The sequence below is a fragment of the Stenotrophomonas sp. NPDC077420 genome (genome assembly GCF_044543385.1).
Classification (GTDB): domain Bacteria; phylum Pseudomonadota; class Gammaproteobacteria; order Xanthomonadales; family Xanthomonadaceae; genus Stenotrophomonas.
Map to the genome: position 1 here is coordinate 1 of NZ_JBITVZ010000020.1, position 57,671 is coordinate 57,671.

The following is a 57,671-nucleotide window of genomic DNA, read 5'->3' on the forward strand; positions in this document are numbered from 1 at the left end:
CCCATCCCGAACTCGGAAGTGAAACGCAGCTGCGCCGATGGTAGTGTGGCTCAAGCCATGCGAGAGTAGGTCATCGCCAGGGTTTACACCCAAAAACCCCGCTGCTCACGCAGCGGGGTTTTTTCTTTGCGCGCGTCGCAGAGAGAGCGTGCCGACCAACGGTCGGCACCTACCGGGGACCTGATCGACTGGCGGTGCGTGGCCGCGGCGGTGGGATGTGCCGACCAACGGTCGGCACCTACCGGGGGACCTGATCGACTGGCGGTGCGTGGCCGCGGCGGTGGATGTGCCGACCAACGGTCGGCACCTACCGGGGGCGTGATCGACTGGCGGCGCGTGCCGCGGTGGTGGATGGCCGACCAACGGTCGGCACCTACCGGGGGCGTGATCGACTGGCGGTGCGTGCCGCGGTGGTGGATGTGCCGACCAACGGTCGGCACCTACCGGGGCGTGATCGACTGGCGGCGCGTGCCGCGGTGGTGGATGTGCCGACCAACGGTCGGCACCTACCGGGGGCGTGATCGACTGGCGGTGCGTGGCTGCGGCGGTGGATGTGCCGACCAACGGTCGGCACCTACCGGGGACCAGATCGACTGGCGGTGCGTGGCTGCGGCGGTGGATGTGCCGACCAACGGTCGGCACCTACCGGGGGCGTGATCGACTGGCGATGCGTGGCTGCGGTGGTGGATGTGCCGACCAACGGTCGGCACCTACCGGGGGCGTCGGCTCTGCCTTGGTAGCGCACGACCGTTGGTCGTGCGACGGCGCACCGCGCCGTTGTGGCAGCGGCGCGAATTTGCTGGGCGCGCGGAACTTACGTTGCGAGGAATCCTGCGATCACCCCGGCCACGCGCTGCGGGTGTTCCATATGCAGGTGATGGGTACCGGGAAACACGTCCAGGCGCCCATCGCGCAGCAACCGGATGCGTTCGCTGCGCAGCGGCTCGGGGTAATAGCTCTGTGCCGGACTGGCGTAGATCACCTGGGTCGGGCATTCGATCGCGGCCAGCAGGTCGTCGATCTGCGCTTCGCTGAGGCGCATCGCGGTGGGCAGCATCAGGCGCTGGTCGCTGCACCAGCTGTAACCGCCTTCCACCGGCATGACGCCGCGTTCGACCAGCAGCCGCGCGCACGGCTCGCTGAGCTGGTTGGCCATCATGCGCGCACGCACCGGCGCGGCCAGGTCGGAAAACACCCGCAGCTTCTTCGTCGGCAACGCGCGCGCGGCCCGCACGTGTTCGCGCAGGCGCTGCGCGGTTTCATCCTCGGGCCCGCGCAGGCCGCCCAGTGCTTCGATTGCGATCAACCGGTCCACCCGCTCCGGGGCGGCTGCTGCGGTGAGGCTGGCGATGCCGGCGCCCATGGAATGGCCCAGCAGCGTGAAGCGGTCCCACCCCAGTGCATCGGCGACGTCGAGCACGTGGCAGATCGCGCCGGGGGTGTTGTACTGCGTCCCCGGCGGCAGGTGCGCACTGTGGCCGTGCCCGGGCAGGTCGATCGCTACCAGGTGCAGCGCAGGCAGCGCGGCGGCCAACGGAACGAAGCTGGCGGCGTTGTCGAGCCAGCCATGCAGGGCCAGCACCCGGTGGCCCGTGTCGTGGGGGGAGCGCAGGCCAGCCACGGCGCTGCCGGACACCTGCAGTGCGAAGGGTTCGAGCATCATGCCAGCGCGGCGATGCTCAGCCGCGACAGCGCCAGCGCATGCGCCGGTGCATCGTTGAGGCAGGGGATGTAGCGCATCTGCGCACCGCGCGCGGCGACGGTTTCGGTGAAGCCGAGCGCGACTTCTTCCAGCGTCTCCAGGCAGTCGGTGGCAAAGCCGGGACAGACCACGTCAATCTGTTTTACGCCCTGCTCGGCCATCGCCCACAGGGTCGGCTCTGCGTACGGCTGCAGCCACTTTTCGCGGCCAAAGCGCGACTGGTAGGTCAGCTGCCACTGGTCGTCCGCCAGCCCAAGCGCCTGCGCGATCGCCTGCGCGCTGGCTTCGCAGCGCTGCGGGTAGGGATCGCCGGCATCGGCCAGGCGCTGGGGAATGCCGTGGAAGGAAAACACCAGCTTCTCGCCCCGGCCGTTGGCCTCCCACCACTGGCGGATGCTGCCGGCCACCGCGGCCACCCAGTCCGGGTCGACCGCATAGTCGCGCACCAGGGTGACGGTGACGCCGGGATGGCGTGGTTGCCATTCGCGCACCTGGTCTTCGATCGAGGCGGTGGTGGTGGTCGAATACTGCGGATACAGCGGCAGCACCACGATCCGGCGCATGCCTTCAGCCGCCAGCCGGTCGAGCTCGGTGGTGAGGGCCGGAGCGCCGTAGCGCATGGCGTGGCGAACCTGCAGGTTCGGCATCAGCTGCTGCATGGCCTCGGCCAACCGCCGCGAATACACCATCAGCGGTGAGCCGTCTTCAAGCCACACCTGCGCGTACTTGGCCGCCGAACGGCCACTGCGCAGGGGCAGGATCACCCCGTAGAGCAGCGGTTTCCACAACAGCGGCGGAATGGCGACCACGCGCCGATCGCTGAGGAATTCCGCAAGGTAGCGCCGCACTGCCGGAGCGGTGGGCGTCTCGGGTGTGCCTAGATTGACCGCCAGCACGGCGGTGTCGGGTGCGTCGAGCATGGGGCCATTCTCGCAGGTCTGCGCGACGGCTGGGATGGAAAGTAGCGATGGCGGCGATCATGGGGGTCGATCGAGCAGCGAGTACTCATTGCGGATTCATCGGAACCCCACTAATTTCAGGGGGAAAGCGTATCGATCACCGACCGATGCCCGCCGCTGCAGCCTTCGACTGCCCTGTCGACCCCCATTCTGGAGTACCCATGCGCCGATTGACCCTTGCACTGCTGATCACCACCAGTCTGATGTCGGCCCAGGCACTGGCCGGTCCGGAAGAGGACCAGCGTGCCCGCAATGCCATTCGGGTGCTGAGCGACATCCAGGCCATCCCCGAACAGGGCATTCCGGACAAACTGCTGGACGAGGCGCGGGCGGTGGTGGTCATTCCCGATACGATCAAGGCGGGTCTGGTTATCGGCGGACGCCGCGGCCATGGCCTGATGTCGGTCAAGAACCCGGACGGCACCTGGTCCAGCCCGGCCTTCATCAAGCTGACCGGTGGCAGCATCGGCTTCCAAGCGGGCGTGCAGTCGTCCGACGTGGTGCTGGTGTTCCGCAACGACCGCAGCCTGGACAACATCGTCAACGGCAAGGTCACGCTGGGCGCGGATGCCGGTGTTGCCGCCGGCCCGGTCGGGCGCAATGCGGCGGCCGCCACCGACGGTCAGCTGAAGGCGGAAATCTGGTCGTGGTCGCGCGCCCGCGGGCTGTTTGCTGGTGTGGCCCTCGATGGCGCGGTGCTGCAGATCGATGACAAGGCCAACCTGGACGCCTACGGCAGCAACACGACCGCGCGCATGGTGTTCGAAGGCCGGACCACCGCGCAGCCGTCGATGGATGTGGTGGCGTTCCGCGACCGCCTGGAAGAGGCCACGTATTCGGCCCGGCAAAACCGCGGCACTGCCGGCAGCGCGCCGGCACCGCGTGCGGCAGGGCCGCAGCCGCAGCCGCAGGCGGCACCGGTGCCAGCTGAACAGGCAGGCACGGCGGCGACCACGGCGCCGTTGCAGGCCGTGCCGGCACAGCCGGCGCCGCAGCAGGGCTTCCAGCCGGTGGGCGAAGGTGAGGTCCGCACCGAATCGCTGGACGGCAACTGACTTTCGTCACGCGCGCCGCCTGCCCGGCGGTGCGCTATGCTCAACCCCTTGTTTCCAGGTAATGCGAGCAGCACATCATGGGCAGTATGAGCTTGTGGCATTGGGTGGTGGTACTGGTCATCGTTCTGCTGGTGTTCGGCACCAAGAAGTTGACCAGTGGCGCCAAGGACCTTGGCAGTGCCGTCAAGGAATTCAAGAAGGGCATGCGCGACGAGGACAAGCCGACCGTGCACCTGAGCGACGAGTCGCGTCCGCAGGACCCGTCGACGACGTCGCAGAACGAGCACGACCGCGACCGTCGCTGATCCGGGCGGCAGGCTGTGTTCGATATCGGTTTCAGTGAACTGCTGCTCATCGCGGTGGTTGCGTTGGTCGTGCTGGGTCCAGAGCGGCTGCCCAAGGCAGCCCGCTTCGCCGGGCTGTGGGTGCGCCGCGCACGCAACCAGTGGGATTCGGTGAAGCAGGAGCTCGAGCGTGAGCTGCACGCGGACGAGATCAAGCGGCAGTTCCGCGAGGCGCAGGATTCGGTACGCGATACCGAGGCGCAGCTGCGCGCCAGCGGCGAGGCGGTTCGCCGCGAGGCCGAACAGATGCGGCGGCAGGCGCAGTCGACCGGCGATGCGGTCGTCCCGGACGATGTGCCGGTGATGACCGGTCCAGCGCCGGGGTCGCCGGCCAGCGTGGCCCAGCATGTGGCCCCGCCCGAGCCGGAGGCTGTGGTGGACGCGCCACGTGATGCGATGGCACCGCCGGGCATCGACGGGCAGGCGCCGCGCGATCCCCAGCCGCCCACGCCGGAGGTGCCGCGATGAGTGGCAACGAGAACCCGGAGAGCGGGTTGATCGAACACCTGATCGAGCTGCGGGCGCGACTGATGCGGGCGCTGATCGGGCTGGGCGTGGTCCTGCTGGGGTTGATGCCGTTTTCGCGGCAGATCTACACGTGGCTGGCACAGCCGTTGATTTCGCAGCTGCCGAACGCGCAGTCGATGATTGCGATCAATCCGGCAGGCGCGTTCTTCGCGCCGCTGAAGCTGACGTTCTTCGTGGCGCTGTTCGTGGCGGTGCCGTGGTTGCTGTACCAGTTGTGGGCGTTCGTGGCGCCGGGGCTGTACGCGCGCGAGAAGCGCCTCGCGGTGCCGCTGCTGGTGACGTCGGTGCTGCTGTTCTACATCGGCTGCGCGTTCGCGTACTTCCTGGTGCTGCCGGCGGTGTTCCACTTCCTGACCACGTTCCGCCCGGAGGTGATTGCGATCACGCCGGATGCGAATGCGTACCTGGATTTCGTGTTGGCGATCTTCTTCGCATTCGGCAGCAGTTTCGAGCTGCCGGTGGCGATGGTGATCCTGACCCTGCTCGGCTGGATCACGCCGCAGCAGTTCAAGGAAGGCCGCGGTTACGCAATCGTGGGCATCTTCGTGCTGGCGGCGGTGCTGACGCCGCCGGACGTGGTGTCGCAGCTGATGCTGGCCATTCCGATGTGCCTGCTTTACGAGCTGGGTATCCACGCGTCGCGCTGGCTGGTGCCGGCCAAGAGCGACGAGCCGCAGGCCTCTTGAGGGCGCCAAGAGCGTAGCGCGCCGTTTCCCTCTCTATGCCGCGAAGATGTTGCCTGGGCCATTGGTCGGCGGCACCGGCGGCGGGGTGCTGCGGGTGCGGTGGGCGAACATCTGCTTCCAGGCGGCGTACACGGCGCCGACGTAGAGCGGCATGATCACCGTGGCCATGGCCAGCTGCATGACGAAGGCGGCCGCGCCCACGCCGCCGACCAGCATGGCCAGCTGCATCACCACGACCACCAGGAAGTAGATGCACATCGCCGCGATCAGGCCGAGCAGCATGAAGACCGCCATGGCGCCGAAGTTGCGGATGCAGCCCTGCAGGCTCATGCGCAGGGCGTGCATGCCGCTCTGATGGTCGAACACCACCAGCGCCGGCTGGGTGAACATGGCCATGCTCAGTGCCACGAAGGTGCCGAATGCCAATGCCAGCCACAGCAGGATACGCATGACCGGCACGCCGGCCATCAGGGCCAGGGTCTGTTCGTTGCTCGGGGTGGCGCCGGACTGCTGCAGTTCCTGCATCTTGTGGAACATCTCGGCCGACGCGGTCAGGCCTTTGGGGCCCATCATCAGGTACAGCAGCGTGCCCAGCGCGATGATGGCGATCAGCTGGATCGCCAACGGCACCAGCAGGTGGCTGACCCGGCGGTCGCGGATCGGCTGCAGCAGGTGCGCGGGGGTGGCGCGGTGGCCCTGGTCGATTTCGCTGACCGCACACAGCATGCCGCCGAACACCAGCGGACCGACCGCGACCGAGACCAGCTGGCCGAGGACCCCGAGCCAGCTGGGCAGTGCCTGCGCCAGCACCAGGATCAGCGAACTGACCAGCATGCCGATCACGCCAAGCACGGCCAGCTGCAGCGGCGCGCGGCGATACAGGGAAAACGCGTCCAGCAGCCATTGGGCGCCCGCCGAGGCGGGCAGCTTGCGAATGTCGCTCATACCATTCCGGAACAGGGGAGGAAGGGCGCGCGCGCCCCGGATCGAATCGATTATCCCTGTTTTCCGCGCCGCTGACCTGAAGGAACGGGCGACATGCCCGCCCTGTCAGACGTTGCGGGCCTGGCGCACGAAGCGGCGCAGCAGCTGGCGGGCCAGCGGCGCGGCGCTGACCCCGCGCGCCAGGCTGCGTGCGCAGCCGCCGTGGCGACGGATGCAGTCGGCCCGCGCCCGCACGTAGCCGCGCATGTGGTGGGTGGCGAACTCGGGATGGAACTGCACGCCCCAGGCGTTCTGGCCCCAGCGGAACGCATGGCAGTTGTCCTGCGCCGAGCGCGCCAGGATGGCCGCACCCTCGGGCGCGCGCAGCACCGTCTGCAGGTGGGTGGCGTGGGCCGGGAAGCGGTCGGGCAGGCCGGCGAACAGCGGGTCGTCCTGCGCCGGCGGCTCGAGTGCCAGTTCGATCGTGCCCGATTCGCGCCCGGCCGGGTTGTAGGCCACCTCGCCCCCCAGTGCGTGCGCCAGCAGCTGGTGGCCGTAGCAGATGCCGAACACCGGGCGGTTGTCGTGCGCGGCCGCGCGCAGCCACTGGGCGCTGCGCTCACTCCAGTCGGCGCGGTCGGTGACGTAGGCGGCCGAGCCACTGATGATCACCCCGGCAAAATCGCGATGGTCGGGCAGTTCACCGCCATGCTCCACGTCCACCACCACGGTCTCGTCGGCCTCCAGCCCGGCTGCGACCCGGATCCAGTGCGGAAAACGGCCGTAGCGGCGCAGCGATGCCACCGGTTGGCCGGTCTCAAGGATCAGGAAGGGCGGGCGGTTCATCTCGCGGCGGCAGTACGGTCAGGACTTCCTCGATTGTAGTCAGCCCTGCCGCCACCTTTTCAAGTGCCGCGCGACGCAGGGTTCGTACCCCTTCAGCACGCGCCGCCTGTCCGAAAGCGGCCAGATCCATCTCCGCGCGGATCAGCCCGCGCAGGCGCTGGCTCAATGGCAGCAGCTCATACAGGCCTACCCGGCCCAGGTAACCGGTGCGCCGGCAGTCGATGCAGCCGGCCGGTGCATATGGCGTGGGCGACTCTGGTAATGCTTCTTCGGCATCAGCCAGCACGGCCCATTGGGCCGCCGTCAGCGGTTTGGGCACCTTGCAGTGCGGGCACAGGGTGCGCACCAGGCGCTGCGCCAGCACGCCGTTGATGGTGCTGGCCAGCAGGTAGTGCGGAACGCCGAGGTCGAGCAGCCGGGTGATCGCCGAAGCCGCGTCGTTGGTGTGCAGGGTGGACAGCACCAGGTGGCCGGTCAATGCGGCCTGGACCGCCATCTGCGCGGTTTCCAGGTCGCGGATCTCGCCGATCATGATGATGTCCGGGTCCTGCCGCAGCAGGGTGCGCACGCCGGCGGCGAAGTCCAGGTCGATGTTGGTCTGCACCTGCATCTGGTTGAATTCCGGCGCGATCATTTCGATCGGGTCTTCCACCGTGCACACGTTCACGTCCGGGGTGGCCAGCCGCTTCAGGGTGGAATACAGGGTGGTGGTCTTGCCCGAGCCGGTCGGGCCGGTCACCAGCACGATGCCGTGCGGGCGCTCCACCAGCGCGGTCCAGCCGGCTGCTTCCTGCGGGCTGAAGCCAAGCTGGTCGATGCTCTTGAATGCTGCGTCCGGGTCGAAGATGCGCATCACGCACTTCTCGCCGAAGGCGGTGGGCATGGTCGACAGGCGCATTTCCACTTCGCGACCACCCGGGGACCGGGTCTTGATGCGCCCGTCCTGCGGGCGCCGCCGCTCGGCCAGGTCCATGCGGCCCAGCACCTTGATCCGGCTGACCACGGCGGTCATCACCGCCGGGGGAACCTCGAACACCTTGTGCAGCACCCCGTCGATGCGGAAGCGCATGCGTCCCATGTCGCGGCGCGGTTCCAGGTGGATGTCCGACGCGCGCTGTTCGAAGGCGTACTGCAGCAGCCAGTCCACGATGTGCACCACATGCTGGTCGTCGGCGTTGACGTCGCCGGCGCGGCCCAGTTCGACCAGCTGCTCGAAGCTGGGCAGGGTGCCGTTGGTCTCGGTGCGCGAATCGCTGCGCGCGCCGCGCACCGAACGGGTGACCCCGTAGAACTCCATGGTGTAACGGTGCAGGTCCAGCGGGTTGACCACCGCCAGTTCGATCCGGCGCCGGGTCAGGTGCTGCAGGTCGAGCAGCCATTCCTGGGCCAGGGGCTCGCTGGTGGCCACCAGCAGGCGTTCGCTGTCCACCGCCAGCGGCAGGAAGCGGTGGCGGCGGGCATAGGCATGCGAGACCAGCGCGGTCACCGCCGACACATCCACGCGGGTGGGGTCGATGCGCAGGTAGCGGGTGCCGGTGCGGTCGGCGAGCCATTGGGTCAGGCGTTCCAGGCCCAGTTCACCGCCGCTGGTGGCAGCCAGCTTCAGGTTGGCCAGCAGCACCAGCGGGTGCACTTCGCTGGCGTTGCGCGCACCCTGGCCGCTGAAACGGATGCGCTCGGCATCGACCGCTGCGACCAGGCCGTCGGCGACCAGGGCCGCGGCGACCTGTTCGAACACCAGTCGACCGGGCGGCAAGGGCTCCGGGGCGGGAGCGGGGACGAGCGTTGCCGGTGAACGGTGTTCCATGGCGCCAGAATCCTCGGAGCAGGGGCTGCACGGCGTGATGGCGGGTGCCTGGAATGCCGGCGCGCGGTCCGTCGCTATACTAACGCACCCCCTTTGCAGGCAAGAATCCGCCGCATGTTCGCGATCCAGACCGTTCCGATCACTTTCCAGGGCCTGATCCAGACCCTCAACCAGTATTGGGCGCAGCAGGGCTGCGTGCTGATCCAGCCGCTGGACCTGGAGGTCGGTGCCGGCACCTTCCACCCGGCCACCTTCCTGCGCTCGATCGGCCCGGAAAGCTGGAATGCCGCGTACGTGCAGCCGTCGCGCCGTCCCACCGACGGGCGCTATGGCGAGAACCCCAACCGCCTGCAGCGTTATTACCAGTACCAGGTGGCGATGAAGCCCAGCCCGGACAACATCCAGCAGCTGTACCTGGACTCGCTCAAGGCGCTGGGCATCGACCCGCTGGTGCACGACCTGCGCTTTGTCGAAGACAACTGGGAGTCGCCGACGCTGGGCGCCTGGGGCCTGGGGTGGGAAGTGTGGCTCAACGGCATGGAAGTGACCCAGTTCACCTACTTCCAGCAGGCCGGTGGCCTGGAGTGCAAGCCGGTGCTGGGCGAGATCACCTACGGGCTCGAGCGCCTGTGCATGTACCTGCAGAACTGCGACAACGTGTATGACCTGGTCTGGACGTATGGCCCGGACGGCACGCCGGTGACCTACGGCGATGTGTACCTGCAGAACGAAGTGGAACAGAGCACCTACAACTTCGAGTACGCCGACGTGGACGAGCTGTTCCATCGCTTCGACGCCTGCGAGAAGGAAGCGCAGAAGCTGGTCGAGGTGGGCCTGCCGCTGCCGGCGTACGAGCAGGTGTGCAAGGCCAGCCATTCGTTCAACCTGCTGGACGCGCGCCGTGCGATCAGCGTCACCGAGCGCCAGCGCTACATCCTGCGCGTGCGCGCGCTGGCCCAGGCGGTGGCGAAACTGTATGAGGCCAAGCGCATCGAAGCGGTGGCGGCCAAGGAGGTGCAGGCATGAGCACGATGCTGCCGCTGTTGATCGAGCTGGGGACCGAAGAACTGCCGGTGAAGGCGCTGCCGGGCCTGGCCCAGGCCTTCTTCGATGGCGTGGTGGACGGCCTGGCCAAGCGTGGCGTGGCCGTGGAGCGCGGCGATGCCACGCCGCTGTCGACCCCGCGCCGGCTGGCCGTGCTGCTGCCCGGCGTGGCCGTGGAACAGCCCGAGCAGAAGGGCGAAGTACTGGGGCCGTACCTGAACATCGCGCTGGACGCCGACGGCCAGCCGACCAAGGCGCTGCAGGGCTTTGCCGCCAAGGCGGGGATCGACTGGACCGCGCTTGAGCGCACCACTGATGCCAAGGGCGAACGTTTCGTGCACCGCTCGGTCACCCCGGGCGCGCGCACGGCGGCGCTGCTGCCGGAGATCCTGGCCGAGGCGCTGGCCGGCATGCCCATTCCCAAGCCGATGCGCTGGGGCAGCCACAGTTACGGGTTCGCGCGGCCGGTGCACTGGCTGGTGCTGCTGCACGGCAAGGACGTGGTGGAAGCGGAGGTGCTGGGCCTGAAGAGCGACCGCATGAGCCGCGGCCATCGTTTCATGCACGACAAGACCGTGTGGCTGTCCTCGCCGGAGGACTACGTCAGCTCGCTGCAGGCCGCCTATGTGCTGGTCGACCCCGCGGCGCGCCGCGCGCGCATCGTCGAGTCGGTCAATGCCGAAGCCGCTGCTGCCGGTGGCCAGGCGCGGATCACCGAGGACAACCTGGGCCAGGTGGTCAACCTGGTCGAATGGCCGGCGCCGGTGCTGTGCAGTTTCGAGCGCGAGTTCCTGGCGGTGCCGCAGGAAGCGCTGATCGAAACCATGGAGATCAACCAGAAGTTCTTCCCGGTGCTGGATGGCGGCGGCAAGCTGACCGAGAAGTTCATCGGCATCGCCAACATCGAATCCCGGGACGTGGCCGAAGTGGCCAAGGGCTACGAGCGGGTGATCCGCCCGCGCTTTGCCGATGCCAAGTTCTTCTTCGACGAGGACCTGAAGCAGGGCCTGGAATCGATGGGCGACGGGTTGAAGACGGTGACCTACCAGGCCAAGCTGGGCTCGGTGGCCGACAAGGTGCAGCGCGTGGTCGCGCTGGCCGGAACGATCGCAACGGAGGTCGGTGCCGATCCGGTACTGGCCAGACGTGCCGCCGTGCTGGCCAAGAACGACCTGCAGTCGCGCATGGTCAACGAGTTCCCGGAACTGCAGGGCATTGCCGGCCGTCATTACGCGGTGACCGGCGGCGAATCGCCCGAGGTCGCGCTGGCCATCGACGAGGCCTACCAGCCGCGCTTCGGCGGCGACGATATCGCGCTGTCGCCGCTGGGCAAGGTGCTGGCCATCGCCGAACGTCTCGACACGCTGGCCGGTGGCTTCGCCGCCGGACTGAAGCCGACCGGCAACAAGGACCCGTTCGCGCTGCGCCGCAATGCGCTGGGACTGGCCCGTACGATCATCGAATCGGGCTTCGAGCTGGACCTGCGCGCGCTGCTGGACAGCGCCCTGGCCGGCCTGCCGCCCGCCGTGCAGCCCAGCGCGGAGCGCAAGACCGACGCCCTGCCGCAGGAGCTGTACGACTTCATTCTCGACCGTCTGCGCGGCTACTACGCCGACAAGGGCGTGCCGGCGTCGCATTTCAACGCCGTGCTCGAACTGAAGCCGGCGTCGCTGTACGACGTCGACCGCCGCATCGACGCCATCGGCATCTTTGCGGCGCTGCCCGAGGCCGATGCACTGGCGGCCGCCAACAAGCGCATCCGCAACATCCTGCGCAAGGCCGACGTCGCGATCCCGGGCATGGTGGATCCGGCGCTGCTGGCCGAGCCGGCGGAAAGCGAACTGGCCGAGGCCGTGGAAGCGGCCATCGACGACAGCAGTGCCAGCCTGCACCAGAAGGACTACGTCAGCGTGCTGGCCCGTCTGGCCCGGCTGCGGCCGCAGGTGGATGCGTTCTTCGACGCGGTGATGGTCAACGCCGAAGATCCGGCGCTGCGCGGCAACCGCCTGGCCCTGCTCAAGCGTCTGGGCGACCGCCTCGGCAGCGTGGCGGCGATCGAGCATCTGTCCAGCTGACGCAGGCGTACCGCGTTGGCGTCACCCTGAAAGCGCCCGGCTGGTCCGGGCGCTTTCTTTTTCCGCGCATTTGTTCGATTGCGACGAAAACTGCAATCAATCTGAATATTAATTGAGCGCTTCTTAGGAAAAATTGGAAAACGATAAATTCGTGCAATCGGTATTCCGCGACGCCGCGTGATCATCCGGCGCCGCGCTTCCACGCGGCACCGACACGTCGCGCGTCCTGCGCGGCTCGCCCCGCTTCGCACGGAAGTACCGCCGCATGCCCAAGCTGCCCCACGCCGTTCCCGCCGTCCCTACCTTCAACCGCTTCGCCACGCTGTCCGACGCCGACGCAGGGCAGGAGCAGGACGCGCACAGCGCCCGTACCCCCACCCGCGTCGGCAATGCGACAGCGCCGAAGCGACCGACGATCTCCTCGCAGCCGGTACCGCTGAGCCCGCGCGAAGCCTGGGTCAAGGAGGCGATCCTCGCCACTGGCGCGCCGGAACGCCGCGCGCTGGTCCGCATGCTGGAAACGCACCTTGCCGCTGCCGACAGTGCGGAGGCCCGCGACGCGGTCACCCGGCGCATGGAGCAGGCACTGGCCGCGCGCGGGCATGACGTGGCCGTCCTGCGCGATCTGGGGATCACCCTGCTGGATGGCGCGCTCGGTCGCGCGGCCTGGGGCACGCTCCTGGCCGAACTGCCCGGCTGGGCCGGCAATGCATTGACCGCCGGCCAGCTCGCCCGCGCGGCGATCAACGGCAGCTGGAGCAGCCTGGCGACGGTGCTGCCGTCATTGGCCGCGGCGTTGCCGTCGCTGCGCACGCACGACCAGTTCGACGCGCTGGTGCAGTCGCTGCCGGAGGCGATCCGGACCGGCCTGTGGAACCTGCATGAGCAGATCGGCCACGCCGATGCGCAGCTGCGCCCGAACCTGGGCGGTGGCCACCTGCTCCCGGCACTGGCCGTGGCTGCACTGCTGTGGCAGATGCAGCGGGCGCTGCCTTCGCCCTCCGGCCAGCTTCAGGGGATCGGCCGCTTCATCGCCGGACTGCCCACGCACTGGCAGCGCATCGCCGTGTTGAACGGGCTGGGCGGTGCGTTGTTGCAAGCCACCGACCGTGGCGCCGGTGACGTCCTGGCCGCGCCCAGGAAGAAGCTCACCAACGCGGAGAAGCAGGCGCGCATCCTGCACCAGAAGGCGGTGGACCGCCGCGAGGCGGTGGTACCGGACTGGCAGGGCACCCCGCCCGGCCTGGAGGCGGCGCGCGCACCCGGCGCGTCCTGCGCCGGCGGAGCGATCGCCACGCCAGTGCCCACCCACGGTGCCCAAGCGCCGTTCGATGCGGCACGCGCGTCGTCGTCGAGCGGGCGGCCCGGTTGGCTGGCCTGGCTGGGTGCCGGCATCGCCACGCTGGGCCAGGCGGCGCGCGGTGGGTTCCAGGCCGTGCCGCAGGCGCCGCCGCCGGTGGAAATGACCTTGATGGGCGCTTCGGCGGTGCCCGAGGTGCGGGTGACCACGCCGCTGGTAAGCAGTGAGCTGGCAGCGGGGACGGCGACCGCTGCGCGCGCGTTCCCGAACCTGCGGCGTGCGCCGCTGGCCGCCGCCGTGATCGGGGTGACCGGCGCGGCAGCCTGGAGTGCGAAAAAGCTTCTGTGGCCCGACGCGGTGCAGCCGGCCACCCCGGCCGAAACGGCCGCGCAGCTGGCCATGGAGGTGGTCGCGCTGCCGGACGGGCATTGGGGCACGGCGCTGGATCTGCTGCTGGGCGAACTGGAGCCCACGCAGCGCAGCGGCCGCACGCGGCGCGCGGCACCTGCCGCCTCGAGCAGCGCCGACGCGCAGGAGACCGTCCTGCAGCAGCACGGCGTATCCACCGCGCAGCTGGATGCACTGCGGGCCGACCCTGCCCTGATGCAGCAGCTGTAGTCGATGCGTCTGTGGTCCGTAGCGGTAGCGCGCGACATCGCCACGCAGCCCGGCTGGGAATGGGTGGCGCGCTTGTCGGCGTCGGAACAGGAGCTGCTGGTCGGCCACCGGCAGGCGCTGCGCAGGATCGCCCCCACCCTGGCCGCGGTGGACACCGCGGCCGATGCGGTGATGGACGAACTGCTGCAGAAAGCGGGCTGGCAGGGAAACTGGAAGGACATCGAAGTGCGCCTGCCGCACAAGGACGTGGCCGGGATGCAGGTGGACGATCGCCTGCCGCTGCTCGCGTACTGCCTGTCACGGCCGCGCGCCGGCGAAGCGTCGTTTTTGCGCGATGACCTGCCGGTTACCCCGCGTGAGTGGGCCCAGCTCAGCCAGGCGCTGGCCAGTGCCGACGCCAGCCGCCTGCGCGTGGACATCGCCGCCCGCGCCGAACAGGCGCGGCCGGCACTCAGTGCAGCCGTGCAGGCGCAGCTGGTGCTGGACGCGCTCAAGGCCAAGGCGCTGGGCCGGCTGGGCAGCGGCGACGCGCATCGGCGTGGTGCGGAGGTGGTGCTGGGCTTCCTGCAGGGCACCGGCGCGGTCGAGCGCGCCACGTTGACCTATGTCGACCGGCGGCCCGACGGCAGCCCGGTTACGGTGCCGCTGCCGAACTACCTGGTGCTGCGCAGCGCCGCCGAGGAGGAGGGGCTGCGGGGCCAGGTGGTGCTGTATCGCTCGGACCTGTCGCGTTTCCAGGCCTTCGGCGACGAAGACGCGTTCCGCGAGTTCCTGGATACCCAGCGCGCCCGCAGCGGCGCCTTCGCCGCCGACGGCGGGGTGCAGCGCAGCCTGGGCGAGGACATCGTGCAGGCCGCGCCGCCGGAGCAGCGTCGCGAACTGCTGAAACTGGTCGATGACTGGGAAAAGCGCCTGGCGCTTTACCAGAGCGGCCAGCGCGGGCCACAGGGGTGGAACCCGGCCGCCAGCTTCACCCTTGCCTTCACGCCGGTCGACCACGCCGACGGGGCGCGCCAGCAGTGGGCCGACACGCTGGTCAATCACGGGCAGGCGCTGGCGCAGCAGCAGCTGGGCCGCAACCTGCTGCGCTGGAGCCCGCTGGGCATTGCCAATGTGGCCGCGGACGCCGCCTACCAGCAGCGCCGCGACAGCGCCCTGCAGACCCTGGACACGCACGCGCAGGCCAGCGTCACCGACGCCATGGTGGGTGCGCTGCGGTTGGCCGGTTTCGACGGCTCGCTGGCGGGCTTCGATCCGAGCCGGGTCCGCCTGCAGCTGGGCGAGCAGCGCATGGACCTGACCCGCTGGGCGACCCGCGGCTGGCAGCAGCACGGGCTGCCCCGGCCGCCGGTACCGCTGAACGCCCCGGACTGGGCGCCCGACGCGGCCGGCATGCCCAATGCCCGGCTGCCGCAAGCGACCTGGCTGGACGATGCGACGCTGGACGCGATGCAGCTGGTGGCGTGGCGCGGTGACGCGCAGGGCGGGGTGGACACCGAGCTCACCGCGCGGCTGGCCGACCCGGCGCTGCGCCGGGCGATCTGTGGCGAGCTGGAGAGCTTCGCCACCAGCAACCGGCTGGCCACGGCCTACATCGACCACCTGCGCGCGCTGCCGCGCACCGGGGAGGGCAGGGCCTTCGCCGCCGCGCTGGGCAACCAGATCCGCGCGCGCACCGCGTGGATGATCGAGGTGGCCCGACAGGACGGCCTGCTGGACGCCGCCACCCACGCCGCGCTGCAAACGGCGCACGCGCAGCTCGACCCGGTCGGCACGAGGACCTCGACCCTGCAGGTGGTGACGCTCAATGGCCCCCCGCTGGTGGGGCTGTGGGCGATCCAGACGCCGGTCGGACGCCAGGTGTTCCTGCCCGATACCCCCCATGGCGACCAGGTGCTGGACCAGCGCGCCTTCGGCCTCTGGCTGCGCCGGCCCGAGGCCGAAGCCTACGTACGCGCCCGCGCCCAGTATCGCTACCACCCGGACCTGGCCGCGGCGTTCGAGCATACCGCCAGCTCGCGCGGCATCCCGTTCGGCTTCGCGGCCACGCGTGGGCCGCAGGCGGCGGCGGCCACGCTGATCGCCGCGCGTATCGACGATGTGGACGAGCTGACGGTGAGCCCGCACGAGCAGCTGGTCGAAACGCTCAGGGTGATCGGCACGATCGGCGTGGGCGCGTTGTGTTCCCTCGCCAGTGGCGGCACCGGCACGCTGCTGTGCCTGGCCGGCACGCTGGGGGTGGTGGTCGACAGTGTCCACCGGGGCTTGGTTTACCTGGAACGCGGCCTGGTCGATGACGGCATCCTCGAGATCGGCGGGGGGCTGGTCGACCTGCTCGACCCGGCCCAGATCACCGCGATCCCCGGGCTGCTGTACCAGCTCGGCAAGCGCAGCCTGGGCAGCATCGCCGAGGCGACCGCTGCGGTGCGCCAGCTGCGACTGCAGGCGCGCGGGTTCAGCGCCGACGGGCAGGTCAATCAGGGTTTCGCGGTGTCGGACACCGCGTTGGCGGCCGCAGCGCTGCCCATGCTGGAACAGCCAGTTGCCGCAGGCGGCCGCATCTACCGGCAGGGCCGGCGTGCGTACATCGAGCAGGGCGGCCACTATGTCGAAGCCGTGGCCTCCGACGGCAACGCGCTGCGCCTGCACATGCCCGACGCGCCCGAACAGGTGGGGCCGCCGGTGGAATTCAGGAACAACGCCTGGTACCGGCAGGAGCGCCCGCCGACGCGCCGCGGCACCACCACGCTGTCGCCGGTGGGCAGGCGCGAGTGGGTGAGCCGCCTGCCGGAAGCGGAAAACCTGCCGCCGGAGAAGCTGGATGAGCTGGAGGCGGTGTTTGGCGTGCGTTCGCGCGATGCCTCGCCCAGCGCTGACCTGCGCCACGTGGTGCAGGAGCTCACCATCGACCAGCGTGTGCAGCGCATTCTCGGCGACCCCGAGTCGCTGGGCATGCCCGGCGACGAGGCGATCATCGTGCGCGCCTGGGCCGACAGCCCTGCACTGGGCAACGGCAAAGGGGTGGAAACCTATGTCGACACCATCGGCGAGTGGACCCGTGGCGCACGCTTCGGCCGCGGCCCCGTGGGACTGATGGTGGAAGTGGCCGACACGCGCACCTTGCCCGGCATCGAGGCCCTGGTCGACGCTGCCGACGCAACCGCCCTGGCCACGCGCCTGAAACTGCCGGCGGACACCGGCCGCGACGCGCTGCTGCAGGCGGTGCGCAGCGAGCTGGGCCGGGTGATCAAGGCCGACCCGGCGCAGAGCCGCCTCACCTGGCAACGCTGGATCGCCGCCCAGCATCGCCTGCCAACGGCAGCGGACAACCTGGTTAAACATTTCCCCGATCTCACCAAGGCCGAGGCGGAAGAGATCATCACCCGCTCCAACGGCCTGCAGAAGCGCGAGGTGGAATCGTGGATCTTCTCCGCCGACATCCGCGCGATCGTGGCCGACACGCTCACCAGCCGGACGCAGCGGCAGCAACGCCAGGCGGTAGTGAACGACGCCTTCGGCACGCTGGCCGACGTGCAGCAGCTGGCCACCCACCTGCAGTCGGCACTGCCTGGCCGCACCGTCAAGGTGCGTGACGATGGCCAGGGCGGTTCCGTGCTGCTGGTCGGCTCGGCAACGCCGGGGGTTGCCGAAGCGCGGCTGGCCTTCAGTCCTGGCGCGGCTGGGGGACTGGTCGTCTCGGATGCGCAGCGCAAGGTGCATGCCCACTGGCAGGACGCGTTGTTCGAACAGCTTGCCGCACCGGAACAGCGCCGGCTGGGCGACGCCACCACGCTGCGGCGCGAAGTGGTCGAGCAGATGAAGCAGATGCCGATCGCGCAGCGCTGCAGCCTGCGTGGACCGCTCAAGCCGGTGCCCGACAGTAGCCCCAACAGTGACGCACGGACCCACGAACGCACCCGCCGTTCGGCGGACTGCGATCCCCCGAACAGCATCTCGCTGGGTCCGGAGATGATTGCACTGCGCGACGACATGCAGCGCAGCTTGGGCGCGATGCGGCACGAACTGGACCGGACCTACACCGGCCTGCGCGCGGAAGAACGCGAACTGAAGGCGCTGACCAGCCGCATGATGCAGCTCAAGCTGGAGAAGCAGTCCCTGCCGCCGGCCGACGCCGCACGCATGAAGGAGCTGCAGAAGAAGAACTTCCGCACCTTGAACGGCTACGACCTGATGAACGCGGCCCACTACCGTCTGGACGACATCGCGTACGAAGGGGTGGCGCTGGGTCCATCACCGGACTTCCCGGACAGTGGTTTCGCGTTGAGTACCGTACCCCGCGCATGGATGCACCCGGAAAACTTCGTCAACCCGGTGCCGGTGCGCCGCGTGTTCCTGCCCGCGGCACAGGCGGAGGGCAAGCCGATGCAGAGTGACCTGTTCCGTGCCGACTATCCGCTGGGTGCGGACCTGATGCCCTCGGTGGGCAAGCTGGCCGAACCGGGGCAGGCGTCGAAGAAGATCACCCTGACCGAGCGCGACCTGCAGGTGACGATACCGGGCGGGAAGCAGGCCCGGTCGCTGGCCGAGCTGACCGACGCGGAGTTCGATGCACTGGATGGCAAGGCCTTCTCCGACGCGATGCGGCAGTACGTTGGCGAGGGCAGCCTGCTGCCAAGCAATGCAAGGACGCTGACCCCCGGCGACTACTACCTGTACCAGATCCGCTCATGCAGCGAGAGCAAGATCCTGAAAGGCTGGTTTGACGCATTGAAAAAGGCGGTGCCTGCCATCGCGGGCCTTCTCGATGGAAAGGACCCGATACCGAAGGTCACGGGAAAGGTCCGCATGCTGTCCGACAGCAATCCGTGTTCCTACAGCTGCGATCGCCGCCTGGCCGAATTGGAGGAGATGCTGCCCGAGGTCGAACTTATCGTGTTCTATCACTTCGGCACGCCGAACGAGGCAATGGAGTGGCGGGCGGAGCAGGCCGCACTGCGGGTGATGGAGAAGCACCGGGTAGCATGGGAGGGCGCAGGCCATTCCGAAAACGACATGCGGCAGATGGCCGCCGCCGAGTTGAAGAAACCCGATGTCCGCCAATGGGCCGAGGAACAGCTGCTTGCATCGCCGCCGCCGCGGCCGGTGCCGCGGCTCTGGACGCGGACGGAGTACGAAGCCGAGGGATTCTGAGGCACGCCGCATGCGGATGCGGCACCATGTCACTGCGCGACGGCCGGGGTGCGAGCCCCGGCCGCCGCTGGACCACCGATTCCGGGAGTACGTTCAATGATCATCAACGGCGCCGGCCGTCCTGCCGCGCTTTCCAGCGCCCCCCGCCTCACCGCGGCGGACGCCTCCCTTCTCGGGGCCGACCGCGAGCAGGCCCTGGGCAGGCGCGAGCACGATTTCCTGCTGTTCGGCAGCCAGGCCACCGCGTTCGCCCGCGACCTGTACCGCAGCCGCATCGCCGACGATCTGCAGCGCTATCTTGAGCAGGGAATCCTGCAGGACAGTGATGCCGACGGGCCGGTCCAGCGGAATGCGGAAGCCGGGGACGACGACGTGGGCGACTGCAGTGGGGCGAACCTGACCCTGCGTGACGGGGTGTCGATCTTCGGCCGCTACAACAACCACGGCAACGGCGACTGCTACTACGCCTGCATGCAGGACGCTGACGCGCCGGTGTTCTTCAGCATCTGCATCGAAACGGGCATGGACAGCGGAGAGGCCTACGACATCTCCGTATCCCCGCCCATGGACTGGCCGGAATTTCTCGCTCACCTACCATCTGCGTGAATATGGCGTGATGTCCCGGGCCGCAGGCAGGGCGCATACAGGCTTCGTTTTTGGCACGATCCCGCTATCCTGTGCCCATGCCGCCATTGAAATACCTCCTGCCCCTGCTGTTCCTGTCGCTGGCCATCGCCTCGACCGCGCACGCGCGCGGCACCATCGAGAAGGTGGACATCACCGGACTGGACAAGGGCGACGACGCCGAGATCATCGAGAACATCGAGGTGTCGCTGTCGCTGTACGACACCATCGGCCAGGTACAGGGCGAGTCGCGGCTGGAATACCTGCTGTCGCAGGCTGAACGCCAGACCCGCGGCGCGCTGGAGCCGTTCGGCTACTACAACCCGGTCATCACCGTGGAAAGCCCGCGCGAAGGCGACAACCTGCGCGTGGTGATCCACGTCGACCGTGGCCCCCCCACCCTGGTGCGGCGCGAGAACATCGACATCACCGGGCCGGCGCAGCTGGACCAGTACCTGCAGGAAGACATCGAGAACTTCCGCCCGCGCAAGGGCCAGCGGTTCGAGCACACCCTGTACGATGCCAGCCGCGTCACCATCACCCGGCGGCTGGCCGAGCGTGGCTATTTCGATGCCGACTTCACCCAGCGCAGGGTGGAGATCACGCGTGCCGAGAACGCCGCCGACATCGACCTCACCTGGGACAGCGGGCGCCGCTACAACATGGGCGACATCCGCTTCCACCAGGATTACTTCGTGGACCGCCTGTTCGACCCCCTGGTGTACTGGGAAACCGGCAGCTACTTCCACGAGGGCAAGCTGGACCGCCTGCGCGAGTCGTTGACCAGGCTCGATTACTTCAGCGTGATCGACATCCAGCCGCAGCCCGACCAGGCCGACGCAAACGGCAACGTGCCGGTGGATGTGAACCTGACCCGCGCCAAGCGCACCATCTACACGGCGGGTGTGAGCTACGGCAGCGAAAGCGGCGCCGGTATCCGCGGCGGCCTGGAGCGGCGCTTCCTCAACAGCCGCGGGCACAAGATGAACACCCAGCTGGACTACGCGCAGAAGCGCAAGAGCCTGGTCACCACCTACCGGATTCCGGCGTTCAAGTGGCTGGACGGGTGGTACGGGTTGACCGCCAGCGCCTATGACGAGCAGACCGACTACATCGACCTGCGCAACTTCAAGCTGATCGGCAGCCGCAGCGGCGAAATCAACGAACACTGGACCGCGATCGCCTCCATCAACGCGCTGCGCGAGCGCTGGCGCTACGCGTCGGGCACCGAGTTCACCGACGCGATCTACAACACCTCCACGCTGGTCTACCCGCAGCTGGTGGCCGACTACGTGAACGTGGACGACCGCCTGGCACCGCGCAGCGGCATCAGCGGCAGCGCCACCCTGCGCGGCGGCGTCGAAGGCGCCGGCTCGGATACCAGTTTCGTGCAGGCCAGCATGATGCTGCGCTGGTTCATTCCGGTCGGTGAGGCCGATCGCCTGATCCTGCGCGGCGAAGGCGGCACCACCTGGACCAGCGACCTGGTGGCGATGCCGCCCAGCCTGCGCTTCTTCGCCGGTGGCGACCGCAGCATCCGCGGTTACGCGTTCCGCGAAGTCGGCCCGCGCACGCCGGCGCCGGACAAGTTCGCGCTGGGTGCGAAGAACCTGGTGACCGCTTCGGCCGAGTACGAGCATTACTTCAAGGGCGGTCCGTGGGGCGGGGCGGTGTTCGTCGACACCGGCAGCGCCTTCGACAACGACATCGACCTGCATACCGGCGTGGGCTTCGGCGTGCGCTGGAAATCGCCGGTGGGTCCGGTACGCGTGGACATCGCGCACGGCCTGAACAACCCGGACTCGAAGTTCCAGCTGTACCTGAGCATCGGAGCGGACCTGTGAGCACGCCGACGCCGACGCCCACCCCGCCGCCGCCGCGCGTGCGCTTCTACCGCAGGCGCCGGTTCTGGGCGTGGTCCGGCTTCACCGTGCTCGGGCTGGTGCTGCTGGCGCTGCTGCTGGTGTACTGGGCGCTGCAGACGGTGGCCGGGCGTGACGTGCTGCTGGCCCAGGTGGTGGCGCGCCTGCCGGCCGGCGCCACGCTCACCTGGAGCAAGGTCGACGGTCCGGTGGCGGGACCGCTGGTGCTGCACGATCTGGACTTCCGCTACGACGATATCCACTTCACCGCCGAACGCGCCTACCTGGACCCGGACATCCGCCCCCTGCTGGGCCGCAAGCTGCAGCTGGATGCGCTGCAGATCAAGAATGCCACCTTGAACCTGGCCAAGAGCGATGAGCCGTTCGACATGCCGTCGTGGCCCGGCTCGCTGCCGCAGGTCGAGATGCCGCTGGCGATCCAGGCCGACACCATCATCATCGACGGTTTCCGCATTACCCAGGCGCAGGAACCGCTGATCGACATCACCAAGCTGCGCGGCGGGCTGGAGATCGCCAACGGCGAATTCCGCGCGCGCCACCTGAAGGTCGACAGCGACCTGGGCGACTTCCGCGTCGACGGTCATTACCTGCCCGGCAACGATTACACCACCGACATCACCGTCGGCGCGTCCCTGCCCGCACCGCGTGGGCGCACGCCGGCCCGGTTGGGGCTGGTCGCGCGTGGCGACCTGGCGCGCATGGAAATCGCCGTGGCCGGTCAGGCCCCGGCGCCGCTGCAGGCCAGCCTGGTGTTCGAAGGTCGCGACGCGCCGGTGTGGACCGCCAGCGCACGCAGCAAGGAACTCGACCTGGCGCTGCTGGTGCCGGGCATGGACCCGGCTACCGTTCCGCTGTCGCTGGACTTCAGCGCCAGCGGCAAGGGCGGGCAGGCCAACCTGCAGGGCCGCATCCAGCAGGGCGACCTGGCCGTGGAGCTGGCGCCGTCCAAGGTCGGCCTGGCCGACCAGGTGCTGACCGTATCGCCGCTGGTGGTGAAAGGCTGGGGGGGCCAGGCACGCCTGCAGGGCACCGCCGACTTCACCGACCGCGCGAACGCCAGCCTGCGCTTCTCCATCGTCGCCAACGACCTGACCTTCGTGCCCGAACCGGACACCACCACGCCCGGCGCGGCCAAGCCGGTGCCGGTGACGTTGAAGGAAGCGCGGATGGGCCTGGCCGGCACGCTCAAGGCGTGGGCAGCAGTGGGCAAGGCGTCGGTGGAGCGTGAGCAGCAGCGCGCCGACCTGCAGTTCGACGTACGCGGCAGCGACACCGCCGCACAGATCAGGCAGCTGCAGGCCAAGACGCCCGGCGGCGCGCTGGACGTGACCGGCCAGGTCGCGTGGGCGCCGCAGCTCGATTGGGACGTGGCCGCCAAGCTGGCCGCGTTCGATCCCGGCTACTTCGTGCCCGGCTGGGACGGGCGCCTGTCCGGCGCCGTGGCCTCCAAGGGCCGCCAGCTGCCGCCGCCTGCGGGCAGCCCGGCCGGCACCGCCGGCAGCTATGAAGCCACCGTGGACGTGCCGGGCATCAACGGCATGCTGCGCAACCGCCGGGTGGACGCGCAGGGCCAGTTCGCCCTGCGCGGGCAGCAGGGCGAGGGCAACGTGCGCCTGGCCGTGGGCAACAGCCGCCTGACCGCGCGTGGCAGCGTGGGCGACCGCCTGGACGTGCAGGCGCAGCTCGACCCGGTGCAGCTGGATGACCTGATGCCGGGCAGCACCGGCACCCTGCGTGGCCAGGTGCAGGTGCGCGGGCCGCGTACCGCGCCGGACATTACCGCCGACCTGGTCGGCAGTGGCCTGCGCTATGCGGACTACAGTGCCGAAGCGCTGAGCCTCCGCGGCCGCCTGCCGTGGCAGGGCAGCAACGGTACGCTGGCGCTGCAGGGCACCAAGGTGCAGGCCGGCATGCTGCTGGACACGATCAGCGTGAACGCCAATGGCAGCATCTCCAACCTGCGGCTGGACGCCCAGGCCAACAACGAACTCGGCGCCGTGGCCCTGCAGGGCGGCGTGCGCCAGCAGGGCAGTGCCTGGCGTGGCGAGCTGGCCGCGCTGCGCATCGCACCGGTCAAGGGCGATGCCTGGGCGCTGCGCGCGCCGGCTGCCTTCGGCATCCAGGGCAGCAGCTTCACCCTGGGCGATACCTGCCTGGGTGCGGCCACCGGCGGTGCGCTGTGCGCCAGCGCCAACTGGCCGCGCGATGGCCTGAAGATCCGTGGCGACGCATTGCCGCTGGCGCTGGTGCAGCCCTGGCTGCCGCCGCAATCCGGACGGCGCCTGTACCTGCGGGGCGAACTCACCCTGGACGGGCAGATCCGGCCGCGCGGCAACGCCTGGGAAGGCAGCGCGAAAATCGCCTCGCTGGAAGGCGGCATCCGCCTGGGCGACAACGCGCGCGGTGAACTGGTGCGCTACGACCAGTTCTCGGCCACGCTGGAGATGACCCCGGCGCAGATCAACGCCAAGCTGGGCGTCGGCTTCCAGGGCAACGGCTTCGTCGACGCCAAGGTGCAGACCGGCTGGGACGCCAATGCACCGCTCAACGGCGAGCTGTACCTCAACATGTCGCGGCTGTACTGGCTGGAACTGTTCTCGCCGGACATCGTGCGCCCCACCGGCCTGATCGAAGGCCACGTCAGCCTGCGCGGCACGCGTGGCACGCCGCAACTGGGCGGCGACGCCAAGCTGAGCAACTTCAAGGGCGAGTTCCCCGCGCTGGGGCTGACCTTCGACCAGGGTAGCGGCAGCTTCACCGCCCAACCGGACGGCTCGGCCAAGATCACCGCGCAGGCCAATTCCGGCAAGGGCACGCTGTTCGTCGACGGCGGCCTGTCGTGGTTCGGCGACGCGCAGCCGCTGCAGCTGCACATCCACGGCGAAAACGTGTTGTTGTCGAACACGCCGGAACTGCGCATCGTGGCCAACCCGAACCTGGACTTCACCCTGGCGGCGGCCGCCATGCAGCTGCGCGGCACCGTGCACGTTCCTGAAGCCGACCTCGACCTGGAGCGCCTGGATCGAGGGACGTCGGTGTCCGAAGACGTAGTGGTGCTGGACCCGGCCGATCCGGAGGAAGGCCCCAGTTCGCCGCTGGACATGGACCTCACCGTGAGCCTGGGCGACAACGTGCGCATGGCCGGCTTCGGCCTGAAGGGTGGGCTGGGCGGCAAGATGCAGGTCTGGGCGCGGCCCGGGCGCGAGATGACCGCCAACGGCGCACTGGAAGTGAGCGGCCGTTACAAGGCCTATGGTCAGGACCTGACCATTACCCGCGGCAACCTCAACTGGAACTTCAACCCGGTGTCCGACCCGCGCATCGACATCCGCGCCGAACGGCGGGTGGGCGATGTCACCGCCGGCATCGACGTGACCGGTCGTGCGCAGTCGCCGCGGGTGGACGTGTGGTCCGACCCGGCGATGTCGCAGTCCGAAGCGCTGGCGTTCCTGGTGCTGGGGCGCAGCCTCACCGGTGCAAGCAGCGACCAGACGCAGCAGGTCAACGCCGCCTCGGCCGCCTTGTCGGCCGGCAGCGGCCTGCTTGCCTCGCAGCTGGGCGCCAAGCTGGGCCTGGACGACGCCGGGGTCAGCCAGTCGCGCGCGCTGGGCGGTTCGGTGATCGGCTTCGGCAAGTACATTTCGCCCAAGCTGTACGTGGGTTACGGCGTCTCACTGGTCGGCAGCGGCTCGGTGATCACCCTGAAGTACCTGCTGCGGCGTGGTTTCGACATCGAAGTGGAATCGAGCACGGTGGAAAACCGCGGCTCCATCAACTGGCGAAGAGAAAAGTAGCGCCGGGCTCTGCCCGGCTGCCCATGCATCTGCCCGACCTATTTCCCCTTCGCCGCATTGACCGCATCGAACGCCCACACGATCACGGCCAGTGCGATCGAAATCTCGCCGAACACGATGACCAGGCCGGCGAGCTTCACCGCCGGCCACAAGGCAAGCAGCATCCAGCCGTTGAGCCTGAGCGTGTAGAACCCGCGTCGCCACCAGCGCACCAGTGCAATGATCAGCGCGGGCACCGCCACAAGGGTGCCGGCCACCCGCTGGTCGACGGCATGGATGAGCGCGAGCGCGATGACCGCCAGCAATGGAATGAACAGCAGCCGGACATGCCTGCCGCGTTGCTGCGGCGCTTCAGCAGCCGACTGCCAGTCCAGCAGCCGCCGGAAGGGCAGGACCAGCATGCCCCCCACCAGCAGTGAAAGCGCGCCGTAAAGCGCAAGGTCGAGCCCATGGTTGGGGCCTGCCGGGGCCTGCGCGGGCCTGTCTGCGACGGCCAGGGTGCCGATCACCACCAGCCAGGTGAGCGCGCACAGCAGGCTGCGCAGTCCGACCACCTCCAGCTGGGCGCGGGTGATGCGACCGCGCCGGGTCAGGTCGAGCCAGAACGCGACCTGCGCCGGTTGCAGCGGCGGCGGGGCCTGCCCTGCGTCCTCGATGCCCAGCAGGGTCAGCATGCGGCCGATGACCGGGACCGGCCCCGGCACGGCGGCCGTCAGCACGGCACGCCAGCGCTGCCACGGCCGGGTCAACCAGGCCAGCTGCGCCCGTGCCTGGGCTTCATTGACGGGCGCATCCGGCCGATGCAGGAAGTACGCCAGCCAGGCACCGTTCGGTGGCTGCACGACCCAGTGCCGATGCAGGCGCCGACGACAGTCATGCAGGACGAACGGGTCCACGTTGCTTGCAATGTCGTCCCAATCGAAGCAGTCACCCAGCGCGTCGAAGTTCTCCATCCGGATGGGCGCATCCAGGTCCAGCAGGGCGTGCAGCACCGCATCCCCCACCCGCTGCTTGTCCTGCAGCGGCCAGAGTTCGGGGCGCTCGGCAAGCCAGCGTGCGAACGCCAACGGCGGGCCTTCTGCCGCGGCCGCGATGACGCGTTGGGCGAAAGCCGGGACGTCCAGCCGCGACGGCAGCGCCGCTTCGATGCTGCGCGCTTCCACCGGCATCGCGGACCCGGGACCGGGTTCCTGCTGCTCCACGGCGGTGCTGATGTCCTCCCGGCCGATGCTCTCCGCGTCCTCATCGCCGGCGGGTACCCCTTCCTTCACCCAGGCCAAGGCGGCCTGGTAGGCCTGATGCAGACGCTGGAAACCAGCAGGGTCCTCATCCGGCCGTGTGTGGCGCAGACCCGCCGCATAGGCGCGTTTGATCGCGCGTTCGTCGGCATCCGGTGCCAGGCCGAGCGCGGCATGGCCCCAGCTCACGCGTCACGTTCCAGTGCGTCCATCGCCTCGGACAGCTCGCTCCGGTGCCGTGCGATGCGCTGCAGGTCCTGGCTCTCCAGCACATGCCGGAACTGTTCGAGGCAGCGCTGGAGCCACTCGCGCTGGTCGATGAATTCCTCGTACAGGCGTTCGGCGCGGGCCAGCAGGGCCACGTTCTGCTGCACCTCGCGCGGATGGATCTTCAGTCCCTGCAGCGCCTGCAGCCGCGACTGGATCTCCTGCGGCGACAGCAGGCCGGGATTCTGTTCGAGAACGAGTTCATGCCGCGTCCCCGTGGCGTCCTCCACCACCTCCACCTGCAGCAGTCCGTTCACGTCGTAGGTAAAGCGCGTGGTCAGGCCTTTCCCGGCCGCCCTGCCGTGACCGAGCGCAATGCGCAGCTCGCCCAGTTTGATGTTCTTGTCCACGGTGGGGCTTTCGCCCTGGTAGACATCGATGACCACCTCGCGCTGGTCGTCGCGAAGCGGGAAGAACTGGTCTTCCCGGCTCACCGGCACCACGCTGTTGCGCTGGATGATGGGGTGGAAGTACCCCGCGCGCACGGAACCGTCCGGACCCTGGCGCGACACCTGGGTGCCGAGCGTGTACGGGCACACATCGGTCAGCACGATCTCTTCCAGGCTCTGGTCCCGGCTTTTCAGCCCGGCGGCCACCGTGGCGCCCAGCGCGATGGCCTGGTCTGGATGGATGTGGCGCAGCGGCAGGCGTCCGAACATGCGCGTGGCCAGCCGGCTGATCATCGGCATGCGAACCGCGCCGCCGACCAGAACGATGTCGTCCAGCGCCTCGGGCTTCAGCCGTGCGTCGCGGATGGCGCGTTCGATCGGCGCGCGCATGCGCTGCAGCAGGGGCTCGCACAGCTGTGCGTAGCGGGCCTCGTCCAGCTGCCAGGCGACGTCCCGACCGGCCAGCGTCATCTGTACCTGGCTGCTGCTCTGCTGGCTGAGATCGCGCTTGAACTGTTCCAGGCGACGCTGCAGCTGGGCCTGCTCGGCCGACGTCAGCGCGTTGCGGTCCAGCCCATGGTCGGCGTGGAATGCGTCCACCAGCACCTGCAGGAAGTCCTCGCCGCCCAGGAAATTGTCGCCGGCGCTGGCATGCACTTCGACCACGCCTTCGAACAACTCCAGAATCGACACGTCGAACGTGCCGCCGCCCAGGTCCAGGACCAGCACGCGGCCTTCCTGGTCGCGCTGCTGCAGGCCATAGGCCAGCGCGGCGGCGGTGGGTTCGTTGATCAGGCGTTCTACCCGGATGCCGGCCAGATCGCCCGCCGCCCGCGTGGCTTTGCGCTGGGCGTCGGAGAAGTAGGCCGGCACGCTGATCACCGCCTCTTCGATCTTCTGGCCAAGCGCGGCTTCGGCATCGGCCAACAGCGAGCGCAGCACCAGTGCGGACAGCTCTTCAGCGCGGAACGTGCGCGCGCCCAGGCGCACCTCGCGGTCACTGCCCATCCAGCGTTTGAAGTGGGCTACGGTGTGCTGGGGATGGCTTACCAGCCGCTCCTGTGCCGGTTTGCCGACCAGCACGGTGTCGCCATCCAGGCTGATCACCGACGGGGTCAGCAGGTCGCCATGCGCGTTCCGGAACAGTTCCCCCCCGTCGGGTCGATGCACGCCGATCAATGAATGCGTCGTGCCCAGATCAATTCCTACGATCATCCCTGACAACTCCCCCTGAGAAGCGGCGATTCTAGCCAGCGTGCCCACCCCTGACCATCGGGCGTTGCCCCACCGGCGGGCAGTGGCTAAGGTGCTCCCTCGTTCCGCCGTACCGGATGCACCGATGCCCGCACGCACGCCCCTGACTGCCGCCCTGGCGCTTGGCCTCACCCTGGCCGCCGCTGCCCACGCCGACGAAGGCATGTGGATGCCCACCCAGCTGCCGGACCTGGCCAAGCCGCTGAAGGCCGCCGGCTTCAAGGGCGATCCGGCCGACCTGGCCAACGTCACCGCGCCGCCGCTGAGCGCAGTGGTGCGTGCCGGCGGTGGCACCGGTTCGTTCGTGTCCGGCGACGGCCTGCTGCTGACCAACCACCACGTGGCGATGGGGGTGATCCAGTACAACAGCACACCCGAGCACAATCTGATCGACGGCGGCTTCATCGCCCAGGGTCGCGCCGACGAGCGCCCGTCCAATCCGGACTTCCGCGTGCTGGTCACCACCGGCTTCGACAAGGTCACCGATGAGGTGCTGCGTGATGCGCGCGGCAAGACCGGGCGCGCCTATTTCGACGCGGTGGACCGCGCCAGCAAGCGGCTGGTGGCCGAGTGCGAGCAGGAAGGCAACGTGCGCTGCAGCGTGGCCGACATGTACTACGGCACCGATTTCTACCGCATCCGCCAGCTCGAACTGAGCGACGTGCGGCTGGTGTACGCACCACCGCGCGCCATCGGCAACTATGGCGATGAGATCGACAACTTCATGTGGCCGCGCCACACCGGCGACTTCACCCTGCTGCGTGCCTACGTGGGCAAGGACGGCAAGCCCGCCGCGTACAGCCCGGACAACGTGCCTTACCACCCGCCGGCGCACCTGAAGATGTCGGTCGACGGGCCGAAGACCGGCGATTTCGCCATGCTGGCCGGCTACCCGGGCATCACCTACCGCCACCGCACGGCGGCCGAATTCGCCGGCCAGATCGATGCCGTGCTGCCGCGCCGGGTGGCGGTGTTCCAGCAGCTGATCGACACCATCGAAGCGTCCACCGCCCAGGACGCGCAGGCGCGCACCCGCTACGCCGCGCAGCTGCAGTCGCTGAAGAACAACCGCAAGCGCGCTGCCGGTGAGCTGGAGGGCCTGCTGCGCAGCGATGCCAAGACCCAGCGCGCCACCGACGAAGCGGCGATGTTGAAGGCCACCGACGCCGCGTACCAGGCCGACATCCAGGCGCTGCTCGGTTCCCTGTCGCAGGGCGCGGCGATGGGCGAGCGCGATTTCGTACTCGAACAGGCCGCCACCCAGAGCCAGCTGCTGCGTTCGGCATTGCTGCTGGAACGCCTGCGCATCGAATCGGCCAAGCCGGACGCCGAGCGCGAGAGCGGTTACCAGCAGCGCGACCAGGCCCTGATCGAAGGCACCCTCAAGCAGGTCCAGCGCCGCTACGCGCCGGAGGTGGAAAAGGCACTGCTGACCCGCCTGCTGACCCGCTACCAGCAGCTGCCCGACGCGCAGCGCGTGCCGGAGTTCGATGCCGCCTTCGGCCGCACGCCGGCCACGCTGGCCAAGGCGCTGGACACCCTGTACGCCAGCACCCGCCTCGGCGAAGAAGCCGAACGTTTGAGCCGCTTCGCCGCCGCCAGGGAAGGCAGGCCGCTGGCGCATGACCCGCTGATCGACCTGGCCGGCCCGCTGGTGGCCGCGCAGCTGCGCCTGGAAGACCAGCGCAAGGAACGCGAAGGCGAACAGCTGCGTCTGCGCCCGGCCTACATGCAGGCGTTGTTCGCGTGGCGGGCGAAACAGGGCCGTACGGTGTACCCGGACGCGAACCGCACCCTGCGCGTCAGCTATGGCAGGGTGGAAGCGCTGTCGCCGCGCGACGCGGTGCACTTTGACCCGGTCACCACCGTGGCCGGCATCGTCGAGAAGAACACCAACGCGTTCCCCTTCGATGCGCCCAAGCCGCTGCTGGCGGCGATCGCCAAGGGCGATTTCGGCAGCACCGCCGACCCGGTGCTGAAGACCCAGACGGTCAACTTCCTGACCAACCTGGACACCACCGGCGGCAACTCCGGCTCGCCGGTGCTCAATGCACGCGGCGAGCTGATCGGGCTGAACTTCGACAGCAACTGGGAATCGGTCAGCGCCAGCTGGTGGTTCGACCCGCGCTTCAAGCGCGCCGTGCACGTGGACATGCGTTACCTGCGCTGGCTGCTGGCCAAGGTCTACCCGGCGCCGGCGCTGTTGACCGAAATGGGCGTACCGGCCGAGTGACCGGCACGGGCCTGCCCCGGTAGCAGGGGGGTGATCCCGGTCCATTCCAGTTGCAGCGGTGCACGCCGCAGGTCCGGCTCGTTGCCCAGCGGGTTGCTCGGGTCCCAGACGTTCGGATTGGCGGTTTCCGGCGTGCATTCCGGCGGCGGCGTGGCGGCATTCCACGCCGCCAGGTGCAGGGTCACCCCGCCCAGATGACGGCGGGCCTCCGGCGGCACTTCCTGCGAGGCCACCACCACGACCTCGGTGGGCTGCAGGCCGAGGTCAAGCGACTGCGCCATCAGCCGGGCGGACACGTCGTGGACCGACTTTTCCCACCCTTCAAAGGGCTGGGGATGGGGCAGCTGGGCGAACTCGCGGCGCACCTGATTCAGCACACGGGCATGGATGGCGGCCTGTGGCCATCGGCCCGCGGTCAGGGGGATCCGGTCCAATGATGGGGCGGAATGGACTTCGTACAGGTAGTGCACCGTGTGCACGGTATGGCATTCGGCCGCGCTCAGTGGCCCCTGCTCGGCGCCAGCGCCCGGTTGGGTCAGGCACTGGAACACCCTGGCCATCGGCCATGGGTTCGTCCTGTCCAGTGGCGGGGGCGTGTGGGTGACGGGCGGTACGTTCCGCACCGATGTGAGCAGGTAGCGCAGCGCCTCGACCGCGCTGATGCGGTGCTCCAGCGGCAGCGACGCTTCCAGGCGCCGGCTCAGCATCGGGCTGAGGACGTCAGGGGAAGTGGGAACGGGCACGGCAGCCTCCATCAGGTCAGGGAGGCCTCCACGCTGACCGTCGTGTTCCACCGCGGCAAGGGGCAACCACGACGCCCTGTTGTCGATTCCATCCCCGCCGCTGATGTTGCGCACGGGCGTACGACCGCTAGACTGCAGACTGGATGCCTGGGAAACGACGCACTACGTGACGGCAGTACAGGAACTGGACGGGCTGCACATCTGGGTGGTCGAAGACGACGCCGAGCTGCAGGCACTGCTGCTGGACGACCTGGCCTGGCGGGGGGCGACGGTGCGCGGGCTGGACAGCGCCGAGGCGCTGTACCGCGCGCTGCTGGCCGACCGCTGCGACATCGTGGTGCTGGACGTCGGGCTGCCCGGTGAAGATGGCTACGCCGTGGCCGCGCACCTGCGCGAGGCCCTGCAGGTCGGCATCGTCATGCTGACCGGGCGCGGCGACCCGCGCGACATGGCGATGGGCTTGACCCGGGGCGCCGACCTGTACCTGGTCAAGCCGCCGGACCTGGACGTGCTGGCGGCCGGCCTGCACAGCCTGCGCCGTCGCCTGTCGCCGGCGCCGCCTGTCGCGGCCGCCACCACCACGCCGCCGCCGCGCTGGCGACTGGCCGAGGATGGCTGGACGCTGCACGCCCCGACCGCAGCGACGCTGGCACTGACGGTGATGGAGCGCGGTGTGCTGCAGCTGCTGTTCGCGGCCAACGGCGACGCCGTCACCCGCGAGCAGATGATCGCCACCCTCACCGACACCCCGTGGGATTTCGATCCGCACCGCCTGGACGTGCTGGTCCATCGCCTGCGCGCGCGCGTGCGCGGCGCCACCGGAGTCGAGTTGCCGATCCGCGCGCTGCGCGGCCAGGGGTACCTGCTTACCGCCTGACCCGCTGCGGTCGGTGTGAGCCAGTGTGAGCCTGCGTGAGCCGCCGGCACTGACTTGCCTTCACGGCAACATCACAATCCGCCCCGCCCGGCATCGTCGGCGACGTCTGTCGCCTGCAGGCCTGGGATTCATCTGACAGGGGACGTCTGGACCGGTTGCGTTGGGTACGCATCGTGCGGCGTTCCCTGTGAACGCTGCAACGACCGGAACAGGGGAAAACGCATGTCCATCCAGAGCGATCGCGCAGGCATCTGCGCGGCGGCAACGCCGTTTGAGCGCACGCAGGCGCAGTCCCGGCGGTTGTCGCTGCGCCGCGCCCTGCTGGCCCTGGTGATGGTGCTGCCACTTCCCGCACTCGCCATCGACCTGCAGATCACCGACTTCTCCGACACCGGTTACGACCCGGTGCCCGCAGGCACTACGGTGATCTACAACGTCAAGGTCGAAAACGGCGCCAACGACACCGCCAGCGGCAGCGTGACCCTGTTCGACCTGCCCGCCGGCACCGCGCTGGGCAGCACTGCCCCGGCGGGCTGCAGCGCCTCGGCGGGCGCTGCCGGCACTACCCGCGTGGTGTGCCAGAACCCGGCATTGAACGCCTCTACGGCGCCCTACGAATTCAAGCTGCCGGTCACCACCATCGCCTCGCAGCCAGCGACGATTACCGTTCGCGCCGCGATCGGCTTCGCCAGCGCGCTGCCGCCGGCGACCACGCCGATCAGCACGCTGCAGAACACCGACCCGTTCTTCGGCAGCGATACCAACGTTGCCAACAACCGCACCAGCCAGAACACCACCATCCAGGCGGCGGCCGATCTCGAGCTGGGCAAGAGCGCCACGCCCGACCCGGTCATCGGCGGCGGCGAGATCACCTACACCCTCACCGTGCGCAACAACGGCCCCAGCGTGACCACCGGCTTCCGGGTGGCCGATACGCTGCCGCCGAACGTCACCCTGGTCGGCGCGCCAACCGGTGCGGACTGGGCCTTCACCCAGCAGAACGGCACCTACAACGGCACCCTGGCGGTAGGCGCAAGCACCAGCTATTCGTTCCGCGGCAAGGTCAATGTCGGTACCGGCAACATCGTCAATTCGGCGGTGGTCAATGCCGGCAACGTGCCGGACCCGGTACCGGACAACAATGCCGCGCAGGTGACCACGCAGGTCACCGCCGGTGCGGACCTGCTGGTGTCCAAATCGGTGTCGCCCGCGCCGGCGGCCGCCGGTTCGGTGGTCACCTATACGCTGACCGCGCGCAACGATGGTCCCAGTGCCGCCACCACGGTGGTGCTGCGCGATGCGCTGCCCGAAGGCTTCATCGTCAACGGCGTAGCCGGCCCTGGTGGCTGGTCGTGCAGCGACAACGCCGAGCGCACCGTCGTCACCTGTACCGCCGCAAGCTTCGCGCCGGGCGCGCAGGCGCAGATCGCGATCCAGGCGCAGGTGCCATCCACCGGTACCAACAGCAGCGGCACGGTCACCAACACCGCCCAGATCAGCGCCGCCACGCCGGACCCGGTGCTGACCAACAACGAAGGCAGCGTCGGCCTGACCGTCATCCCTGACGGCGCCGACCTGCGCATGACCAAGACCAAGACCCCGGCGCTGGTGCCGGTGTGGAACAACACCGGGCTGCGCACCGACAGCGTGATGACCAGTACCCTGCGCGCGCAGAACCTGGGCCCGCGCGCGGTCACCGGCAACCTGCAGCTGGTCGACACGCTTGCCGCGGGCGAAGAATGGGTCGATGCCGGTGGGCAGCCCTACGCGCCCGGCGTGCCCGTGACCGTGGGCGGTTTCAGCTGCAGCGTGGACCGCGCCTGGAGTGGCGCCCCGGCGCAGGTCGTCACCTGCACCCAGACCGGCGGCTACCCGGTCGCGGTCAACAACAACTCCGCCGCGCTGACCCTGTACACGCTTGCGCGCCTGCAGGGCACGCTGACCAATAACGCCTGTACCGGCGGCAGCGGCGGTTCGGCCGAACCGACCACCGCCGGTGGCATCAACCTGGATCCGAACACCGGCAATGACTGCACCGGTGGGCAGAGCCGCGCCACCGACGCCCGCGCCGACCTGTCCATCACCAAGCGCACCAATGGCGCCGGCGATGCCGACAACGTGATCCGGGAAGCGGATGGCGGGGTCAGCTACACGCTGCAGGTCACCAACAACGGCGCCACCACTACCGGCGTGGTGGTCAACGACCCCATCCCGGGCTTTGTCACCGGCAGCACCACCGTCACCAAGAACACCGTGCCGGCCGGCTGGACCTGCGATGTGGTCGGCAGCGGCTACATCTGCCGCTCCGCCGGCACTGCGCTGGCGGCCGGCGCCACCGCCACCATCGTGTTCACCGTCAACCGTGGCCTGTTCGACAGCCAGAGCCAGGCCGCCGGTACCTGCGGTGGCGTGGCGATGCCGGCCGGCCGCTTCTGCAACACCGCCGGCGTCAGCATCGATCCGAGCGTGAGCGGTTCGATCGGCGAAGCCAACCCGGGCAACAACAGCGCCTCGGACTGGGTGCAGATCGATCCGGTGGCCAACGTGGCCACCACCGCCAAGGACATCACCTCCGGCAGCCCGGGCCGCGCCGGCGTCAACACCACCTACCGCATCACCTACCAGAACCGGGGCCCGTCCACGGCGCGCGGCGTGGTATTCCGCGATACCTTCACCCTGCCGGCCAATGACGCTGGTTTCGTGCTGGTTTCCGCGGTGCGTACCGGCAGCGGCAGCACCGCGTGCAGCGTGACCGCCAATGACGCAGCGATCAGCTCGGCGCCTGCCCCGGGCGGTACCTCGTGGTTCAACACCGGCGCCGCGCCGGCCACGCTCAGGCTGACCTGCGCGCCGCTGGACATGGCCAACAACTCCACCCAGACCATGACGGTGGTGATCCGCCCGAACGTCAACAGTGGCAACACCGGCCGCCGCTTCACCAACGAGGGTTCGTTCCATTTCGACCCGGACAACACCGGCAGCCCGGTCCCGGCCAGCGGCGTCGACGGCAGCGGGCGCAGCTACAACTACAACAGCCGCACTGACGACGACCTGCGCGCCGCCGCGCTGGATTTCACCGCGGGCGAAGTGGACCTGATCGTCAACAAGATCGACCAGAACTTCGCCGGCGCGGTGGATCCGCTGGGCTTTGATTCGCGCGTGGGCCAGGAAGCCAACAACTACATCCTGTACCAGGTCAGCGTGCGCAACGACGGCCCGTCGCTGGCCACGCGCACGGTGATCGAAGACACCATCACCCCGGCCAGTGGCGCCAGCGTGGCCTTCGTCGGCAGCCGCACCGGCACCGCCACCACCCCGCAGGGTGCGATGGAAGCACCGGGCGTGCGCTGTACCGTTGCCCCGGGCAGCAGCAATCCCACCACGGCGCCGCAGACCCTGTCGTGCAGCATGCCCAGCGTGGGCGTGTCCACCACCGAACAGGGCGCGATCGCCGCCAACCAGACCAGCTACCTGTACCTGGTGTACCAGTACCTCAGCGCGCCGCCGGCCACCGGCGCGACGCTGCTCAACGCGGTCACCGCACGCTCGGCCGAAACCGAGCGCGATACCAGCAACAACAGCGCGGTGCAGGAAACCAGCATCCGCACGCGCTCGGACCTGGCAATGACCAAGACCAGCGTGGTGCTGGCGCCCAATGCCAACCCGACCCAGCCGCTGCCCGCCGCTGCCACCACGATCAGCCTGCGCCAGCCGTTCTGGTACGTGCTGGACGTGGTCAACAACGGCCCCGGCCACAGCCTGTCGCGCGACCGCAGCGGCGACAATCCGCTGCGCGGCGATGGCGTGGTGGTGACCGATACGCTGCCGGCAGGCCTGGAGGTGATCGGCGGCGGCGAAGGCACCAGCTGGCAGAAGGCCGGCAACACCGCTGACGCCGGCGTGGTCAGCAACGGCACCGGCAGCTGCGTGGTGAACGGTCGCAACCTTACCTGCCGCATGGGTGACCTGGCGCTGGACGGCCGCGTCCGCGTGCTGGTCCCCGCGCGCTGGACCACGGTGCCGGCCAATGGCACCGGCCTCAACACCGCACGCGCCACCAGCGACCAGCTCGACCCGACCCCCGGCAATGACGAAGGCACCAGCACCCACACCGTGGTGCGGTCCTCGCTGGCCGGCGTGGTGTTCCAGGACCGCGAGCGCGGCGGCACCGACGGCGGCACGCCGCAGGCCGGCGAGCCGACCATTTCCGGCGTTGAAGTGCGCCTCACCGGCACCGACGCCTACGGCAACGCGGTAGCGCTCACGACCACCACCGACGGCAATGGTGTCTACCGTTTCGACAACCTCGCACCGGCCGGGACGGACGGCTACACGCTTACCCAGGTGCAGCCGGCCGCCTACGTCAATGGCCCGGTGGCACCGCCCGCGTCGGGCGGCCTGGCGCCGTCGGCCGGCGGTGCCTATGCCGTGGTTGATCCGGCGATCAGCGCCAACTCGCTCTATACCGCCATTGCGCTGGGCGCGGGCGTGGACGCGGTGCGCTACAACTTCCCGGAAGTGCGCCGCCCGGCGTTGTCCGGCTTCGTCTACGTCGACAGCAACTACAGCAACACCCGCAACACCGGCGACGCCCCGATCGCCAATGCCACCGTCGAACTGCTCGACGCGGGCGGCACCGTGGTGGCCAGTGCCGCCACCGCCGCCGACGGCAGCTACAGCTTCCCCGGCCTGAACCCGCTGCAGGTGTACACGCTGCGCGAAGTGCTGCCCACCGGCAGTTACCGCAACCGCCCGAGCGCGATCAATCCAGGCCTGGTGGGTGCTGCGGCGTGCGCAGGCTGCACCGTGGCCACCGGCGCGGCCGGCGATGCGGCAACCACCGACCGGATCGGCAACATCGACCTCTCGCGCGGCGAAGACGCCACGGCGTTCAACTTCGGCGAAGACGCGGTCACCGCCATCTCCGGGCATGTGTACCTGGACCGCAACGGCAACGGCGACTTCGATGCCGGCGACGCCGGTACGCGCAATTCGCAGGCCAATGGCGGCCTGCAGGGCGTCACCGTCACCCTCATCGGCGCGGGCCCCGACGGCGCGTTCGGTACGGGCGACGACCTGCCACCGGTGGTGGTCCAGACCGACGCGCAGGGCCGCTACGATTTCGATGGCCTGGTGGTCGGGCAGAACTACCGCATTACTGAGACGCAGCCGCAGGGGTATGCGAACGCTGCGGAAAACGCGACCAACAGCATCACCCTCAACGCGCTGCCGTTGACCGGTGCCAGTGGCAACGATTTCGGCGAGGCGCTCGGTGCGCTCAGCGGCGAGGTCTACGAAGACTTCTCCAACGTGGCGGCCAACAACAACAACGGCCGCCGCGACGCCGGTGAAAACGCCATCGCCAACGTCACCGTGACCCTGTCGGGCACGGACGTGCTTGGCAATCCGGTCGCGCTGACCACCACCACCGATGCCAACGGCGGCTACCGCTTCAGTGACCTGTTGCCGCCGCAGGCCGGCACCGGCTACACCCTGACCGAAACGCAGCCGGCCGGTTACCTGGACGGCAAGCATGCGGCCGGCAATGCGGCCACCCCCGGCAGCACGGCCGTGGCCAACGTCATTTCCGCGATCGCCATCAACGCCGGGCAGGACGCCAGCGGCTACCTGTTTGGCGAACTGGCCAATGCGCCGATCAGCGGCACGGTGTACCTGGACCGCAACGACGACGGCGACAACACCGCCGGCGACATCGGCGTGCCCGGCGTGCAGGTGACCATCGTCGGCAATGGCGCCGACGGCGTGTTCGGGACGCCCGACGACACCACCGTGACCCTGGTCACCAATGCCGATGGCCAGTACAGCTACCCTGGCGCGATCGCCGGCCAGGCCTACCGCATCACCGAAACCCAGCCGACCGGGCTGGGCGAAGGCCGCGAGCAGCCGGGCAACGTCATCCTGATCGCGAACCTGCCCGCCGCCGGCGCCAGCGGCAACGACTTCGGCGAGCTGGCCGCGTCGCTGTCCGGCACCGTGTTCCTGGACCGCAACAACAATGGCGAGCAGGACGCCGGCGAGCCGGGCCTGCCGGGCGTGCAGTTGCAACTGCCGGCCGGCACGGTCGACGCGCTGGGCAACGCCGTGGTCACCGTGGCGACCGATGCCGACGGCCGCTACCGCTTCGACCACCTGCTGGCGGGCACCTACAGCGTGACCGAGCAGGCCACGCAGCCGTCGTTCAATGGCGTCCCGACCCTCAACGGCCTCACCCGTGCGGGCAGCATCGACGGCGCCATCGTGGGCGTGTCCACGGCCGTGGCCAGCGTGCCAAGCGCGATCAACGCGATCACGCTGCCGGCCGGCAAGGCAGGGACCGCCTATGACTTCGGCGAGATCCTGCCGGTGTCCATCGCCGGCGCGGTGTTCTTCGATGTCGACAACGATGGCGTGCGTAACGGTGCCGCTGAAACCGGCATCGAAGCGGTGGCCGTGCAGGTCACCGGTACCGACGACACCGGCGCCAGCGTCTCGGTCAGCGTGCAGACCGGTGCCGATGGCCGCTTCGTGTTCGAAGGCCTTCGCCCGGGCACCTACACGCTTGTTGAACCGCAGCAGCCGGCCGGCACCAGCAACGGCATCACCACCGCCGGCACCGTCGGCGGCACGCCGCGTGGCACCGCCACCCCGATCACCACCGTGCCCAGTGCGATCAGCACCATCGACCTGACCACGCCGGGCAGCGCCTCGGTGGACAACCTGTTCGGCGAGATTCCGCTCAACAGCGGCATCAGCGGCAAGGTCTGGACCGACCGCAACAATGACGGCGTGGTCGACCCGGGCGAAACCGGCCTGGCCAACGTGCGGGTCACCCTGACCGGCACCGACCTGGCCGGCAACCCGATCAGCCGCGATACGGTGACCGACGCCGACGGCAGCTACAGCTTCGCCGAACTGCCGCCGGGCACCTACGTGGTGACCGAACCGGAACAGCCCACCGGCACCCGCGATGGCCGCACCGTGGCCGGCAGCACCGGTGGCAGCGTCACCACGCCGGGCACGGCGCCGTCGCAGATCACTGCGCTGGTGCTGGGCGTGAACCAGCAGTCGGTGAACAACAACTTTGGTGAGATTCCGACCGCCAGCATTGCCGGCCGCGTCTACAACGACAGTAACGACAACGGCAGCGTCGACAGCGGCGAAGGCGGCATTGCCGGGGTCAGCGTGGTGCTGACCGGCACCGATGACCTCGGCCAGCCGGTGTCGCTCACGTTGAACACCGACGCCGACGGCCGCTACCGCTTCGAGGGCCTGCGCCCGGGCACCTACACCGTGACCGAGCCGACCCAGCCGCCGCAGACGCTCAACGGCATCACCAGCGCCGGTACCGTCAACGCCGCCCTGGTCGGTGTGGCCAGCGACCGCGCCAGCGTGCCGTCGGCGATCAGCCAGATCGTGCTGCCACTGGGCGTGGACGCGCTGGAGTACAACTTCGGTGAGATCGGCGATTCGCCCGACCTGATGGTCAGCAAGGCGTCCACCGCCACGCGCTTCACGGTGAACAACCTGGCCGGTTACACCATCCAGGTGCGAAACGCCGGCCAGCAGCCGAGCCGTGGCGAGTACACGGTGCACGACCGCCTGCCGGCGGGCCTGAGCCTGGACAGTCTGCCGGTGGGGACCGGCTGGACCTGCACCGGCGAACCCGGCGCAACCCGCTTCAGCTGCACCAGCCAGCGCGTGCTGGCCGCCGGTGCGGTATCGCCGGACAGCATCGCCGTGGTGGCGCGGGTGGCCGCCGCAGCGGCCGAGGCCGGCACCGTCAACAATGCCGTGCTGGTGGAAGGCGGCGGCGAGAACCCGTTCCGCGCCCCGACCGCAACCGAACGCGCCGCGTTCGAGGGCGAAGTGGGCAACCTGCCGGCGTGCGTGGACACCATCATCCACAACGCCTGCCGCGTGCCCAACAGCGTGCAGCTGGCCGCATCGGTTGGCGGTACCGTCTGGTTCGACGTGGGCAGCGATGACCAGCTGCTGGATGGCGGCGACCGTCGTCTGTCGGCCTGGATCGTGGAGCTGGTGGACCCCGCCAACGGCCAGGTGGTGAAGACCACCGTGAGTGCGGCCGATGGCAGCTACCGCTTCGGCGACGTGGTGCCGGGCGTGAAGTGGAACATCCGCTTCCGCGACCCGCGCTCGACCGTGCTGTGGCCGTTCCCGGTCACCCGCGAAACTGCCGGCGGCGTGCAGGAAGCCTGCGACGCCGACGCGGCGATCGCGCGCGGCGGGGTCAGCGCCTGCCGCACCACCGACAACGGCACCAGCCAGCTGGAAGTGGTGCTGCGCGCCGGCGACCACCTCGCGCAGCAGAGCCTGCCGGTAGACCCCTCGGGCGTGGTGTATGACGCCACCACCCGCGACCCGGTGCCCGGTTCGATCGTGACCTTGGCGCCGGTGGGGATGTGCAGCGGGTACGACCCGCGCACGGCCGTGCTCAATGCCGCCGGTGGCGGTTACCGCATCGACGGCAGCAGCATCGCGATGACGGTGGGCAGCGAAGGCTTCTACCAGTTCGCGTTTGGTCCGGCGGCGCCGGCCCGCTGCGAGTTCCAGTTGACGGTGACGCCGCCGGGTGGCTACACCTTCGTGTCGAGCATGATCCCGCCGCAGGCCAGCGCGTTGTCGCCGGCCGGCGGTGCCGGTGCCAACCATGTCGTGCAGGCCAACACCCAGGCGCCGACCGGCGCGGTGGGTACGGCGACCGAGTACTACCTGAACCTGTTCGCAGGTTCGGCCACCGCAGCGATCGTGCACAACCATCTGCCGCTGGATACGGCGGTGGCCACCGGCCTGGCGATCACCAAGACCGGCGACCGCCAGACCGCCGAAATCGGCGACACCGTGCAGTACACCATCACCGTGCGCCAGACCGCCGGCAGTGCGCTGGCCGCGTTGAACGTGATCGACCGCCTGCCGCGTGGCTTCACCTACATCGGCGGTACCGCGCGTGCCGACGGCCGTGCGGTGGCCGACCCGGCCGGCAAGCCCGGCCCGCTGCTGGGGTTTGCGCTGGGGCCGATTACTGTCGGTGGCCAGATCGTGCTGACCTACCGGGTCCGCGTGGGCGTGGGCGCGCAGCAGGGCGACGGCATCAACCGTGCGCAGGCCCATGGCTGTTCGATCAGCGGCGGTTGCATCGACCCGGTGGCGGTCACCCCGCTGCCCGGTTCGCTGGCCTCCAACCGTGCCGAATACCGCGTGCGTGTCACCGGTGGCGTGTTCACCGAACAGGCCTGTGTGCTCGGCAAGGTGTTCATGGACTGCAACAACAACCACCTGCAGGACCGCGAAGAGCTCGGCATTCCCGGCGTGCGCCTGTACTTCTCCGACGGCACCTGGGTGATCAGCGATTCGGAAGGCAAGTACAGCTTCTGCGGCCTGCCGCCGCAGAGCCACACGCTCAAGGTTGACGGCAGCACGCTGCCGGTCGGCGCGCGCCTGACCACCAGCAGCAACCGCAACCTGGGCGACGCCGACAGCCTGTTCCTCGACCTGAAGAACGGCGAGATGCACCGCGCCGACTTCATCGAAGGCAGCTGTGCCAACCCGGTGCTGGAGCAGGTCAAGGCCCGCCGCACCCAGGGTGAGGTGCAGGCCCCGGAAACCGAACCGGGCCAGGCGCCGCTGCGCTTCGAGAGCAAACCCGCACGGGCGCCGCAGCAGGCGACCGACACGGCCAACCAGAGACCGATCGTGCATCCCAGAGCCACACCGCCCGCCACCACCACGGAGGGCCAGCCATGAGCGGTGCTTCCGTAGTGCGCCGGCTGCCGCGCCTGAGCCTGCTGGCCTGTGCGCTGGCGACCCTGCCGGCGATGGCCCAGAGCGTGGGTACGCCGGGCCGCTTCACCCCGGTACTGGGCGATGCCAGCACCCTGTACCCGCGCAGCCCGGCCAGCGTGGACGCCGCGCCGGTTGCGGTGCGCGCCGCAGCGGGCACGCTGGACCGCATCGTGGTCGAGCTGGACCGCGACGGCGTGCCGGCCGATGGCCAGAGCCCGGTGCACGTGCGCGTGCAGCTGCTGGACCCCAGCGGTCTGCCGCTGGCCGGCACCACCTACGCGACGATTGAACACAGTGGTGGCCGGATCCGCCTGCCCGGCTCGCGCACCGATGAGCTCGGTCCGGGTGCGCTGGATGCCGACAAGGTCACCCCGGGCGTGCAGCTGCAGGTGGTCGACGGCGTGGCCGAGTTCGACCTGGTCGCGCCGCACGAGCCGCAGGATGTGCTGCTGCGGATCACCGCCGGGGCCGAAACCGCGCAGGGCAGCATCGGCTTCGTGCCGGAGATGCGCGAGATGATCGCCACCGGCCTCATCGAAGGCGTGGTCAACTTCCGTCGCCACGGCAATGGCAGCCTGGTTTCGCCGGTGGAGCACAACGACGCGTTCGACCGCGACATCCGTCGCTGGGAGCGCCAGTTCAACAACGGCAAGGCCAACGCCGCCGCGCGCACCGCGTTCTTCGTCAAGGGCCGGATCAAGGGCGATGCGCTGCTGACTGCGGCTTACGATTCGGACAAGGACACCCGCGGCCGACTGCTGCGCGACATCCAGCCCGAGGAGTTCTACCCGGTCTACGGCGACGCGTCGCTGCGCGGCTTCGACGCGCGCTCGGCCGAGCGCCTGTACGTGCGTATCGACAACAAGCGCAGCTACCTGCTCTACGGCGACTTCCAGACCGGCGACGGGCTGGCCACGGCCACCGGGTTCGGCGGCAGCGGTCCGATTCCGCAGCGCAGCCTGGGGACCTACAACCGCACCGCCACCGGGCTGGGCTGGCATTTCGAAAGCGAGCGCGTGCGCAGCAATGTGTTCGCCATCGAAGATTCCCTGCGCCAGGTGATCGAAGAGTTCCGCAGCCAGGGCAGTGGTCCCTACGCGCTGCGCAACAACGCGGTGCTGGAAGGCAGCGAGCGTGTCGAAGTCATCTCGCGCGACCGCAACCAGCCCACCCGCATCGTGTCGGTGCGGCCGCTGGCGCGGCTGGTGGACTACAGCTTCGAGCCGTTCTCCGGCCGCATCCTGCTCAACCAGTTCCTGCCGGCCTTCGACAGCGACCTCAACCCGGTCTCGCTGCGCATCACCTATGAACTGGACCAGGACACCGAGAAGTTCTGGGTGGTGGGAGCCGACGCGCAGGTGAAGCTCACCGACCGGCTGGAAGTCGGCGCGGCGGCGGTGGATGACCGCAACCCGTATGCGGAATTCCGCATGGGCAGCGCCAACGCTAGCTACCGGTTCGGCGACAACACCCTGCTGGTGGCCGAGTTCGCGCGCACCCAGAGCGAGGTCAATACCAACAGCATCAACCAGATCACCTCGCAGGGCCTGAAGGACGTCACCGGCGAGGTGGAAGGTGATGCCTGGCGCGTGGAGTTCGCGCACCAGACCGAAAAGCTGGAAGCGCGCCTGTTCGCCGCCCGTACCGATCCGGCGTTCAACAACCCGGCCGCGCCGCTGTACGGTGGCCGCGGTGAATACAACGCGCGCGTGGCCTACCAGCTGGGGCCGCGCCTGGAGCTGTACGTGGAAGGGCTGCGCAGTGAAGACCGCAACCCGGACGGTGGCAAGCGCGATGCCGGCGGCGCCGGCGTGCGCATTGGCGCTACTGAACGGTTGACCGTGGACCTGGGCGTGCGCAGCATCCGCGAGACCATCGGCGTGACCTCGCCGTGGTCGTCCGGGGTACCGTTCGGCAATGCCGGCGGGCTGACCGGCGGCTTCGCCACCGGTGCCGGTGGCGGTGCGCTCGGCTACGGCCAGCAGGCGCTGGACCCGGCCACCGGGCTGATGGTGATCAACGGCAGCAGCACCGGCAGCCCGATCACCAGCGACCTGCCGGTGGGCACAGAGCTGGAATCGGACAGCGCACGCTTCGGCCTGGGCTACCGCCTGAGCGACAAGCTCAGCAGTGGTGCCGAGATCGAGCACAGCGTGAGCGGGGAAGAACGTCGGCGCCTGGCCGCCGGGTTGGACTACCAGGTGTTCGAACGCAGCCGCCTGTACGGCCGCTACGAAAAGCAGACCGGCCTGACCAGCGCCTACGGCATCACCACCACCGACCGCGAGGCCGACGCGCTGGTGTTCGGTATCGACAGCAGCTACCTGCGCGATACCCAGACCTTCAGCGAGTACCGCCTGCGCGACGCGATCAGTGGCCGCGACGTACAGGCCGCCTCGGGTATCCGCAACAACTGGGACATCGCCGAGGGCCTGCGCCTGTCCAGCTCGGCCGAGCACGTGAAGGTGATCGACGGCAGCACCGGTGACAGCACCGGCCTGGCGCTGGCCCTCGACTACGGCGCCAACCCGTTGTGGCGCGGTGCGATACGGGCCGAACACCGCATCTCCGAAGACGTGCCGGACACCGACACCAATGAGGCGTTCAACACCACGCTGCTGCAGTTCATGCTGGCGCGCAAGCTCAGCCGTGACTGGACCCTGCTGGCCCGCAACTACCTGCTGAGCACGCGGTATGCCGCACGCGGCGACGTGCTGCAGGACCGCTTCCAGCTGGGCGTGGCCTACCGCGATACCGACCGCAACCGGATCAACGCGCTGGCCCGTTACGAGTACAAGCTCGAGCGCGACGAGAGCGGGCTGACCCTGGTCGACGGCAGCACCGTGGATGGCAGCAGCCAGGACGTGCGCACCCGCGCGCACATTGTCTCTGCCCATGCCGATTGGCATCCATCGCGGCCGTGGTGGTTCACCGGGCGCGTGGCCGGGAAGTGGCAACAGGATCAGTTCGCCTACGCCGACGGGGGTCGGGTCAACAGTGACTTCCGCGCCACGCTGCTGTCCGGTCGGGTGGTCTATGACATCACCGAGAACTGGGACATCGGCGTGCTCGGCTCCACGTTCCGCGGCCAGAGCGGCGCCAACCAGTACGCCTACGGCATGGAAGTCGGCCGCCTGCTGCGCCAGAACCTGTGGCTGTCGGCCGGCTACAACTGGACCGGCTTTGCCGGCGACCGCGACCTGAACGGCTATGAGTACACCCAGCAGGGCGTGTTCGTGCGCCTGCGCTTCAAGTTCGACGAAGACCTTTTCCGGCCGGACCCCGTCCGCTACCGCGACCCGGCACGCTGAGGATGCCCTGATGAACAATGCCACCCCGACCTTCCGTTTCGCGCGCCCGCTGCTGGGCGCGGCGCTCCTTGCCGCCCTTGCCGGTACCGCACATGCGCAGACGGCAAGGCTGCTGCCGCAGCAGCAGCGCATCACCGACGAGGCGATCCATGCCGACCATTCCACGTATGAGGCCACCCAGGGCCGCATCCAGGCGCTCAACGATGGCGGTCGCCCGATCCGCGACTACCACCTGTCCAAGGCGCAGTGCTGGCTGGACGTGTCCTTCCACGAATACAGCCGCAACGACCGCAGCGATTTCCCGCAGGCGGCGCTGGGTGAATCCGAGCGGCTGATCATCGGCATGGAACAGGGCGCCACCCCGCTGCCCACCGATACGCCGCTGGTCAACAACGCGAAGTACCTGCGCGACGACCTGTGGCAGCGCCTGCGCGTGCTGCATGGCACGCCGGGCTTTGCCTGCGCGGCACAGCAGGTGGCCTGCGGCGAGGTCGAGCTGGTGCACGCCGGCAACGAGTTCAACCAGCAGCAGTGGCGGCATTCCAAGCCGTACATCCAGATCGCCGAGGAGCTGGTGAACGACGCCGAAGCGCTGGCCCGCCAGTGCGACGTGGCCCCGGCGGCCATCGTCGCACCGGGCCCGCTGGTGGCCAACGTGCTGTTCGAGTTCGACCGCGACGGCTACCGCGACATCCGCACCTACTCGCTGGAGAGCATCGACCGCGCGCTGGCCAGCATTGCCGCGGAGAAGCTGACGCTGCAGGGCGTCACGCTGGTCGGGCATGCCGACCGCCTGCAGGGGCGCGGGTTCGACGCCAACCAGGCGCTGTCCGCGCGGCGCGCACGCACCGTGCGTGAGCTGCTGATCGGACGCGGGCTGGACCCGGCGACGATCCGTTACGAATACCGGGGTGACACGCAGCAGGTGCAGCAGTGCGACGGCGTGCGTCCGCGCGCGGCGCTGCTGGAATGCCTGCTGCCCAACCGGCGGGTGGAAGTGCGGTTCGACGTCGCCCGCTGACGTCGGATCAATCACACATCCCAGCGGATGGGACGGCTGCCACTGAGGCACACCCACCCGGCCGCCATCGCCTCTTCCGGATTTCCCAGCACCGCATACACATGCGGTGCCTGGCGTCCGTCCTCGCCCCAGATTCCCGCCCAGGCGTTGCGACCCCCCTGGCGGGCACCCTGCAGCGCCCGGTCGGCCGCGCGCAGGCTGGCATCCAGGTCCGCAGGCACGTCGTTGAACAACGGCAGCGGTGCCATCCCCACGCTGGCGGTCAGGGTCAGGTGCTGGCCGGGTGCCAGGTCCACCACCAGTCGCTCCACTGCCAGCCGCAGGTGCCCGGCCAGGGCCTGTGCCGCCTCCGCGCCGGTGTCGTGGCGGGCCACCAGGAAGGCTGCGCCGCCCCAGCGTGAGAGCAGGTCGTGGCGGTCGCAGGCCGCGCGCAGGCATGCGCTCACGGCCCGCAGCACGCTGTCGCCGGCCGCTTGCCCGTGGCGCTCGTTCAGCGCTTTGAAATCGTCCAGTTCGATCAACAGCACGGCGCTGCGCGTCGCGCCCTCGTGGCCGACGGCGCGTTCGTCGAGCCTGCGTTCGGCCTCGCGTCGGTTGATCAGGCCGGTGACGCCGTCGGTCTGGCTGAGCGCGGTGAGCTGGCGGCGCTGCCGGCGCAGCCGCAGTACCAGTACGGTCGCGATCACCGCGACGGCAAGGAAGGCGATCACTGCGGTGTTGCGCAGCACGCGCACGCGGCCCAGGTCCTGTTCCGCATTGACCTGGGCCGGGTCGATGCTGCGTTCGGCCGACGCCTGCAACCGCGCCAGCTGGTGGAGGGTCTCGCCCCTGCTGCGCGCCTGGTCCATCGCGCGGCCCTGGCGCAGGTACGCCAGCGCCCGCGCGCGATCACCCAGCAGGGTGTGGATGTCGCCGAGCAGGTCCAGCCCGTTGCGGACTTCCTCCACGAAGCGCCCACGCTCGGCCAGGCCCTGCGCCTGGGTTGCAAGCGGCAGCGCGGCAGCGGGCGCGCCCCGGTCCATCGACAGCCGGGCCAGGCGCTGCAGGGTCACGACCTGGCCCTGCGGGTCCTGCATTGCCTGCCAGGCCAGCACGCCGCGCAGCCCTGCTTCGGCGGCGTCGTGCTTCCCCGCCACGCGCAGGATTTCGGCGCGGTGGCTGGCGATGCGATGCAGGAATACGTCCTGCCCGCTCAGCCGCGTCCCGATGGTTTCAGCGCGCCTGAACGCCGCAGACGCCTCCTCATACCGCTGCAGCATGAGCAGCGCATAGCCGTAGTTGTAATACAGGATCAGGTCGCCCGGGTTGGGCGGCCGGTGCAGGTGGTCGCTGAGCTGCGTGGCTTTGTGCAGGTAGGCCAGGGCACCTTCGGCATCGCCCATCGCATCGCCACGGATCATCGCGATCTGCATCAGCGCACCGATCTGGCCCTGTACGTCGCGCTGCCGCACCGCGTCGTCCAGCAGGGTGCCGGTCAAGCCGAGCGCGCGTGCGTGGTCGCCGCGCCACAGCAGCAGGTGCGCGGCCATGGTCCGCGCGCGCTGGATATCCTCGGGGCTGGCGTCGGCGCGCGTCGCGGCCGCCAGCAGGCGGTCGGGCAGGTCGGCGGCCTGGTCCAGCTGCCCCAGTGCACGCAGCGCCACGCCCAGGCACCCGACCGCGCCTATTTCCATCGAGGTGGACAGCGCCGGCCCGGCCAGCAGGCTGCGCGCGAGCTGCAGCGAGGCCTGTGGTTCGCTGGTGAGCAGGGCGTGGCACTGTTCCACCTGGGCCCGCTGCGGCGCCGCGTCGAGTGGGCGCTGCGCCTGTGCGGGCAGCGCGGCCAGGAAGAGCACGACGGCAAGCGCAGGCAGTCCGCGCCGGACTAGCGACAACATAGGCATGGCGACAACGACTTCCCCGGTCGAGTGCAGACGATCTACAGCGCACTGCTAATATACCGATGTTGCCGCCGCGCGCCGGCGCCGCCTGCCCATTCCCCGCCGCATGCCCGAGCCGTCGCCTTCCGTCCGCGCCGCCGCTGCTGAACGCCCCCCCGGGCTGGGGCGGCGCACCGATGCCATGCTGGGCGGGCTGCTGCTGCTGGTAGGCCTGTACCACCCGCTGCTGGCGGCATGGATGGCGGTGCGGCTGGGTGGGGGCCTGGACATGATGGTCCCGGCCATGGCCGTCTGCCATCTGCTGCTGTGCCTGCTGTGCCAGATCGAACACCGTGCCGGCCGCAGCCTGCATGCGGCCGTGATCTTCCTCGTCGGTGAGCTGTTGCTGCTGGTGCTGGCGTACGGGTACTGGGGCCTGGCGGCGCAGCTGCGGGTGCAGCTGGTGCAGCTGGTCCCGGTGCTGCTGGTCGCGGCGGTGCTTGGCCGCCGGGCGCTGGCCTGGACCGCGGCCTGCCTGTGTGGGCTGATGGCGCTGGGTGGCTGGGTGGATGCGGCTGCGGCCCTGTTCCGGCCCGAGCGGGTGCTGCACGCGAGTACGGACCTGGCGGTGTCGGCATTCGGTACGGCCATGACCGCCTGGCTGCTCCACCACAGCGTCACCGGTCTGCGCGAAAGCCTGCAGGAGGCGCGCCAGCGCAGCCAGGAACTGGCCCGCAAGCGTGACGAGCTGCAGGTGGAGATGCAGGCGCGCGAACGCTCGCGCGACCAGCTCGTACACGCCATGAAGATGGACAATGTCGGCCGCCTGGCCAGCGGCATCGCGCACGACTTCAACCACCTGCTGGCCCTGATCCAGGGCTATGTGGCCAAGGCGCGGCGCAGCGAGGGCGAGACGCTGCAGGCTGCCCTGCAGGGTGCCGATTCGGCGACCCGGCGGGCCAGCGCGGTCAGCCGGCGCCTGCTGGATTTCAGCCGGCTTGAGCCCGGCCGACCGCAGCTGCTGGACGCGGCCGCCACCCTGGCCGCGGTGGCGCCCACCCTGCAGCAGGTGTTTGATGCCCGGGTGCAGTGTGAAGTGGAGACCGGCAACGTGCAGCGGCTGATCCACTTCGACCCGGCCCAGCTCGAATCGATTCTGCTCAGCCTCGCGGTCAACGCCAGCCAGGCCATGCCCGACGGCGGTCGCTTCACGCTGCGCCTGCAGCCGCCCGACCCTGACGGGCGGCTGGTGCTGCAGCTGCAGGACACCGGCCACGGCATGAGCGAAACGGTGCGCGCGCGTTGCCTGGAACCCTTCTTCACCACCAAGCCGGTCGGGCAGGGCACCGGCCTGGGCCTGGCGGTGACCGCCAGCCTGGTCGAGGCGGCCGGCGGTGCGGTGCAGGTGCACAGCCGCCCGGGCGAGGGCACCCGGATCGACCTGCAGCTGCCCTCGCGGCCACTGGCGGCGTGAGCAGGGGCGTGCAGCGGCTACACTGCCGGTTGCGCTTGCGGAAACGTGCCCGTGGTTTCTAGCTGGATCCTGCTGCTGGTGTCGGTGGCCTATGCCGCGCTGCTGTTCGGCGTGGCCTGGTGGGGCGACCGACGGCCGATGTACCCCGACCGCCCGTGGCTGCGCCCGGTGGTCTACAGCCTGGCGCTGGCGGTGTACTGCTCGTCGTGGACCTTCTACGGCGCGGTGGGTACGGCGGTGCGCAATGGCATCGGCTATCTGCCCATCTACCTCGGTCCGTTGCTGCTGCTGCTGTTCGGCTGGCGCATCATCGAACGCCTGGCGCTGATCGCACGCAGCCAGAACGTGGTCTCCATCGCCGATTTCATCTCCTCGCGCTTCGGCCGCTCGCGGCGGCTGGCCGCGCTGGTGGCGGTGATCGCGCTGATCGGCATCATTCCGTACTTGGCGCTGCAGTACAAAGCCGTGGCGATGAGCCTGCAGGTGCTGACCGGCAACGTCGGCCCGACCGGCTATTTCAGCGACCCGGCGCTGTATGTGGCGCTGCTGATGGCCCTGTTCGCCACCCTGTTCGGCACCCGCCAGGTGGATGCCACCGAGCACCATCACGGCATGATGCTGGCCATCGCGCTGGAATCGATGATCAAGCTGATCGCGATGGTGGCGCTGGGCCTGTTCGCGTACCTGTGGCTGGCCGACCGGGGCGAGACCGTGGTGCGCAGCGCGCACACGCTGTTCACCGGCCTGCCGCCGGTGGGCTTCATTTCGCAGACCCTGCTCAGCTTCCTGGCGATCATCTGCCTGCCGCGCCAGTTCCACGTGGCAGTGGTGGAATGCGGCGACGTGCGCGACGTGCGCCGCGCACGCTGGATGTTCGGCGGCTACCTGGTGGTGATCTCGGCGATGGTCATTCCGATCGCCACCGCCGGCGTCACCCTGTTCGGCACCGGCGGCAGCGTGGCCGACGACAGCATGGTACTGGCCCTGCCGCTGGCCGAAGGGCGCAAGTTCCTGGCCCTGGTGGCTTACGTGGGTGGCTTCTCGGCCGCCACCGGCATGGTCATCGTGGCCTCCATCGCGCTGGCCACCATGGTCAGCAACGACCTGGTGATGCCGGTGCTGCTGCGCCGCAGTGGCGACCACGAAGAGGCAGCCGAGGTCGCGTCGCGGGTGCTGTGGATCCGCCGCCTGGCGATCCTGCTGCTGGCGATGGCGGCCTACAGCTACTACCGCGGCAGCAGCAACGACAGCACCCTGGCCTCGTACGGGCTGATGGCCTTCGCGGCGGTGGCGCAGTTCGCGCCCGGGTTGATCGGCGGCCTGTACTGGCGCGGTGCCAGCCGCCGCGGCGTGGAGGCCGGCATCCTGCTTGGCTTCGGCACCTGGATCTACACGCTGCTGCTGCCGGCGCTGACCCACGCCGGCTGGACCGACCCGCGCTGGCTGCGCGAGGGACCGTTCGGCATTGCCTGGCTGCAGCCGCAGGGCCTGTTCGGCATGGCCGGCTGGGACCCGCTTACCCATGGCACCTTCTGGTCGCTGCTGGTCAACGCCGCCGCGATGCTGCTGGTGTCGGTGCGCTGGCGCCCCGGCGTGGACGAGCGGCTGCGTGCGGCGCCGTTCCTGGACCCGTATGCGCAGCGTCCGTCGGTGGCCGGCGCCTGGCCCGGGCATGTGCACGTAGGTGACCTGCTGGCGCTGGCCTCGCGCGTGGTCGGCGATCGCCACGCGCGCCGATCGTTCGTTGAACAGGCGCAGTCGCTCGGTCACGAGCTGCAGGCCTCGGCCGCCGCCGACCGCGCCTGGGTGCAGTTCACCGAGCGCCTGCTGGCCGCCTCGATCGGCGCGGCCTCGGCCCGCCTGCTGCTGACCAGCCTGCTGCGCGGTTCGGGCATGGACCTGGGCGAGGTGGTGGCGGTGCTGGACGAGGCCGGCCAGGAACTGCGCTTCAACCGCGAGATCCTGTCCACCACGCTGGAAAACATCAGCGCCGGAGTCAGCGTGGTCGACCCGGACATGCGCCTGACGGCCTGGAACCGGCGTTACCAGCAGATGTTCGGCTACCCCGACGGCATGCTGTATGTCGGCCGACCGGTGGCCGACCTGATCCGCTACAACGCCGAGCGTGGCGAGCTGGGCGAGGGCGACATCGACGTGCAGATCAACCGGCGCATTGGTTACATGCGCGCCGGATCGCCGCACATCTTCGAACGTACCCGCAGCGACGGCCGGGTCATCGAAATGCGCGGCCAGGCCTTGCCCGGCGGCGGTTATGTGACCAGTTACAACGACATCACCGACTACAAGCACGCCGAAAACGCGCTGCTGGAAGCCAACGAGACCCTGGAACAGCGCGTGGCCGAGCGCTCGCACGAAGCCGAAGTGGCGCAGCAGTCCAAGACCCGGTTCCTGGCCGCGATCAGCCATGACGTGCTGCAGCCGCTGAACGCAGCGCGCCTGTTCGCCTCGGCGCTGCGCGACAGCCACCACAACAACGACGAGCAGCGGCACCTGGCCGAGCGCGTGGATGCATCGCTGCGTGCCGCCGAAGAACTGCTGGACGGCCTGCTGGACGTGTCGCGGCTGGACGCGGGCGGCCTGCACCCGGTGATCGGCGACTTCGACGTGAGCCTGCTGATGCGCGAACTGGCTGCGCAGTACTCGCCAGTGGCCGCCGGGCGCGGCCTGCGCCTGGACCTGTTCGCACGCCCGGCCTGGGTGCGCAGCGACCGGCGCCTGCTGCGCCGGGTGCTGCAGAACTTCATGGCCAACGCGCTGCGCTATACCCGCCAGGGCCGCATCGTGCTGGCGGTGCGCCACCGCGGCGAGGAGATCGAACTGCAGGTGTGGGATACCGGCCCCGGCATCCCCGAGCACCACATGCAGCAGATCTTCAACGAATTCCACCGCTACCAGCAGCCGTTCGACTGGGGCGAACAGGGGCTGGGCCTGGGCCTGTCGATCTGCCAGCGCATCTCGCGCCTGCTTGACCATCGTCTCAATGCGCGCAGCCAGGTCGGCAGCGGCAGCATGTTCTCGATCCTGCTGCCCCGTGCGCAGGTGCCCGATCTGCCGGCCAGCGACGCGCAGGCCAGCGTGCCCGAACACAGCACCCGCACCGATTCGCTGGCCGGCATGCGCGTGCTGTGCGTGGACAACGACCAGGAAATCCTCGACGGCATGCGTGCGCTGCTGGGCCGCTGGCAGGTGCAGGTGATCACCGCCAGCACCGTGGACCAGGCCCTGGAGGAAGTGGGGGCGCAGCCGGACGTGATGCTGGTGGACTACCACCTGCACGACCGCCTGGATGGCCTGGATACGCTGGTGGCGCTGCGCGAGCGGGCCGGAAGCGACATTCCCGGTGCCCTGCTCACCGCCGATGGTCGTGACGAGCTCAAGCGCATGGCGCGCGAGCGCGGTTACCGCCTGCTGACCAAGCCGATCAAGCCGGCTTCGCTGCGCGCGTACCTGGCGGCGCATTCGACCTTGAAAGGGTGAATCCGACAGGCGCGGTCCTGCTGCGCCATCGCGCTGTCTATGCTGCGCGGCCCACTCCACCGCTGCGGAGCTGCCGTGCCCATTCCACCGTTGCGCGACCTTCTCGTCACACCGTTGCATTCCGGCGCGGCGATTCCGCTCGCGGGCACGCTGGGAGCCGTGGTCGGTGCAGGATTCGAGCTGGCGTTCCGCGGCTGCACCAATGCCGCCGGCCCGGCGTGGGGCGTTGCCGGGCTCGTGAAGCCCGCGTTGATTTCCGGTTGGATGGGGATCGGCTGCGCCAATGCGATGCGATGGTTGGACCCTGAGAAGCCGTCGCGACAGCTGCAGCCGCATGAGCGGGCGCTGGTCGACTACCCCGCGGTGCGCCAGCGCCTGCGTGATGCGGGAACCAGCGTGGAAGACCTGGACGCGTTGAAATCGCTCGCCCGCCAGCTGGAAACCGAGTTCGGTCGGATGATCACCCAGTTCAACGACTATTGCCGCAGCCGTGAGGTAACGCCGAATCCGCTGATGGCCGGCGTCATTCGTCATTTCTACCTGACCCACTGTGGCGAGCGCGGCGTGATGCTGCTGAGCAGGCTCAGCGCCACCGCGTGCTATCTGGTGGCGGCGCGTGCGGAGCACGGCCGCGCTATCGCGGACGCGCTGAACCAGCCGGGCGTCCGCGCCGGCACCGTGCTGCGCCGCCTGCGTTGCCCGTACCTGCGCGTGGATCTGGCCAATGCCGCGCTGCGCGATGCCTGCGCCTTCACCACCGAAGAACACGACGGCGAAATGCACGTGCATCCTGCGGAAACCCGATTCGACATTGGACCGCTGGTGGAGGTGACCCACCGCAGGACAACCGGCCAGTCCTGCCTGTCGCGCGCGACGGCGCCGGCGACCCTGCCGCAGGCACCCGCCCTGCGCCGTCGTGGCAGCGTGGTGGTGACCCGTGGTCCACGGCTGCTCAAGCGCCTGGACGAACTCGCCCTGCCGGCCGACAGCCGCACCTGGCGGGAGCTGAACAGGATCGAGGCAGATCTCGCGGCACAGCGACCCTGCGGGCATCCCGTTTCCCACAAGGGCAAGGACTACATGTCGTGCGACATCCATCTGGACGGTCGCCTGGCACCGGGCCGCAATCGGTGGCGCCTGCTCTACTGGCGCGTCCCGGGAGGCTTCCGCCTGGAAGACATCGACGATACCCACGGGCCCCGCACGTAGCGCCGCCCGGCAACCCGTCAGCCCACGGCACCACTGAGGTGTTCGTACAGAATCGCGCTGCCAACCAGGATCAGGATCACGCCGCCGGCGATCTCCGCACGCTTGCCGATCATGTCGCCCAGTACCCGCCCCAGCAGGATGCCGGTAGTGACCATCACCAGCGTGCACAGGCCGATCACCGCCGCCATCACGCCGATGTGCACGTCCAGGAAGGCCAGGCCCACGCCCACCGCCATCGCATCGATGCTGGTGGCAAACCCGGTCACGGCCAGGTGCCAGAACCCGTGGTGCCTGTCCGGGTCTTCGTCGGCGTCGTCCGTGTCCGGCTTCAGCCCGTTGATGATCATGTGCACGCCCAGCGCACCCAGCAGCACGAAGGCGATCCAGTGATCGAAGGCTTCCACGTAGGAGGAGGCGGCGCGGCCGAGCAGCCAGCCGATCACCGGGGTAAGGCCTTCGATCACACCGAAAATGAGGCCGGCGCGCAGGGCATCGGCAACGCGTGGCCTGCGCATGGCAGCGCCCTTGCCGATCGCCGCGGCGAAGGCGTCGGTGGACATGGCAAAGCCGATCAACAGCATCGAAATGGGGGACATCACGCGACAGTGCAGGTTGGGCCATGACGGACAACGGTCCGCGTTCGCGCCCAACCTGTCGTTGCGCACGCGGACCGCTGGTCTCGCCAACCATCACTGGCTGCCCGCACCACGGCGCACCGGCCGAGCATGTTGATGCGGGCGTTTCCTTCAGCAGGAAACAGGCTACTCCCCAAGGGGACGCGAAGCTTAGCACCGCGAATGCGGCTTATCCCCGGACCACGCGAATTGCGCAGGGAATGCTGGGATGTATAGCTTCGGCTATAAGCCGAAGCAGGTAGAGCGGACTGTCAGTCCGCTGCACGTCTCCGCACCCGACGGTAGAGCGGACTGTCAGTCCGCTGCATGTCTCCGCAGCCGACGGTAGAGCGGACTGTTAGTCCGCTGCCTGTGTCCGCAGCCGACGGTAGAGCGGACTGTTAGTCCGCTGCCTGTGTCCGCAGCCGGCGGTAGAGCGGACTGTTAGTCCGCTGCCTGTGTCCGCAGCCGACTAACAGTCGGCTCTACCTCCACCAGAAGCAACCACGCCACCTGCGATCATTCCTCTTCCGGCGGCAACACCAGCGGCTCATCGTCCAGGGTCAGCTTGCCGGCCATCAGCACCGCCTGGGTACGGTTGGTCACGCCCAGCTTGCGCAGGATGGCGGTCACGTGCGCCTTGATCGTCGCCTCGGAGACATTCAGGTCGTAGGCGATCTGCTTGTTCAACCGCCCCGCGCCGAGCATCTGCAGCACACGGAACTGCTGCGGGGTGAGCTCACGCAACCGCTGCCCCACTTCGCGCTCCTCACGCCCGGTCTGCGGCACGTTGTGCGCCTCGGGGGGCGCCCAGGTTTCACCGTCCAGGATCGCACCCAGCGCATGGCCGATCGTGTCCGAGTCGGCCGACTTGGGAATGAAACCGAACGCGCCGTGGTCCAGCGCCCGCCGCATCACGGTGGGCTCTTCGCGCGCGGATACCACCACCACCGGCAACTGCGGATGCAGCGCGCGCATGTGCACCAGCGCGTTGAAGCCCTGTGCGCCGGGCATGTTGAGGTCCATCAGCACCAGGTCGGCGTCGGCATGATCGTCGGCCAGCTGGTACAGCGCTTCCACGCTGTCGGCCTCATACAGCTGCACGCCCGGCATCACCCGCTGTACGGCGCCGCGCAGGGCTTCGCGGAACAGGGGGTGGTCATCGGCAATCAACAGGGTAGGCATGGGGGAGGTGGGGTCCAACTATTTGACCTTGCGTTCTTCAACCAGCGAGGCCACCACGGAAGGATCGGCCAGGGTCGAGGTGTCGCCCAGCTGGTCCGGGGCGTTCTCGGCGATCTTGCGCAGGATACGGCGCATGATCTTGCCCGAACGCGTCTTCGGCAGGCCGGGCGCCCACTGCAGGTGGTCGGGCGAGGCGATCGGCCCGATCTCCTTGCGCACCCACGCCACCAGTTCCTTGTGCAGCTCCTCGCTCGGTGTCTCGTCGGCCACCAAGGTCACGTAGGCGTAGATGCCCTGGCCCTTGATGTCGTGCGGGAAGCCGACCACTGCCGCTTCGGCCACCTTCGGGTGCGAGACCAGCGCGCTTTCCACTTCGGCGGTGCCGATGCGGTGGCCGGACACGTTGATCACATCGTCGACGCGGCCGGTGATCCAGTAATAGCCGTCCTCGTCGCGACGGCAGCCGTCACCGGTGAAGTAGCTGCCCGGATAGGTGCGGAAGTAGGTGTCGATGAAGCGCTGGTGGTCGCCGTAGACGGTACGCATCTGGCCCGGCCACGAATCGCGGATGATCAGGTTGCCTTCGGTGGCACCGTCCTTGATCTCGCCATCGGCGTTGACCAGGGCGGGCTGTACGCCGAAGAAGGGCAGGGTGGCCGAACCCGGCTTGAGGTCGGTGGCACCGGGCAGCGGCGAAATCAGGATGCCGCCGGTTTCGGTCTGCCACCAGGTGTCCACGATCGGGCATCGGCTGTCGCCGACCACCTCGTAGTACCAGCGCCAGGCTTCGGGATTGATCGGCTCGCCGACGCTGCCGAGCAGGCGCAGCGAGGCGCGCGAGGTCCGCTTGACCGGGGCATCGCCCTCGCGCATCAACGCGCGGATCGCGGTCGGCGCGGTGTAGAAGATGCTGACCTGGTGCTTGTCGATCACCTGCCAGAAGCGGGACGTGTCCGGGTAGTTCGGTACGCCTTCGAACATCACAGAGGTAGCGCCGTTGGCCAGCGGCCCATACACGATGTAGCTGTGACCGGTGACCCAGCCGACATCGGCGGTGCACCAGTAGATGTCGTCCTCGCGCAGGTCGAACACCGCTTCATGGGTGTAGGCCGCGTACAGCAGGTAGCCGCCGGTGGTGTGCAGCACGCCCTTGGGCTTGCCGGTGGACCCGGAGGTGTAGAGGATGAACAGCGGATCTTCGGCGTTCATCCGCTCCGGTTCGCACTGTGCCGGCTGCGGGTCCACCACGTCGTGGAACCAGCGGTCGCGCGGGGCCTGCATGTCGACCGCGCCGCCGGTGTGGCGCACCACCAGCACGGTTTCCACCGTGGTGGTGCCGGGCAGCTTCAGCGCGGCAT

General features: G+C 69.2%; 31 protein-coding genes and 1 riboswitch (1 of these 32 running past the window's edge). Of the genes, 19 read left to right on the plus strand and 12 right to left on the minus strand.

Annotation, left to right across the window (positions count from 1 at the left end):
- Positions 1 to 814: 814 nt before the first annotated feature.
- A complete protein-coding gene (locus ACIGII_RS16715) occupies positions 815 to 1,663 on the minus strand; it encodes an alpha/beta fold hydrolase (protein WP_399640406.1) in 849 nt (282 codons plus the stop codon).
- Positions 1,660 to 2,622, minus strand: coding sequence for a ferrochelatase (gene hemH, locus ACIGII_RS16720; RefSeq protein WP_399640409.1), 963 nt, complete (start codon positions 2,620 to 2,622; stop codon positions 1,660 to 1,662). Before hemH ends, ACIGII_RS16715 begins: the two co-directional genes overlap by 4 nt.
- Positions 2,623 to 2,822: 200 nt before the next feature.
- Between hemH and ACIGII_RS16725 the strand changes: the two genes are divergently transcribed.
- The 4 genes from ACIGII_RS16725 to tatC all read left to right on the plus strand — a co-directional run bounded on the left by ACIGII_RS16725 (position 2,823) and on the right by tatC (position 5,274).
- Entirely contained in the window at positions 2,823 to 3,716 is an 894-nt protein-coding gene (locus ACIGII_RS16725; protein WP_399640412.1) for a YSC84-related protein, read from the plus strand.
- Positions 3,717 to 3,793: 77 nt separating this feature from the next.
- Positions 3,794 to 4,021, plus strand: coding sequence for a Sec-independent protein translocase subunit TatA (gene tatA, locus ACIGII_RS16730; RefSeq protein ID WP_399640415.1), 228 nt, complete (start codon positions 3,794 to 3,796; stop codon positions 4,019 to 4,021).
- Between the two features lie 15 nt (positions 4,022 to 4,036).
- Entirely contained in the window at positions 4,037 to 4,528 is a 492-nt protein-coding gene (gene tatB / locus ACIGII_RS16735) for a Sec-independent protein translocase protein TatB (protein WP_399640417.1), read from the plus strand.
- Complete coding sequence (tatC, locus tag ACIGII_RS16740) at positions 4,525 to 5,274, plus strand: twin-arginine translocase subunit TatC (protein WP_145478580.1); 750 nt, start codon at positions 4,525 to 4,527, stop codon at positions 5,272 to 5,274. The genes tatB and tatC overlap by 4 nt, the downstream gene beginning before the upstream one ends.
- Before the next feature lie 33 nt (positions 5,275 to 5,307).
- Here tatC and ACIGII_RS16745 read toward each other — a convergent pair whose 3' ends face one another.
- The 3 genes from ACIGII_RS16745 to ACIGII_RS16755 form a co-directional block, all read right to left on the minus strand.
- A complete protein-coding gene (locus ACIGII_RS16745) occupies positions 5,308 to 6,219 on the minus strand; it encodes a BPSS1780 family membrane protein (protein ID WP_399640420.1) in 912 nt (303 codons plus the stop codon).
- Between the two features lie 105 nt (positions 6,220 to 6,324).
- On the minus strand, positions 6,325 to 7,044 hold the full coding sequence (locus tag ACIGII_RS16750; protein ID WP_399640423.1) for a glutamine amidotransferase: 720 nt from the start codon (positions 7,042 to 7,044) through the stop codon (positions 6,325 to 6,327).
- Positions 7,016 to 8,851: a GspE/PulE family protein gene (locus ACIGII_RS16755; RefSeq protein ID WP_399640425.1), complete on the minus strand. Its 1,836-nt coding sequence runs from the start codon at positions 8,849 to 8,851 to the stop codon at positions 7,016 to 7,018. The genes ACIGII_RS16750 and ACIGII_RS16755 overlap by 29 nt, the downstream gene beginning before the upstream one ends.
- Positions 8,852 to 8,965: 114 nt before the next feature.
- On the opposite strand from ACIGII_RS16755, the gene glyQ reads away from it, so the two are divergent.
- The 7 genes from glyQ to ACIGII_RS16790 all read left to right on the plus strand — a co-directional run bounded on the left by glyQ (position 8,966) and on the right by ACIGII_RS16790 (position 25,340).
- On the plus strand, positions 8,966 to 9,877 hold the full coding sequence (gene glyQ / locus ACIGII_RS16760) for a glycine--tRNA ligase subunit alpha (RefSeq protein ID WP_399640428.1): 912 nt from the start codon (positions 8,966 to 8,968) through the stop codon (positions 9,875 to 9,877).
- On the plus strand, positions 9,874 to 11,970 hold the full coding sequence (gene glyS / locus ACIGII_RS16765) for a glycine--tRNA ligase subunit beta (protein WP_399640431.1): 2,097 nt from the start codon (positions 9,874 to 9,876) through the stop codon (positions 11,968 to 11,970). Before glyQ ends, glyS begins: the two co-directional genes overlap by 4 nt.
- A 265-nt stretch (positions 11,971 to 12,235) precedes the next feature.
- The gene (locus ACIGII_RS16770) at positions 12,236 to 13,888 is read left to right on the plus strand and encodes a hypothetical protein (RefSeq protein ID WP_399640434.1); all 1,653 of its coding nucleotides are present in this window, start codon (positions 12,236 to 12,238) and stop codon (positions 13,886 to 13,888) included.
- A gap of 3 nt (positions 13,889 to 13,891) precedes the next feature.
- On the plus strand, positions 13,892 to 19,039 hold the full coding sequence (locus ACIGII_RS16775; RefSeq protein ID WP_399640437.1) for a hypothetical protein: 5,148 nt from the start codon (positions 13,892 to 13,894) through the stop codon (positions 19,037 to 19,039).
- Positions 19,040 to 19,135: 96 nt separating this feature from the next.
- Positions 19,136 to 19,645: a hypothetical protein gene (locus ACIGII_RS16780; protein ID WP_399640439.1), complete on the plus strand. Its 510-nt coding sequence runs from the start codon at positions 19,136 to 19,138 to the stop codon at positions 19,643 to 19,645.
- 77 nt (positions 19,646 to 19,722) lie between these two features.
- Positions 19,723 to 21,507, plus strand: coding sequence for an autotransporter assembly complex family protein (locus ACIGII_RS16785; protein ID WP_399640441.1), 1,785 nt, complete (start codon positions 19,723 to 19,725; stop codon positions 21,505 to 21,507).
- Positions 21,504 to 25,340, plus strand: coding sequence for a translocation/assembly module TamB domain-containing protein (locus ACIGII_RS16790; protein WP_399640444.1), 3,837 nt, complete (start codon positions 21,504 to 21,506; stop codon positions 25,338 to 25,340). Before ACIGII_RS16785 ends, ACIGII_RS16790 begins: the two co-directional genes overlap by 4 nt.
- A gap of 38 nt (positions 25,341 to 25,378) precedes the next feature.
- Here the strand turns inward: ACIGII_RS16790 and ACIGII_RS16795 are convergent, their stop codons facing one another.
- Together ACIGII_RS16795 and ACIGII_RS16800 are read right to left on the minus strand one after the other, a co-directional pair.
- Positions 25,379 to 26,767, minus strand: a complete 1,389-nt coding sequence (locus ACIGII_RS16795) for a hypothetical protein (protein ID WP_399640447.1) — start codon at positions 26,765 to 26,767, stop codon at positions 25,379 to 25,381.
- Entirely contained in the window at positions 26,764 to 28,449 is a 1,686-nt protein-coding gene (locus tag ACIGII_RS16800; RefSeq protein ID WP_399640450.1) for an Hsp70 family protein, read from the minus strand. Before ACIGII_RS16800 ends, ACIGII_RS16795 begins: the two co-directional genes overlap by 4 nt.
- 124 nt (positions 28,450 to 28,573) lie before the next feature.
- On the opposite strand from ACIGII_RS16800, the gene ACIGII_RS16805 reads away from it, so the two are divergent.
- Positions 28,574 to 30,721: a S46 family peptidase gene (locus ACIGII_RS16805; RefSeq protein WP_399640453.1), complete on the plus strand. Its 2,148-nt coding sequence runs from the start codon at positions 28,574 to 28,576 to the stop codon at positions 30,719 to 30,721.
- Here the strand turns inward: ACIGII_RS16805 and ACIGII_RS16810 are convergent.
- Positions 30,673 to 31,464 carry a hypothetical protein gene (locus ACIGII_RS16810; protein WP_399640456.1) on the minus strand — a complete coding sequence of 264 codons (792 nt, stop codon included), beginning with the start codon at positions 31,462 to 31,464 and terminating at the stop codon, positions 30,673 to 30,675. The genes ACIGII_RS16805 and ACIGII_RS16810 overlap by 49 nt on opposite strands.
- Before the next feature lie 166 nt (positions 31,465 to 31,630).
- On the opposite strand from ACIGII_RS16810, the gene ACIGII_RS16815 reads away from it, so the two are divergent.
- The 4 genes from ACIGII_RS16815 (at position 31,631) to ACIGII_RS16830 (ending at position 46,474) form a co-directional block, all read left to right on the plus strand.
- Entirely contained in the window at positions 31,631 to 32,341 is a 711-nt protein-coding gene (locus tag ACIGII_RS16815; RefSeq protein WP_399640458.1) for a response regulator transcription factor, read from the plus strand.
- Between the two features lie 222 nt (positions 32,342 to 32,563).
- Positions 32,564 to 42,103: an SdrD B-like domain-containing protein gene (locus ACIGII_RS16820; protein WP_399640461.1), complete on the plus strand. Its 9,540-nt coding sequence runs from the start codon at positions 32,564 to 32,566 to the stop codon at positions 42,101 to 42,103.
- A complete protein-coding gene (locus ACIGII_RS16825) occupies positions 42,100 to 45,453 on the plus strand; it encodes a hypothetical protein (RefSeq protein WP_399640464.1) in 3,354 nt (1,117 codons plus the stop codon). Before ACIGII_RS16820 ends, ACIGII_RS16825 begins: the two co-directional genes overlap by 4 nt.
- Positions 45,454 to 45,463: 10 nt before the next feature.
- Positions 45,464 to 46,474: an OmpA family protein gene (locus tag ACIGII_RS16830; RefSeq protein ID WP_399640467.1), complete on the plus strand. Its 1,011-nt coding sequence runs from the start codon at positions 45,464 to 45,466 to the stop codon at positions 46,472 to 46,474.
- Between the two features lie 11 nt (positions 46,475 to 46,485).
- Here ACIGII_RS16830 and ACIGII_RS16835 read toward each other — a convergent pair whose 3' ends face one another.
- A complete protein-coding gene (locus tag ACIGII_RS16835) occupies positions 46,486 to 48,240 on the minus strand; it encodes a diguanylate cyclase (RefSeq protein WP_399640470.1) in 1,755 nt (584 codons plus the stop codon).
- 220 nt (positions 48,241 to 48,460) lie between these two features.
- Between ACIGII_RS16835 and ACIGII_RS16840 the strand changes: the two genes are divergently transcribed.
- The 3 genes from ACIGII_RS16840 to ACIGII_RS16850 all read left to right on the plus strand — a co-directional run bounded on the left by ACIGII_RS16840 (position 48,461) and on the right by ACIGII_RS16850 (position 54,514).
- Entirely contained in the window at positions 48,461 to 49,807 is a 1,347-nt protein-coding gene (locus ACIGII_RS16840; protein WP_399640473.1) for a sensor histidine kinase, read from the plus strand.
- Between the two features lie 51 nt (positions 49,808 to 49,858).
- Positions 49,859 to 53,305 carry a NahK/ErcS family hybrid sensor histidine kinase/response regulator gene (locus ACIGII_RS16845; protein ID WP_399640515.1) on the plus strand — a complete coding sequence of 1,149 codons (3,447 nt, stop codon included), beginning with the start codon at positions 49,859 to 49,861 and terminating at the stop codon, positions 53,303 to 53,305.
- 75 nt (positions 53,306 to 53,380) lie between these two features.
- The gene (locus ACIGII_RS16850) at positions 53,381 to 54,514 is read left to right on the plus strand and encodes a hypothetical protein (protein ID WP_399640476.1); all 1,134 of its coding nucleotides are present in this window, start codon (positions 53,381 to 53,383) and stop codon (positions 54,512 to 54,514) included.
- A gap of 17 nt (positions 54,515 to 54,531) precedes the next feature.
- Here the strand turns inward: ACIGII_RS16850 and mntP are convergent, their stop codons facing one another.
- The 3 genes from mntP to acs all read right to left on the minus strand — a co-directional run.
- A complete protein-coding gene (gene mntP / locus ACIGII_RS16855; protein WP_399640478.1) occupies positions 54,532 to 55,110 on the minus strand; it encodes a manganese efflux pump MntP in 579 nt (192 codons plus the stop codon).
- Between the two features lie 9 nt (positions 55,111 to 55,119).
- A riboswitch (yybP-ykoY riboswitch) is annotated at positions 55,120 to 55,290 on the minus strand.
- 357 nt (positions 55,291 to 55,647) lie between these two features.
- Positions 55,648 to 56,313, minus strand: coding sequence for a response regulator (locus tag ACIGII_RS16860; protein ID WP_399640481.1), 666 nt, complete (start codon positions 56,311 to 56,313; stop codon positions 55,648 to 55,650).
- 18 nt (positions 56,314 to 56,331) lie between these two features.
- Positions 56,332 to 57,671 carry the 3' portion of an acetate--CoA ligase gene (gene acs / locus ACIGII_RS16865; RefSeq protein WP_399640483.1) on the minus strand. Its footprint extends 604 nt past the window's final position, so the window shows 1,340 of its 1,944 coding nt (coding positions 605-1,944); its start codon lies beyond the right edge, outside the window; it ends in the stop codon at positions 56,332 to 56,334.

Excerpts from the sequence above, each read along its gene's own strand:
- ACIGII_RS16715 (WP_399640406.1), bottom strand. The coding sequence starts at position 1,663 with ATGATGCTCGAACCCTTCGCACTGCAGGTGTCCGGCAGCGCCGTGGCT.
- hemH (WP_399640409.1), bottom strand. The coding sequence starts at position 2,622 with ATGCTCGACGCACCCGACACCGCCGTGCTGGCGGTCAATCTAGGCACA.
- ACIGII_RS16725 (WP_399640412.1), top strand. The coding sequence starts at position 2,823 with ATGCGCCGATTGACCCTTGCACTGCTGATCACCACCAGTCTGATGTCG.
- tatA (WP_399640415.1), top strand. The coding sequence starts at position 3,794 with ATGGGCAGTATGAGCTTGTGGCATTGGGTGGTGGTACTGGTCATCGTT.
- tatC (WP_145478580.1), top strand. The coding sequence starts at position 4,525 with ATGAGTGGCAACGAGAACCCGGAGAGCGGGTTGATCGAACACCTGATC.
- ACIGII_RS16745 (WP_399640420.1), bottom strand. The coding sequence starts at position 6,219 with ATGAGCGACATTCGCAAGCTGCCCGCCTCGGCGGGCGCCCAATGGCTG.
- ACIGII_RS16750 (WP_399640423.1), bottom strand. The coding sequence starts at position 7,044 with ATGAACCGCCCGCCCTTCCTGATCCTTGAGACCGGCCAACCGGTGGCA.
- ACIGII_RS16755 (WP_399640425.1), bottom strand. The coding sequence starts at position 8,851 with ATGGAACACCGTTCACCGGCAACGCTCGTCCCCGCTCCCGCCCCGGAG.
- glyQ (WP_399640428.1), top strand. The coding sequence starts at position 8,966 with ATGTTCGCGATCCAGACCGTTCCGATCACTTTCCAGGGCCTGATCCAG.
- glyS (WP_399640431.1), top strand. The coding sequence starts at position 9,874 with ATGAGCACGATGCTGCCGCTGTTGATCGAGCTGGGGACCGAAGAACTG.
- ACIGII_RS16770 (WP_399640434.1), top strand. The coding sequence starts at position 12,236 with ATGCCCAAGCTGCCCCACGCCGTTCCCGCCGTCCCTACCTTCAACCGC.
- ACIGII_RS16775 (WP_399640437.1), top strand. The coding sequence starts at position 13,892 with ATGCGTCTGTGGTCCGTAGCGGTAGCGCGCGACATCGCCACGCAGCCC.
- ACIGII_RS16780 (WP_399640439.1), top strand. The coding sequence starts at position 19,136 with ATGATCATCAACGGCGCCGGCCGTCCTGCCGCGCTTTCCAGCGCCCCC.
- ACIGII_RS16785 (WP_399640441.1), top strand. The coding sequence starts at position 19,723 with ATGCCGCCATTGAAATACCTCCTGCCCCTGCTGTTCCTGTCGCTGGCC.
- ACIGII_RS16800 (WP_399640450.1), bottom strand. The coding sequence starts at position 28,449 with ATGATCGTAGGAATTGATCTGGGCACGACGCATTCATTGATCGGCGTG.
- ACIGII_RS16805 (WP_399640453.1), top strand. The coding sequence starts at position 28,574 with ATGCCCGCACGCACGCCCCTGACTGCCGCCCTGGCGCTTGGCCTCACC.
- ACIGII_RS16820 (WP_399640461.1), top strand. The coding sequence starts at position 32,564 with ATGTCCATCCAGAGCGATCGCGCAGGCATCTGCGCGGCGGCAACGCCG.
- ACIGII_RS16825 (WP_399640464.1), top strand. The coding sequence starts at position 42,100 with ATGAGCGGTGCTTCCGTAGTGCGCCGGCTGCCGCGCCTGAGCCTGCTG.
- ACIGII_RS16830 (WP_399640467.1), top strand. The coding sequence starts at position 45,464 with ATGAACAATGCCACCCCGACCTTCCGTTTCGCGCGCCCGCTGCTGGGC.
- ACIGII_RS16840 (WP_399640473.1), top strand. The coding sequence starts at position 48,461 with ATGCCCGAGCCGTCGCCTTCCGTCCGCGCCGCCGCTGCTGAACGCCCC.
- mntP (WP_399640478.1), bottom strand. The coding sequence starts at position 55,110 with ATGTCCCCCATTTCGATGCTGTTGATCGGCTTTGCCATGTCCACCGAC.
- ACIGII_RS16860 (WP_399640481.1), bottom strand. The coding sequence starts at position 56,313 with ATGCCTACCCTGTTGATTGCCGATGACCACCCCCTGTTCCGCGAAGCC.